Origin of the sequence: Acinetobacter sp. CE-15 (assembly GCF_051059255.1) — a bacterium.
Lineage (GTDB): Bacteria > Pseudomonadota > Gammaproteobacteria > Pseudomonadales > Moraxellaceae > Acinetobacter > Acinetobacter guillouiae.
Genome location: NZ_CP192737.1, coordinates 1,326,444 through 1,383,498 on the forward strand (window position 1 = coordinate 1,326,444; position 57,055 = coordinate 1,383,498).

Here is a 57,055-nt window from a genome sequence, read left to right on the forward strand (position 1 = left end):
GGTTCTGTACCTGTCAATATTCCTGTAGCAAAAGTTGATGAAGACCTTATCGTTGATTCAACAGGTGCTTTAGAATTCCAAGAAGTGCCTAAACGTTTAGGTGTAATTGGTGCAGGCGTAATCGGACTAGAACTTGGTTCAGTATGGCGTCGTCTTGGCTCTGAAGTTGTTGTGTTTGAAGCATTAGATGCATTCTTACCAATGGCGGATAAAGCGTTGGCAAAAGATTATCAAAAACTTTTAACAAAACAAGGTTTAGATATTCGTATTGGCGCTAAAGTTTCAGGTACTGAAGTGAATGGTCGTGAAGTGACTGTTCAATATAACCAAGCAGGCGAAGATAAAACTCAAACTTTTGATAAATTAATCGTTTGTGTTGGCCGTAAAGCGTATGCAGAAGGTTTATTGGCTGAAGATTCAGGCATTAAATTAACTGAACGTGGTTTGGTTGAAGTGAACGATTGGTGTGCAACGTCTGTTGACGGTGTATATGCAATTGGTGACTTGGTACGTGGTCCAATGCTTGCGCATAAAGCAATGGAAGAAGGTGTAATGGCAGTTGAGCGTATGCATGGTCATGCTGCTCAAGTGAATTATGACACCATTATTTCAGTGATTTATACACACCCTGAAGCTGCGTGGGTAGGTTTGACTGAAGAGCAAGCTAAAGAGAAAGGCCATGACGTTAAAACTGGTCAATTCCCATTTGCTGTGAATGGTCGTGCTTTAGCTGCCAATGAATCTGCTGGATTTGTGAAGTTTGTTGCAGATGCAAAAACGGATCGTTTATTGGGTATGCATATCATTGGTCCTGGTGCTTCTGACATTGTTCACCAAGGTATGATTGCACTTGAATTTGTATCTTCTGTTGAAGATTTACAATTGATGACTTTTGGTCACCCAACTTATTCTGAAGTCGTTCATGAAGCAGCGCTTGCTGTTGATGGGCGTGCGATTCACGCGATTCAGCGTAAACGTAAATAACACAAAAAAGAGCGGTTTCGACCGCTCTTTTTACTTTTGATGGTTGTTTTTAATTGAATAATCATCTAAAAATAAAAGAACAAACTTTAATAAATGCCGATAGTTATTGCGATGGAAGTCTAATTATTGGTGTGTCATAACAATGTGAAAAGTAGTAAAAGGTAAAACATGAATCTACATGAGTATCAAGCGAAAACGCTGTTAAAAAAATATGGTATGCCAGTTCAAGAAGGCATTTTAATCACTACGCCCGAAGAAGCATCTGCAGCCTTTGAGCAAATTAGTGGCAAATTCGCTGTGATGAAGGCCCAAGTCCATGCAGGTGGTCGTGGTAAAGCGGGTGGCGTAAAAGTTGTTAAGTCAAAAGAAGAAGCAGCTGAATATGCAAAAAGCCTGTTAGGTACTCGTTTAGTCACGTATCAAACAGATGCCAATGGTCAGCCGGTAAATAGTATCCTTGTTTGTGAAGATGTTTATCCTGTAGAACGTGAATTGTATTTAGGTGCAGTGGTTGACCGTTCTAGTCGTCGTGTGACATTCATGGCGTCTACAGAGGGTGGTGTAGAAATTGAAAAAGTTGCTGAAGAAACACCTGAAAAAATTATTAAAGTCGAAGTAGATCCGCTGGTTGGTTTATTGCCATTCCAAGCGCGTGATGTTGGTTTCCAATTGGGTTTAAAAGATAAACAAATTAGCCAATTTGTAACCATCATGACAGGTGCATACAAGGCATTTGTTGAAAATGACTTTGCACTATTTGAAATTAACCCACTTTCAGTTCGTGAAAATGGCGAAATCTTATGTGTAGATGCCAAAGTCGGTATCGACTCAAATGCACTTTATCGTTTGCCTGAAATTGCTGCGATGCGTGATAAATCTCAAGAAAATGAGCGTGAGTTAAAAGCATCTGAATTTGACCTTAACTATGTTGCTTTAGAAGGCAATATCGGTTGTATGGTGAATGGTGCTGGTCTTGCGATGGCAACAATGGACATCATCAAACTGTATGGTGGTCAGCCAGCAAACTTCCTTGATGTTGGTGGCGGTGCAACCAAAGATCGCGTCATTGAAGCATTTAAAATTATTCTTTCAGATTCATCTGTGCAAGGTGTATTGATCAATATTTTTGGTGGTATCGTACGTTGTGACATGATTGCTGAAGCGATTATTGCAGCGGTTCAAGAAGTAAATGTAACCGTACCTGTGGTTGTTCGTTTAGAAGGGAACAATGCAGAATTAGGTGCTAAATTACTTGATGAATCAGGTCTAAAATTAATTTCTGCGAATGGCTTAGCTGATGCCGCAGAAAAAGTTGTTGCTGCTGTGAAAGCGTAAGGAGTATCAATCATGAGCGTATTAGTTAATAAAGACACAAAAGTATTGGTACAAGGCTTTACAGGTAAGAATGGTACATTCCATTCTGAGCAATCAATTGCATACGGTACAAAAGTAGTTGGTGGGGTAACACCGGGTAAAGGTGGTCAAACTCATATTGGTCTACCTGTTTTCAATACAATGCGTGAAGCAGTAAAAGAAACGGGTGCAAATGCAACATCAATTTATGTACCTGCACCATTTGTACTGGATTCAATTGTTGAAGCAGTCGATTCTGGTATTGAGTTAATCGTGGTGATCACCGAAGGTGTTCCAACCTTAGACATGTTAAAAGCAAAACGTTACCTTGAAACTTATGGTAATAATGCACGTTTAATCGGTCCAAACTGTCCAGGTATTATCACACCGGGCGAATGTAAAATTGGGATTATGCCAGGCCATATCCATCAACCAGGTAAAATCGGGATCATTTCTCGTTCTGGTACATTGACTTATGAAGCAGTTGCTCAAACGACTAAGCTTGGTTTAGGTCAGTCTACGTGTATTGGTATCGGTGGTGACCCAATTCCGGGTATGAACCAAATTGACTGCTTAAAACTTTTCCAAGAAGACCCACAAACAGAAGCAATCATCATGATTGGTGAAATTGGTGGTAGTGCGGAAGAAGAAGCTGCTGAGTATATTCAATCTAATGTGACTAAACCTGTTGTTGGTTATATTGCGGGTGTAACAGCGCCTAAAGGTAAGCGTATGGGTCACGCAGGAGCGATTATCTCTGGCGGTAAAGGTACTGCTGAAGAGAAGTTTGCTGCATTTGAAAAAGCGGGTATGGCATATACGCGTAGCCCAGCTGAACTTGGTTCAACTATGTTTGATGTCTTAAAAAAGAAAGGCTTAGTTTAATTCAAAGTTTAAATTTTTAAGCTAAAAAATGGGAGCCAATCGGCTCCCATTTTTATTGGTTGTAGAGTATTGGTTCTCGCTTCTTGATGGTTAGCGTTTAATCTTGTGATCAAGATAGAAAAACAAACGAGAATTTATACGAGATGGGTGATCTGTGATTAGCCTTTGACTAAACCACCATCCACAATTAAATTTTGCCCTGTTACAGCGCGTGACCACGGTGATAAAAACATCAGCACGGCATCTGCAAACTGCTCAGGTGTGGTGACTTCTTGTAAGGGCGTAGAAGCAGCGATCAAATCAAACACTTGATCAGGTGTTGCACTGCTGGCATCAGTCTTGCGTAATAGACCACCTGAAAGCATATTTACATTAATGCCATATTGACCTAAATCGTGTGACGTTGTGCGGGTAAAGGCCAAAAGCGCTGCTTTAGCCGCAGTATAATCATGATAAGGAACCACAGGATTCTGTACAAGATTGGTTCCAATATTGATGATTCGACCAAAATGATCTTTTTTCATATCTTCTAGTGCAGCTTGGGTGGTGTTTAAAGCGGCTTTAACTGCACTGTCCAATTGCTGTTGCATACTGTACCAGCTCAACGTTTCAACTTTTGGACGTAGATCACCATCAAATTTAAATGCCAATAGCGCATTATTAATCACTGAGGTGATTGCATGTCCATAATGCAGTTTTGCTTTTTTAAACATCGTGTTGACTTGATCTGCATCAGTTACATCTGCTTTGTAAATAAAAACCTGTTCGGCATGTTCCTTGGCAAGTTGTTGAGCGGATTCTTCACTATTGAAATAATTCACCACAACTCTTGCGCCTTCACGAATCAAAGCATGGGTAATTGCAAGTCCTAAACCACGTGCGCCACCAGTCACTAAAATAATTTGATCTCGTATTTCCATGTTCAAATCAACTCATTTGATATCAATTTAATTTTAGCACTTTTATTGATCAGACTCTTCGATTGAGAGATGAGTTACAAAGTTTATCAATTGCACAGATGCAAAATTAAAAATATAAAAAACTTCTAGAGGAATTTAAGCATCTTAGTGCATTAATTACATATGAATATTCAAATAATTAAACTTTTTAAATCCTATCGATAAAATGATGGCTCAGAATGATGGTTGATTGGTTTAACATATTGATCATATTATTTATAATTCAAAAAAAGCACATTTGATATTGGATGTGCTTCAGCCATTTTAATCTATATGTAGGCTACAATTAGGTTGATCATTTAAGTTACTTATAAACAAATAGAGGAGACAACCATCTTGTTTTTTGATTGGTATAACTCCGCTAAAAATGATGAATTGATTAGACCAAACATGCGACCTATTTACCTGCTCAATTTAATGGTCATGTATATATTTTTTATAAATTCAAATGTTTATGCTTATGATGATCTGGCACTTATGCCAGAAGAGGCACAAAATCGAGTTGTAGAATATCAAGATGAATTATTAGGACAACCAGATCAATTACAAGATGAGCAATTATTTAAAATTGAAAATCAAGAAAATAGCCTAAGTGATATTGAAATGATCACTGAGCGAAATGATATTTTTTTTGAACAAGATCAATTGCAAAAAAAATTAGCAGAACAGCATGAGCATGAATTGGCAGATTATTCAATTTTAACCAATAAATTTTATGAAAATGAGCGTATTCGTGTGTTTAATTATACTGCTTATAATGTACAACAATTAAAGACCTCATTGCTCAATCCTTCAAATGATAATCCTGCGTCAAGTGAGCTTTATCTTTCTTTTGGTTATGGTATTGAATTTAAGATCAATGCTTTAAACAAAGTGGGTTATGAATACATCTCTAGTTTTCCTTATGATCGTGGTCAATTATTGCGTCTGTTTTGGATTAGAACGCTGACCTATTAATCATAAATATCTTATCGATCATTTTTATTACCATGAAGAAATCATGGTGGAAATACTACAACTTGAAACATAAGCTTGTTTAGCACTACACATTAAAAGACTAACTTAAACAAAATGAGATGAAGAGGTGAGTCATCATGTTAAACAAAATTATTGTGTTGGGTGTAGTTGCTATTTCATTAACTGGCTGTATTGTTGCACCATTTGATGATGGTCATCGCGGTGGTCATGGTCGTTATGATCAGCGACATGATTCGGATCATCGCTGGGATCAGCGTCGTGATGGTCGTTATGACCGAGATCGCAATGATCGTGACTGGAATTGGAAAGGGCGTTAATTCTTTATCTTCAATATAAAAATGGGCAATCTATGCCCATTTTTTTTAATTAATTTTTATTTTTGTAGGGCGGTACTGTTGCACTTTACATTGAAAGTTTAAATATATTTGTGTAGGCAATACTATCTTTTTTTGTAGGGGGGATGCCACACGAGAGCAATACCCTAGATTATTTTTTTAAATAAACCTGCTTGTACTACACCAGCTTTGGTTTGTTTCTGTAATTGCCATGTTGAGGGTAAATTCAGTTGATTTAAGCCACGATCTGCTTCTACATAAATCAATGCTTGATCAGATAAGTATTGATCCGCTTTTTGAGCCAATTCATCCCATAAATTTAAACTATAGGGTGGATCTAAAAATATTAAATCAAACTGTTCATTTAAATTAGATAAGGCTTGTTGTGCTGTTTGAATTTTCAGCTGACAGTTTTCAGCTTTAAGCAACTGAATATTGTCTTTTAAAAATTTAGCTTGCGTGGCATTGGGTTCAATCATGATGACATGACGTGCACCACGTGAAAGTGCCTCAAATCCTAAAGCCCCTGAACCAGCACAAAGATCTAAGACTTTGGCATTTTGAATATCCCACATCAGCCAGTTAAACAATGTTTCACGAACTCGATCAGGGGTAGGACGTAAACCATCGATATCAGCAAAAGGAAGAACTCGACGTTTCCATTCTCCACCAATAATACGTAATTGGTTTTTCACTTTATTATTCACTGATATCAGCCTCAGGTACAGGTGGAGGAGTGGGTTGAGCTGTGGTCGTATTATGACCTTGAGCTGGTATACGGTTTTGGCTAGCCGTATTGGATTGTGTATTAGGCTTCGGTTTAGGCAAGGCATTTGGATCTGCTGCAAGTGAAACATCACCACTTGGCAGTTCACCCGGTTTGATGCCTGCTGTCATTAAGCCACCACTGACTTGATGGTTAAGCGGTACAATTGGATTCTTTTTGCGAGTCAGTAACCAGTAATCAAACACAGGACGAGCAATCTTGGCGGCAGAACCACCATGCTTACCATTTTCCCAAATCACGGCAATGGCAATTTCAGGGTTTTCAGCAGGTGCAAAGCCAACAAATAAACCGTGGTCTAACTGGCGTGCTGAAAGTGCAGCTTCATTATAGCGTTTGCCTTGGGCAATACTCTTGACCTGTGCTGTACCTGTTTTACCTGCGATTTGGTACATTGGTGTACGGATACCACGACCTGTACCTGTTTGAATAACATCAACCATTGCATCACGCATTTTAATCCAGTCTTCATCAGTACCACTGAAGTTGATTTTTCCTGTCGGGGCATTGAGTACTTCATGCTTTTTTGCCCCTTTGGATTCACGTAATACATGCGGTGTGACATGTGCACCATGGTTGGCGGTAATTGCTGTTGCCATCGCCAGTTGTAATGGAGTCGCGGTAAATGCACCTTGACCGATACTGACAGAAATGGTTTCACCTTTGAGCCATTTGCTTTTTCGGGTACGCATTTTCCATTCAGGACTTGGATATAGACCTGTACTTTCGCTTGGTAAATCTACTCCGGTTTTTTCACCGAAACCGAATTGGCGCATCCATTCATTCATGCGATCTATACCCATCTGGTAAGACAAGATATAGAAGTAAGTATCACAAGAAACCACAATGGATTTATGTAAGTTGACTGAGCCATGTCCAGTCTTTTTCCAGTCACGGAATTTATGTGAATCACCGGGTAAATGGAAATAGCCAGGATCGGAAATTGCGGTTCCCCAATCCACCGTTTTAAAGTGAATACCGCCTAAGCCTTCCATCGGCTTAATGGTAGAGCCAGGAGGGTAAGTTCCTTGGACCGCACGGTTATAGAGCGGTTGATCTAGGTTGTCACGCAAGGCTGTATAGTCTGCATGTCCAATACCTGTTACAAATAAGTTCGGGTTAAAACTTGGGCTTGACACCAGTGCTAATATTTCACCAGTACGTGGGTCAATTGCGACGATTGCACCACGACGATCTTTAAGCTGTTCTGCTGCAATGGTTTGCAGACCATAATCGAGCGAAAGATATAAGTCATTGCCTCGAGTCGACTCTTTACGGCCTAAATGACGTAAGACATTACCATGTGCATCGGCTTCAATCGATTCATAACCAGGAACACCATGCAGTAAATCTTCATAGGATTTTTCTACACCAATTTTCCCGATCAGGTTGGTTCCAGCATAACTATCTTTATCAATTGCTTTGAGTTCTTTATCGTTAATACGACCCACATAGCCAATAACATGGGCAAATAGCTCACCATGTGGATAATAGCGGGTCATTTGTGTTTCGATATCAACGCCCGGAAATTGAAACTTGACTTCACTAAAGCGCGCAATATCTTGTTCTGTTAGGTTTAGCTTTAAGGTGACTCGTTCTGTTTTTTTAGAGGCTTTAATCCGGCTATTAAAACGGTCAATATCTTCTTGATTCAGATTTAAAATTGGAATTAAACGCTTAACCGTATCATCTATATCTTCGACATCGGCTTTGCTGAGGGTTGCAGTAAAAACAGGGTAGTTATCTGCCAGTAAAATCCCATTACGATCATAAATATAGCCACGTGCTGGTGCGATAGGCTGGAGTCGAATACGGTTTTTATCTGATGCCTCACTAAATTCTTGGTGATGGAAAATTTGCAGATAAGCATAACGTGCAACCAGAAGGCACATAAAAAATGAAACAATACCAATCGCAAAAAAGACACGACTACGAAAGATGCGTTTTTCTTGTTGGACATTTTTTAGAGGAAACTGCTGCTTCATACGTCGTCGGCTTTAGTACTTAAAGATGGGTGAATTTAGGGGTCAAACATTTTACCCTAGATTGAGTCTTAAAAATTAAAAAACACAAATAACTCATCAAAATATATTTTAACTCAGTCTCTGCAACAAATTTGTTATGCCTTATACAGGTCCGTTGACATTTCACCTGAAAAATACGCATCGTTGTAAACATAGAGGAATTGTCAACAGAGCCTATATGGATTTGACCTTAGCGACATTAAATTTATAGCGTTTTGTATATGAGTGCCAAAATAATTCTGTTAAAGTCGAGCCTTAAGGATAAATAGATTCGACCTAAGTTAAGATTAGGGATAATGGAGAAAATAATGAAAAAAATCTTTCCCTTATTAATGTTAGTAGCTGTCGGAAATTTCGCGCATGCTGATGTTAAAGATTATTTGCCAGATATGAAAGGGATTTTACCAGAGGCAAAGTTTAAGCCTGAAGATGCTTCTAAATGGAATATCGGTGCGGGTGTAACGCAACAGATGGTCCATGCGAATGGTGAATGGGTAAATCCTTATGGAATTGCGTATACTAAATTAGGTGTTTTTTATAATGGCGACCATGAATTTGCTGGTCAAGTCGGCTATAGAATTCCTGTAGTATTAAATGGTAAAGATAAAAATGGATTCTATCTTGGGGTCTATGGCGGAACACTTAAAAGTAAAAAAGTGGACGGAAGTGATGAAGTCCAATATGGTGGTGGTGCCGATTTATCTTATGTTTTATTGAATAAAGAGCGTATAAGTACATTTAGTGTGGGGATGGGTGCAGGCAGTGAACTTCATAATAAAAATGGAGATATGGTCCTGGAAACTCGTCCACAAATACAATTTGCTTATACCTTAAGTGTCGGGTTCTAAAGTTTTTATGATTTTATCCATATCCTTCGACCGCAAATAGAAATAAATACGAGAGTCATGCATGTTGGAATACGTTAATGGTTTGTGGCACGCTTTTACAGCTCGACCTGATCATCTTGCCATTTTAAGTATCATCCCAGTGACAGCCTTTGTAACGTGGGCACACGTTTGGATGGCACTGAAAATGGTATTTTATCCAATCACGTTTTGGGGATTTCATATTGGTCCCTTACCTGTGGGTTGGCAAGGGATTGTGCCACGCAAAGCTGGGCGAATTTCAGGCATCATCACAGACAATACATTATCCAAACTGGGTTCTTTGCGTGAATTTTTAGATGCAATGGATCCTGAAGATATGGCTCGGATTATCGGTGAACAAGTCGGTTTTGAGCTTGAGCATTTGATTGATGAGGTGATGTTAGATCGTAATGCTGTTTTGTGGGAAAATTTACCTTATTCGATTAAACGTCGAATTTATGGTCAAGCGCATAAACAATTGCCGGGTGTCTTAAGAGAACTCGTGACCGAACTAACCATGAACGTCGAGTCACTGGTCAATATGCGGGATATGGTCGTGACTCAAATGGAAGGCGATCGCCGTTTGATGGTCCGTATGTTTTTAAAAGTTGGGCAAAAAGAAATTAACTTTATTTGGCATATTAGTGCTGTAATCGGGAGTTTCTTTGGTATTTTCCAAATGTTTGTTTATGTCTTTGTACCTCAACATTGGACTGTACCTTTCTTTGCAGCCGTTTGGGGCTTTTTAACCAACTGGATTGCAATCTGGATGGTTTTCAACCCAGTAGAGCCACATTACGTACGCTATCCCCAATTTTTTGAACGGACAAAAGATCGAAAATTTCCATGGATTAAACCTGTTATTCCAAGAATTGGCACTTATAATGTTCAGGGTGCGTTTATGAAACGCCAAGAAGAAGTGTCAGATGTTTTTGCAAGTGTCGTGACTGAAGATTTGATTACGTTAAAATCAATCATGACTGAAATGATGTATGGTCCTAAGAAAGAAAAAACCCGTCGTATTGTAAAGCGTCATATTAACGAAATTATGGAAACTCCATTGGTTCGGACCTCTTTACAATTGTCTTTAGGACTAAAAGAGTATGCAAAACTCAAGACAGACTTGATTGATCGGTCAATTGAAATTACGATGGTGCCTGTTTGCGACCCTGCGTTTAATGCGAGCCGTGCACAGAAAATTTTTCAGATGTTTAAAGAGCGGATTAGAGAGTTAACCCCAAAAGAGTTTCAAAACCTGTTACGTCCTGCATTTCAGGAAGACGAATGGATTTTGATTGTACTCGGTGGTGTGACTGGATTTTTTGCTGGTCTAATACATTTATTTGTGGCTTTCTTATAAATTTGATGCCATTACGATGATAAGTTTTAATTTGTCATGGCAAACGGTATCATACATATTGTTTTAAATGAGGATGTTTTTTTATGCGCATTATATTACTCGGACCACCTGGAGCAGGTAAAGGTACACAAGCTCAGTTGATCTGTAAGCGCTACAATGTCCCACAAATTTCAACCGGTGATATGCTCCGTGCTGCAATTCGTGAAGGTACTGAATTAGGTCTTAAAGCTAAAAGTGTAATGGAATCAGGTGGTTTAGTATCTGATGAGCTTATTATCGGTTTAGTGAAAGAACGTATTGCACAACCTGATTGTGTAAATGGTTGTATTTTCGATGGTTTCCCACGTACGATTCCTCAAGCTGAGGCTTTAGAGAACGAAGGGATTAGCATTGACCATGTAATCGAAATTGAAGTACCAGACGAAGAAATCGTAAAACGTCTTTCTGGCCGTCGTCAGCACCCAGCATCTGGTCGTGTTTATCACACCATTTATAACCCACCGAAAGTGGAAGGTAAAGATGATGAAACTGGCGAAGATCTTGTGCAACGTCCAGATGACGAAGAAGCAACGATTCGTAAGCGTTTAGGCTCTTATCATAATGAAACTGAACAGCTTGTTGGTTTCTATCAAGGACGTGCAGCTTCTGGGGAAAATGCACCGACTTATAATAAATTGAACGGTTTACGTCCAATAGAAGATGTCCAAAAAGATTTATTTGCGATTTTAGATAAATAAGACCGCATTCAAAGCATTTTTTTAAGCTTTGACAATAACAGAGACCTGATTCATATTAGGTCTCTTTTTTTTGCAAGAGTGGCGTAGAGAGTGAAGTTTGTATTAATTGCCTTGGTCATTTTGAGTATATTGCTTCTTTTAGGCTTATTGTATATGAGCTTTAAATTGCTACGCAAAGCACAAAAAGAAGAGCTTCAGCAACGCCGTGAAATGAGAAAATCAGGCAATTACCAAGTGCATCCACAGGTGGCTGAAGAGTGGAAACGGCTTGAAAAGTTAAAGAAAGATTTGGAAAATAAAAAGTAAAATAAACAGGGAGATTCATGCAGAGGATAAATTAATCCTTATCTATCATCGCGCTTCATTCTTCCAAATTGATGAATTTAACTGATGAATTTGTATAATTGAGATGTGTAAACAATTAATTCTAAGTGTTTTGATTATCCATCTACATGCTAAATTCACAGCATTCATATTATAAGAAGACTGTCCAAATGAAATTGATTGCCATAGCAGCACATCGTAGCGAATATTTAGAGCCTATTCATTTTTCAAAGGGGACTTTGCTGAACATAGGCGAAAAGTATCAAGGCTCGGAGAATTGGGACAATTGGTATTTCTGCACAGTCGACAATGGATTAGAGGGGTGGGTTCCTACTCAAATCATTGAATGGATCAATAAGCATCAAGGCTATGCAATCGAAGATTACACCGCGAAAGAACTCAATGTAGATCATGGCGATCTATTGCTTGGAGAAGAACAACTAAATGGCTGGATTTGGTGTAGCAGATTATCTGATGATCAGTCTGGTTGGGTGCCCTTAGAGGTGTTAAGTCAGATTTGATTGAGAACTATTTTAAGATGCTAGCTGTTTCTTCAGAAAATAACTTCCTTAGAAAAATGACAAAGCATGATCTTAATTAAACGATGATTATGCTTTGCTAAAATCTCTTGTTTATTCGCTACTTTGTTTTGACTTCGCGTGCAGCGCCAAACTCATATTTATCAGGCCAATTACAAACATCTGACACAATACATTCATTGCATTTGGGTTTACGTGCAATACAGCAGTAGCGGCCATGTAAAATTAGCCAATGATGCGAGTCTATAATAAATTCTTTTGGAATCACTTTAATTAAACGATGTTCGACCTCAAGCACGTTTTTACCTACTGCCAGTCCAGTGCGATTGCCAAGACGGAAGATATGCGTATCTACAGCCATTGTAGGCTGACCAAAGGCGGTATTCAGTACAACATTGGCAGTCTTACGACCTACGCCGGGTAAGGCTTCTAAATCAGCACGATTGTCTGGAACTTGGCTATTGTGCTTCTCAATGAGAATCTTACAAGCTTTAATCACATTTTCAGCTTTGGCATTATATAAACCGATGGTTTTAATATATTGCTTTAAACCATCTACACCCAATGCATAAATCTGTTCAGGAGTATTGGCGACAGGGAATAACTTATCAGTGGCTTTGTTGACACTTACATCTGTGGCTTGAGCAGATAAGGTAACGGCGACAAGCAACTCAAATGGGTTTGAGTAATTGAGTTCTGTTTTAGGATTTGGGCGTTGCTCACGTAATCGTTCAAAGAAAATCTGAATCTGCTTTTTGGTCATATTCTTTACAGTCATGATGCATCCTCTTGCAAAACAGATAACTGTTGAATCAATTCATTTAATTGATGTTGCTTATTTTCATCTGCTCGAACACTCAATTGTTTTTCTAGTTTTTTAATTTGAGTGCGCAGCTTAGCCAATTCAATGGTGGTTTTCGCATCTGTAACAATTGGATTTTTTATTGTGGGTTGGTTGATTTCAATGGTAGGTAAAGCCTGACTTTGCTGTGTTATTTGTGCAAAGAGTTCAGTGTCAATTTCTGCACGAACCACAGGACCTTTACGATGGATGCGTTGCTTTTCTTCACGTTGAATATGTGCATAGTAACGACCACGTAAGTCATTTTGTTCTAAGAGACGTTGTTCGTCATTTGGAATTGGCTGAATGTCTTCAACTAAATCAATGCAATCTACTGGACAGGGAGCAATGCATAGTTCACAGCCAGTGCATAGATCTGTAAGTACGGTATGCATCAGTTTACCAGAACCAATAATGGCATCTACAGGGCAAGCACTGATGCATTTGGTACAACCAATACATTCATCTTCACGAATAATGGCTTTCATGCGTTGTGGACGACCATCGCTTTGAATTGGCCAGACACTTGGTTCAGCAATGAGTTTATTACGATTGAGTATATCCGCAAGCGCATCTGCAACAGGTTGCCCACCTGGCACACATTTATTGGCTTCTTCGCCTTTTTCTACAATAGATTTTGCATAAGGTAAACACCCATCACGGTGACCACAGAGTCCACATTGTGTTTGTGGCAAAATGGCATCTATTTGCTGAATGAAGGAAAGCGATGAATTCATGTGAATAAAACTTTAAAGAAAAATGAACAAATACTTGGTAAAAGCGAAGAATATTTTGCAATTTTAGCATGTTTTGTAGTGAAAATCTTTGCTCTAATTTGGCGCTAAAAATGCGCTAATTTAGATCAAAATATCGAATATTTTTTGGTTAAAAACGCCAACAAATTGACATTTTATTTGGGGGTGATTAGAAATTATCATATTGAATTTAAATATTATTTGAAAAAACATTTGAAAAAAGGTTGTGGATTATATACAAAAGGGATTAAATACTTTGCGCCAAAATTTATCATTTTATTAAAAGGGTTGACCTTTTTTGTATCATTTTCTGCTGAGGAATGAGCGTTGAAATATAATAGCCTGAATGACTTTTTAAATTACGTTAAAGCACGTGATCCAAATCAACCAGAGTTTTTACAAGCTGTGGAAGAAGTTATGACCAGTTTGTGGCCATTTATTGAGAAAAACCCAGAGTATGCTGAGCACGGTTTGCTTGAACGTCTTGTTGAGCCAGAACGAGCGATTCAATTCCGTGTTTCATGGGTAGATGACAAGGGTCAAACTCAAGTTAACCGTGCTTTTCGTGTTCAATATAATTCTGCTATTGGTCCATTTAAAGGCGGCATGCGGTTTCACCCATCTGTAAATCTCTCTATTTTAAAATTTTTAGGTTTTGAGCAGACGTTTAAAAATGCCTTGACCACACTGCCTATGGGCGGTGGTAAAGGTGGTTCTGATTTCGATCCGAAAGGCAAATCAGACGGCGAGATCATGCGTTTTTGCCAAGCATTAATCATCGAACTTTACCGTCACCTTGGTTCTAATACTGATATTCCAGCAGGGGATATTGGTGTGGGTGGTCGTGAAGTAGGTTACATGGCGGGTATGATGAAAAAGCTCAGTAATGACACTTCATGTGTATTTACGGGTAAAGGTTCATCATTCGGTGGTTCTTTGGCTCGCCCAGAAGCAACAGGTTTTGGTACAGTTTATTTTGCTGAAGAAATGCTAAAAACTCGTGGTGAAAGCTTCAAAGATAAAATTGTGGTGATTTCAGGTTCGGGCAATGTGGCGCAGTTTGCTGCAGAAAAAGCCATGTACTTAGGTGCGAAAGTGGTTTCATTGTCTGACTCAAACGGTACGGTACATGTAAAAAATGGCTTTACCAATGAGCTTCTTGCTGAAGTGATGGAACTTAAAAACGTAAAACGTGGACGTATTTCTGAGTTTGCATCAAAACATGGTTTTGAATATTTAGAAGGTCAACGCCCTTGGTCAATTCAGTGTGATATTGCATTGCCATGTGCAACTCAAAATGAATTAAATGAAGAAGATGCAGATGTACTGCTTGCCAATGGTGTAATCTGTGTTGCTGAAGGTGCCAATATGCCTTCAACACTAGAAGCTGTAGAAAAATTTGTAGAAGCAAAAATTCTTTATGCACCTGGTAAAGCGTCTAATGCAGGTGGTGTGGCCACTTCTGGTCTTGAAATGTCACAAAATTCGATTCGTTTGGGGTGGACATTTGAAGAAGTGGATGAGCGCCTACATGCAATTATGAAAGAAATTCATCGTAACTGTGTGAAATACGGTACTCAAGATGATGGCACAGTGAACTATGTAAATGGTGCAAATATTGCTGGTTTTGTTAAAGTTGCCGATGCAATGTTAGCGCAAGGCGTGTTCTAATCTCAGTTTGATTTTGAACTTAAAACCGATGCTTTTGCATCGGTTTTTTATTTGAGCGATTTAAAAAACAGCGACAAGCTTATTTGCTCGGAATGGTTTCAACAATTGAGTCGAGTTCATATTGGTATTGAGACTGATCAGCTGCAGGATTGGCAATTTCTGTGCGTTTGACCTTAATAATTTGAGTAGACTTTGAATTATGGGTAAAGCCGTCAATAGAGTCATAAAAATAACTCGCTTCTTTCTCAGTATAATTCTTTTGACCAGTTTCGCTCAATGTTAATTCACGGACTAAAAGACAGGTTTGTGGTGCAACACCAGTACAAGGTCGAGTTTCAGGACCGACCTCTAAAAAAATAATTTGTGGTTGAGTTGCTGTATTTGAAACTTGGGTCTCTATAGATGCAGGCGTTGGAACTTTTTGAGTTGTGGATTCTTGGCTACATGCCATGACGAGCAACGGTAAGAGTAGTGCAATGCTTAATTTGTGATTCATGATTTTACCTTTATCGATCTTGCTGTATTAAAAAATGAGCTTTGCTGCAATCACTATGGATTGTTAAGTTTCTATTATTGAGTGTATATATTCACTGCTTTTTTTAATTATTGTTCAATATTAGATGTTCTGCATCGATTAAAATAAAGATGCAAAGTTTAAGATAGAAATGTTTTGATAGTCTGATTGAAAAAGCATAAAACTGATTTAAATCTAGGTGTTTATAAATAGTTAAACAAAGAAAAGCTGAAGTTAAACTTCAGCTTTTCTATACAATTATTTTACAGTTTCACGTTCGATAATCATGTCTTGTACATAAGCGTATTTAGACTGATCAGCAGCAGGGTTTTTAATCTCATAACGTTTTACACGAACCACTTGGCGCTCAGCAGGGCTATGAGTAAAGCCTTCGATTTGGTCATAGAAATATGTCCAATCTTTATCTACTTGGGTTTTTACACCATTGTCAGCATATTTGATTTCGCGTACTTGTAAGCACTGCATTTTTCTTACACCAGCAGAACATTCTTTAGTTTCTGGGCTGATTTCTAAGAAAATTGTTTCACCTTGGCTTTGGTATTTAGTTTCAGGTGTCATCTTACCTGTAAATACAACTTTACCACCTGTCGCGTTTACCAAAGTCAGCGTTGGGCTTTCAGTGTTTGCTGTATCGAGTACAAATGCTGTTTTATTTGATTGGAACAATGCAGCAGCAAAACTTTCTTGTTTCATTAATTCAGGAGAACACATCATATTGGTTGATGCAATATTGCCTGTAACTAATAAACCGTTTTCAACTTTTGCACTGGTCATTAGTCGGTTACAGCCAGTCGCAACACTTAGACGTTGGTCTGCAAAATTAAGTACGATAGGTTGTTTGGTATCTGCTGGTTGATAAGACCATTGATAAGCATTTAATGTTTGCTCTGCATTACCTTGTTGTTGTAATACTTTCACAGCGGTATCACCCAATTTTTGAATATCGCCAGATTGGCAAGCCGCTAGGGCTAAAGGAAGTACAGCTAATGCTAAATATTTGAATTTCATATTCTATTCACGTTTTAAAAAACTATGCATAGGATAAACCATGAAACACTAAAAGATATGGATACAATTTATTAATTCGGTTTCAATATGTATCCATATAACTAAAAGTTAAACAATAATTAACAAATTGTTATCATTTCTGCTGAATTGTGATCAATCAGGTTATTTAGTCAAAACGATAAATATCCATACCTAGCGCACCCATTGAAAAACTACTGTGCACAATACTAAAGCGATGACCCGTACCCATTGCAAAGAAAAGAGGCGCAAAGTGCTCAAGTGTTGGGTGATTTTTCTGTAGATAAGGAATGCTATCCCATTCCAATACTGCATCATAATTACTATGGTTGAGTTTGCTCACCACATAATTTCTAAATGTAGATGCCCATTCAGGCACATTCTCATCTTTGCCGTTCCATGACAATTCTCTTAAATTGTGAGTGATACTGCCTGAACCAATCAATAAAATTTGTTTTTCACGGAGTGGGGCAAGTGCTTGACCAATTTGGTAGATTTGATCAGCATGCATATTCATCGGTAAAGAAATTTCAATGACTGGAATATCTGCCTCAGGATACATATGTAATAAAGGCATCCATACACCATGATCACGAGGTCGAGTACTATTTGCATGTGCAGGGAGGTGAGCTTCAGCCAAGAGATGTAGAATTTCTTCCGCCAATTCAGGATTTCCTGGTGCGGGATAGCGAATCTCATACAGCGCTTGAGGAAAACCACGAAAGTCATGCCATGTTTCAGGGCGTACACCTGTATTGACTTCTAAAGCCTCACTTTCCCAGTGGGCAGACATTACCACGATGGCTTGTGGTTTTGGCAAATTTAGACCAAGACGATGTAGTGCAGGACCGACTTGTTCGGGATCTAGCGCAAGCATGGGAGAGCCATGTGAAATGAATAAACCTGGGAGTGTTTGTAAGTTCATATCTTTGTGCCTAAATGATCATTAAATACAGCGTGAATTGCCCATTCTAGCTAAAATGCATGCTCTCAATAAGCCTTTTATTTCAACAGACTGTTTCAACAATACAACTTTTGCCCAATTATATGACTAGCCAGCACGATGATACGGATGATTATGGTTAATACTCATCGCACGATAAAGTTGTTCAATCAGCATAACCCGAACCAATGGATGGGGCAGAGTCAGTTTTGACAGTGACCAGTGCCAAGCAGCAGCTTTTCGCACAGCTTCAGAATGCCCATCTGGTCCGCCAATGGCCAGTGCAACATCATAACCTTCAAGCATCCAACCTTTCATGGTTTCAGCCAGCTTTTCAGTACTAAATTCACGTCCGCCTACTTCAAGTGCAATCAATACTTCATTGTGTTTCAGTTGGCTGAGAATACTATCGCCCTCAATTTGGCGATATTTTAAAATATCTGCTTCGGAATCATTTTTGCCACGCTTTGCCATCGGGAGTTCAATAATTTGCGTCTGTACAAAAGGTTGGATTCTTTTGAAGTAATCCTCAAAACCAGTTAATACCCAAGCAGGCATTTTTTGACCAATGGTCAGAATACGGATTTTCATATTAACAATTTCTAACGTGGTAATTACATCATTATAGCGTGATATTGGTTATTCTCAGGCGTACAACAAGAACTGAATGTCTAATTGCTGTTTTTTTAAATTATAGCTATACCAACACGCTTTTAAATTGGATTTATACATGCAAATAGCTTATCCAAATTTTTTAAATTTAAACTATCTTTTTATTATATTGCTCAGCTGTGGGCTTTCAACATGGAGTGTCGCTGCAGAACAATATGATCAGCAAGCTGAACCTGATCGTTTAAACAGTTATTTACAACAAGTGATTCACCCACAAGCGTTTCGAAATTATCAAAATATTCAAGAGCTCGATCGAGTTGCGGCATTTATTAAACAACAACTTGAACAGTTTGCGATTCCTTGTGAATACCAGCCTTATCAAGTCAAAGGCAAAACCTATCGAAATGTAATATGTCACTTACAAATGGGTCATGCCAAAAAAGTGATTGTTGGTGCACATTATGATGTTTATGGAAATTTCAAAGGTGCTGATGATAATGCTTCTGGTGTGGTGGGGTTAATAGAGATCGCACGAATTTTAGCAGCCAATAAAGCCAGTCTTAAACAGAATGTTGATTTCGTCTTTTATACATTGGAAGAACCTCCGTATTTCCGTACTGAACATATGGGGAGTTATATCCATGCACAATCCATTTTAAAACAAAAAGATCAAATTCAAGCGGTGTATATTTTGGAAATGATTGGATATTTTGACCATAAAAATGTTCAGGATTATCCATCGGGATTAGCTTTGTTTTATCCCAAACATGGAAATTTTATTGGCGCAGTGAGTAATTTCACTTCACGTGGTTTGGGCGAAAAATATTGTGATGCCATGAAAGCGTTAAAACGCCTTGATTGTCAAAGATTGATAGCGCCGTCATTTGTACACGGCGTGGATTTCTCAGATCATTTGAATTATTGGCGCTTCGATATCCCAGCTATTATGATCACAGATACGGCTTTTTTTAGAAATAAGCATTATCATACCCAAGAGGACACTGTTGAAAAACTCAATTTAAATAAGATGGCGGAAGTCATCAATGGTGTGGTGTATACAGTTTTACAAGACTGATATTTTTCAATCTGGTTATATCATTTGCTATTTTGATCAAAGGAGAGTTTATGCAATACGGTGCAATGCAATTGCTCTCGATGTGGATTAAGGATCGGAAAATACAGAATCAATCGGTACATACCTTAGATGCTTATTTTCGAGATGTATCCAACTTTATTGATTTTTGTTATGACAAGCAGATTGAGTTAAAACAAGTCGAAGCTGCTGATTTAAGAGAGTATGTAGCTTATCGGGTTGAAAAAGATCAGCTTTCGACCAGTAGTTTACAACGACATTTAACTTCAATTCGTCAGTTTATGAAGTGGGCCAAACAAGGTGGTTATTTAGAAATCAATGCCGCGGATGATTTTCAGATAAAGCGGCAAGCTCGACCATTACCAGGGATGATCGATATTGAAACGGTTAATCAAATCATGGATCAGCCTGAACCTGAAAAGCCAATCGAGAAGCAATTGTGGTTACGAGATAAGGCTATTCTCGAGTTGCTCTATTCCAGTGGCTTACGCTTGGCGGAAGTGCAAAGTTTAACCATACGAGATATTGATTTTACCCGTCATTTATTGCGTATCACGGGTAAAGGAAATAAGACTCGAATTGTACCTTTCGGCTCTAAAGCGAGAGAGAGTCTGATTGAATGGTTAAAAATCTATCGAATCTGGCAGGGGGAGTTTAGCCCTGAATCTTTGGTATTTATTACTCAACGCGGCACAAGTATTAGCCCACGTCAGATTGAAAATCGAGTCAAATACCAAGCACTACGTGCAGGGGTAAATGTTGATTTACACCCACATTTATTACGTCACTGCTTTGCCAGTCATATGTTATCCAATAGTGGCGATCTGCGTGCAGTGCAAGAAATGCTAGGACATAGCAATTTAACCACAACACAGATTTATACCCACGTCGATTTTGATCATCTGGCACAAGTTTATGATCAAGCGCATCCAAGAGCTACTGCATCGAAAATAAAAAATTGACCTTGAATATACGGCTTTATTAAGCGTTGATTTTTGTATTTTGTAGCGAATAGATCTGGTGAAAAGCACAGTTGGTTTTTTGATAAAATGCACAGTGCTTAAACACATTTAGCACAGAAAAAAGTCGAATAGATAATTGTTTTTAAAAATGCTCTCATGTATATCTAGGTTTGGTATTTATTCAATACATTTCTATTGATTCAATTTTGCAAAAAAATTAGGTCTTTCAATGATCCCTGAACTTGAACAAAAATATAAGCAACTGACTGACGCTCAAAAAGAAATTTTTAAGGGCTATGGCTTACGTCAAATTAAACATTTTGTAGAATTCAGCCTCCCCAAAATTGAGGCAACCTTACCGCAAGAAGGAAAAGTATTGGGTATCAATGCTGAGGGTAAAGTTCAAGCTGTAAATACCGCAACCAATCAGACCTATTTATGGATATCAGACCAACAATGGCAAGCGGCTCAAACAGTGTCTAATCATATTGACTTAAAAGAAGACTTTATTGAGATTTGGCAAGTGCTGGAGCTCAAAAATCAAGATTTGATTGATTTAAGCCATATTCATCGCGATTTTTTAGCAAGCATGGCGAAATAGTTCAATACTCAAATTGAAAATCTTGTTTTTGAATTCGATAGAGCTTCTCTTCATGTAGTGGATGGTGCTCATCAAAATCAGGATGTAGAAAGTCATGAGAAAAGCTCATTCCAATTTTTTTCATGACATTTTGCGAAGCAAGATTATGTTTAGCTGTAAATGCAACAATCTCTTGAAAATTCAGTTCTTCAAATGCAAATCTTAGACATGCTTGAGCCGCCTCAGTTGCATAGCCTTTATTCCAAAATTTTGGATCAAGCCGCCAGCCAATTTCTATACATGGTGAAAATTCAAATTTTGAGGGTTGTTGATGTAGTCCCACACACCCAATAAACTCTTGGGTTTCAATCAATTCAACGGCCCAAAGTCCCCAGCCTTTGATTTCGATTAAATATTTAATCTGATTTGCCAGTTCGTCACTTTGCTCACGATTTAAAATTTTGGGGAAAAATTGCATCACTTCAGGGTTTGCTGTGATTTTTGCAAATGCATCGTAATCAGAAGCTTGCCATTGTCGAAGTAAAAGACGATCTGTACATAATTCATAAATCATTTTTATTGAACATCCTGATCAAAGCACTGCTTAGATAGAAAAGAGCGATAATTTTTAACGTATCGCCTTAGTCATATTTGGCTCGATATGCAGATCTTTGTTTTACGATATAAAATTTTGCATCGCCCAAGATAACCCACATATTGACCAGCGTTACAGCTTTGGATTTTGTATACGGTAAAGTACATGTTCAGCCAAAGCATGGTTTTTGTCTAAAGCGGGATGCATAAAGTTTTCAACATAATCCATACCAAGTCGTTGCATCACTTTTTCCGAAGCTTGATTCAGTATAGATGTGAAAGAAACAACTTGTTCTAAAGCTAATTTTTCAAATGCAAATGCCAAACATTGCTGAGCTGCTTCTGTTGCATAGCCCTGATGCCAATATTGTTGTGCAAATCGCCAACCAATTTCAACACAAGGAGAGAAAGCATATCTTTCCGCTTGATTGGCTAGACCCACAAAACCGATAAATTGCTGATTTTCTTTTAACTCAACCACCCAAAATCCCCAACCATATTCGGAAATTGAGTCTTGAAATCGATGTGCCAAAAGGTCACTTTCGTTTTTTGACAAGGTCGCTGGAAAATACCGCATAACCTCTGGATCAGCATTTAAATCTGCAAAAGCTTCAAAATCACGAACTTGCCATTGTCTAAGCATAAGTCTGGGTGTTTCTAATTGAACGGGGGGATTGAATGTTTTCATATTCACCTAATCGTATTTTTTGAATTACAAATCTTCAAGAGGTAATTGAAAGCTTTGTTTAATAATTTGACTTGGGACATCCGTTTTTACACTGGTAATACCATTCTTTTTGGTCAAATGTGTCGACTGAAATTTACGATAGCTTTCTAAATCAGGGACCACCACTTTTAACATCGCATCACATTCACCCAGAATAATATAACACTCCATGACCTGAGGCAGTTCTTTCATCGCTTCAATAAAGGTATCAATGGTTTCAGCATCTTGCCCTAACAACCAGATTCTTGAGAATAGCATCAATTGAAAGCCAATTTTTTGTGGATCCACCACTGTTGTATAGTTTTGGATAACTTTGGCTTCTTCTAAGAGTCGAACTCGTCTTAGGCATGATGAGGGTGAGAGCCCAATCTCACGAGCAAGATCATTATTTTGGATTCGACCATTGGCTTGTAAAGCACGAATGATATTTTTATCAATACGGTCTAGCTTGATTAGAATAGTCTTAGATGAAATTTTCATAAATTAGAATTTAATTTGAAAAATAATCATCATTATAGAATATTTGAAATCCTATTTTAAGCATTTTAAAAGATACTGTTTTCTTCTCGCAGTCAAACTTCAGAAAGGGAAAAGAGATGTCTGTATTTGTACTTTTTGCCTTAACGGTACTTCCGTTAATTTTCACACCAGGACCAGATATGTTATTTATCCTGTCACAAGTGATAGGTAAAGATGCGAAAGCAGGCATGATGGCGACAATCGGTATCTGTTCTGGCTATCTGGTTCATTCGATTTTGGTTGCGCTTGGCATTGCCGCAATTATTGTTTCATTCCCAGTATTGTTTGAGACGATTCGATATTTGGGGATCGCCTATTTATTGTATTTAGCATTTCATTTGATTAAATCAGTATTTAGCCAAAAGACATTACGTATTGAGCAGAAAGCGGTTTCAAATCCTATTCGCAAAGGCTTTGTTACGGCATTGTTGAATCCAAAAGGCATGTTGATCTATTTTGCGATTTTGCCACAATTCATCGATAAATCAGGTAACACCGTGTTTCAAGGCTTAGCCTTGTCAGCAATTTTTATTGCTTTGATATTCTTGGTGTATTGTGGTTTGAGTCTTTTGATTGCTCAATTGACCAAAGAGCAGCACATCAATGAACGTAAGCAAAAATGGATTGATGGCGGTTCAGGAGCTTTGTTGACCATTGCAGCCGCATGGTTATTGGCAAATTAATCCAAGCAGAAACAAACGGGTGATTCTGAAAAGAAGCCCGTTTTTGCATATTTAGTATTTTGTTACAAGTTTAATGCCAAAAAGTTCACAAATTTAATCAATAAACATACTTAGAAAAATTGCTGAATCTGTCTAAAATGACAGAGCGTAACAGTATCGATGAAAGGCTAGTGTCATCCCTTTGATTGATTGATAATTTATCTTAATTCTTTTGATTATTTATACAGAATCAATACAAATAATGTTATTTATCAATATATAAATATTGTCGAAATAGTAGCCTTACGTGTCTAAGTTAAATTATTTAGAAAAAATGTGAACTGTACGTTCAAGCTTTTTTATGACTTTTTACAGTAGTTTTGCGAATTGTGACTTGACCGAAATGCCAATCACATTGCAAGATAGGACACCTAAATAATTTTAAATGAAGCGTTATTATAACTCTTCTTAACATTTACTTTTGCTAAAACAGCCGAGGATTACATGAAGGCTCTTGTTGCTGTAAAACGTGTGGTTGATGCCAACGTTAAAGTTCGCGTTAAACCGGACAATAGTGGGGTAGACCTTACTAACGTTAAAATGTCAATTAACCCATTCGATGAAATCGCAGTTGAAGAAGCGGTTCGCTTAAAAGAAAAAGGAACAGTTTCAGAAATCGTTGTTGTTTCTATTGGACCAAAAGAAGCGCAAGAACAAATTCGTTCTGCTATGGCGCTTGGTGCAGACCGCGGTATTTTAGTTGAGGCTGATGACAGTCAACTTGGCGCTTTAGAAGTTGCTAAAATCCTAAAAGCTGTTGTTGAACAAGAACAACCACAACTTGTGCTTTTAGGTAAGCAAGCAATTGATGATGACTCTAACCAAGTTGGTCAAATGTTGGGTGCTTTACTTGGCGCTGGTCAAGGTACATTTGCTTCTGTAGTAACTGTAAATGGCGATAAAGTTCAAGTAACTCGTGAAGTTGATGGTGGTTTACAAACTGTTGAGTTAAATACTCCAGCGATCATCACCACTGACTTACGTTTGAATGAGCCACGTTATGCTGCGCTTCCAAACATTATGAAAGCACGTAAAAAGCCACTTGATACGAAAACTCCTGCAGATTTCGGTGTTACAGCAACTTCTAAACTTAAAACAGTTAAAGTTGAACCACCTGCAGAGCGTAAAGCTGGTGTACAAGTGAAGTCTGTAGACGAGCTTGTTGAAAAACTTAAAAATGAAGCGAAAGTGATCTAATACAGAAGGATAAAATCATGAGTATTTTAGTTATCGCTGAGCACGACAATAAGACACTTAACGGTGCAACTTTAAACGTTGTTGCTGCGGCTCAAAAAATCGGTGGTGATATCACTGTATTGGTTGCAGGTTCTGGTGCTCAAGCAGTTGCAGATGCTGCTGCGAAAGTTGCTGGTGTAAGCAAAGTTTTGCTTGCTGATGATGCAGCTTATGCAAACCAATTGGCTGAAAATGTAGCGAAACTTGTTGCTGAATTGGGTAAAGGTTATTCACATATCCTTGCTGCTTCAACAACAACAGGTAAGAACATCTTGCCACGCGCTGCTGCACTTTTAGACTCAAGCATGATTACTGACATCATTGCTGTTGAAGGTCCTAAAACTTTCAAACGTCCAATTTATGCAGGTAATGCCATTGCTACAGTTCAATCTGACGAAGCAATTGTTCTTGCAACTGTACGTGGTACAGCTTTTGATCCTGTTGCTGCTGAAGGCGGTTCTGCTGCAGTTGAATCAGCGGCTTCTACAGGTGATGCAGGTATTTCTAAGTTCATTTCTGAAGAAATTGTGAAATCAGAACGTCCTGAATTAACTGCTGCGCGTATCGTTGTATCGGGTGGTCGTGGTGTTGGTTCTGGTGAGAACTATCATAAAGTACTTGATCCACTTGCTGACAAGCTTAGTGCTGCTCAAGGTGCTTCACGTGCTGCGGTTGATGCTGGCTTCGTTCCTAACGATATGCAAGTTGGTCAAACTGGTAAAATCGTTGCGCCTGATCTCTACATCGCTGTAGGTATTTCTGGTGCGATCCAGCATTTGGCAGGTATGAAAGATTCTAAAGTGATTGTTGCAATCAACAAAGATGAAGAAGCACCAATCAATGCTGTAGCTGACTACTGGTTAGTTGGTGATTTGAATACTGTTGTTCCAGAATTAGTTTCTAAACTTTAATTCTCGAATTAAGTTTCAAAAAAACGCGCTTAGGATTTCTTAAGTGCGTTTTTTTATTTTAGAAATTTATTGAATAAATAGATGGATGGTGTGCACGGATAAATAAAGTCGTGATGGTGGGTTATTCTCTATTCGAATAAAGAAACTCTGAGTAGCTTCTCTCATCAGTCCTTTTTATAGTCTAAATCAACTTAAAAGTTCCTTTATTGTCATTTTTTCTCATAGGGATAAGGAACCTTGCAAAATTCATATGATTCGCGCTACACGATCTTTTTTTGATTTATAAAAGTGGTTTTAAACATAAGCTGTCATAAAATAAAAATAGTGATCAAAAATGCTATTTTCATTTTTTCTGATCTTAATTTTTATGTTTAAGATGCTGTATCTTGAGTGATTATTTTATCAATAAGTAATTGATGTAACGAGATCAATGCTTTGGCGAAAAGAACAAAAGAGAATCAGTGGATAAATACCTTGAAGTCCAATTTTAAACCCGATAAGATCAAAGCATAAACACAATTAAATTTTCCATCGTATACTGGCGACATACAGAAAATTCCAGTGTAAATCAGCTGTTACAGGCACAACATTATATTTAATCTTGTAGTATCTCTTGACCATTCTTTTAATTCTATATTTGTTGGCGCGTTAGACTGGCTGATTCTGTCGTTTTAAATCCTTGCGCTTTTCCATTATTGCTCAATTCCTTATCATCTCACCTAGAATAGCTATAAATATGAAGTGTCCTAAATGTTACGCTGAGAATATCAATGAAGCCATGAAATGTGGTATTTGTGGTACTCGTTTAAAACAGGTTAAACAGACCAACAATTTAACAGGCAATAGCAATGTTGAATTTTCTGTACGTCGTGAAAATAAGCAAGAGCAGTCAAATCCCACGCATAATATAAAACCTCGTCAGACTCCGCCGAACAATGAAACCGAGAGCAATCAGCATGCTTCTGTAGGAGATAAGGCGAGTGCGTTACTTGAATCATGGCAGCAGAGAGTCGCAAATACACAAAGAGAGTCGCAAAATCAGCCTAAAAAGAAAAATTTTAAAATTGTCTGGATACTTTTAGCTGTATTTATGTTTGGTCCCGCAGTGCTTGGGGTTATTTCAAGTGTGGTTATTCCTATCGTAATGTCTGTTATTGGGTCATCCAATCAAGATGAGGCCGCGACCACAGATGAAGCATTACCCGCAAGCGAAGAGGTGGTGTCTAATGAATACCAAGCACGTTATTTTGATATGCAAGCTTATCAAGCGCGTTTGGCACAGTATTATGATGCCAAGCATCGTTTTGCGACGAGCCTAAAAGATATTGAAAAGTTTGAACAGACCCAGTTTAGTGATTTTATTTTTGATCAAATTGAAATTACACAGCAAGGGATTTTAGTGGGTAAATTCACTGATGCGCCTGCAAGCCGAATATATATGGTTCCACAGCTTGAAAATAATCAAATTCGTGATTGGCAGTGTTATCGCGTAGCAATCAGTGATGATTTGCTGCAACACTGTGAATTGCTTCAGTCAGATCCATATAAATTATAGAAATTTACAACACTCTATATTTGGAAGTGTTTAGATTTTTTTGATCAGTGGGGTGGACTTAATATCACTTTCTCATATTTTTTGCCATATCGGATTTTATATGGCAATTTTCATGTTTGAGTTGTTTTAATCGATCCGATACAAACCTGTTTGATGTGATTGATTTTTTACTGATAAACATCGCAAAAAAAGTGAATGAAGCACACCATTGACTATGATTGGATAGATAAAAATAGGTCAGGTTTTGAGATAAAAATACCCAATCATTTATAAATTTAGCGATGCTTAATTGAGCGCCCAATCAGGCGATTTTTTATTGTCAATAAATCGTTAAAATTGTTTAAAAATACTACAAAAAATCATGATTATAGTGTGGTCGGATAGGCACAAAATCGCTTGGTTTTATGCTATACTGTGCGACTGAATTTTAGATTTTGGCTCAACGCTTTTTGAGCTAAATTTTGACTAGCTAGATTATATAAATGAGCAGTTGCTGCTTGCACTGTTTGTAATAAGGAGTATGCATGAGCGTATCGGAAATTAGACCGATTGCCATTGAGGATGAACTAAAAAGCTCATATCTCGATTATGCCATGAGTGTTATTGTATCTCGTGCATTACCAGACGTGAGAGATGGTTTAAAACCTGTTCATCGTCGTGTGCTGTTCGCTATGCACGAGTTAGGCAACGACTATAACAAAGCCTATAAAAAATCTGCACGTGTTGTTGGTGACGTAATCGGTAAATATCACCCACATGGTGATTCAGCTGTTTATGAAACAATTGTTCGTATGGCTCAAGATTTTAGCCTACGTTATCAATTGGTTGATGGTCAGGGTAACTTTGGTTCTGTCGATGGTGACAGCGCAGCAGCAATGCGTTATACCGAAGTCCGTATGCGTAAGCTCACCCATGAAATGTTGGCTGACTTAGAAAAAGATACAGTCGAGTGGGAAGATAACTACGATGGCTCTGAGCGTATTCCTCAGGTTATGCCAACACGTATTCCTAACTTATTGATCAATGGTGTGACAGGTATTGCTGTCGGTATGGCGACCAACATGGCGCCACACAACATGACAGAAGTAGTTAATGCATGTTTGGCTTATGCAAATAATCCGAACATCTCAATTGAAGGATTGATGGAATATATTTCTGGTCCAGATTTCCCTACAGGCGGCATTATCTATGGTAAATCAGGAATTGTAGATGCTTACCGTACAGGTAAAGGTCGTTTACATATTCGTGGTAAATACCATTTTGAAGAAGACCAAAAAACTGGTCGTACGACGATTGTTTTCACTGAAATTCCTTATCAGGTCAATAAAGCAAGAACCATTGAACGTATTGCTGAATTGGTCAAAGAGAAAAAACTTGAAGGTATTTCAGAACTTCGAGACGAATCTGATAAAGATGGGATGCGTATTGCAATTGACTTAAAGCGTGGCGAAAACGCTGAAGTTATTGTCAATAACTTATTTTTAAATACTCAACTTGAAAATTCATTCAGTATCAACATGGTTTGCCTAGACAATGGTCAACCTAAACTGATGAATTTAAAAGACATCATTGCGGCATTTATTCGTCACCGTCAAGAAGTGGTGACACGCCGTACCATGTTTGAATTACGTAAAGCGCGTGAGCGTGGTCATATCTTAGAAGGTTTGACTGTTGCTTTAGCCAATATTGATGAAATCATCGAAACCATTAAGACTTCTGCGAATCCAGCTGAAGCACGTGAGCGTTTACTTGCTGGCGAATGGGCGGGTGGAAATGTTGTTGCATTGCTAGAAAAAGCGGGTGCAATTTCAGTTCGTCCAGATGAGATTGAAGGTGAAGATCCAAGTCGTCCATTTGGTTTGGATGGTCAGCTTTATCGTTTATCTCCAGCTCAGGTTGGTGCAATTTTAGAATTACGTTTACATCGTTTAACCGGTCTTGAACAAGATAAGTTACAAGCTGAATATTCTGAAATTTTAGCTCAAATTGCTGAACTTACAGCAATTTTAAATGACTTCAATCTTTTGATGAATGTGATTCGTGAAGAGCTTGCATTGGTTCTTCAACAATATGGCGATGCACGTAAAACGGACATTGTTGAATCACGTATTGATTTCTCTCGTGAAGATTTGATTCCAGAAGAGCAAGTTGTTTTAACTGTTTCAAAAACAGGTTATGCAAAAACTCAACCATTGTCTGATTATGCTGCACAGCGCCGTGGTGGACGTGGTAAATCTGCAACTTCGATGAAAGAAGATGATTATATTCAACATTTAATCGTGACATCGAACCATGCAACTGTATTGTGCTTTACCAATGTAGGTAAAGTTTATCGCTTAAGAGTATTTGAAGTACCTCAAGCGTCACGCGGTGCAAAAGGCCGCCCAATGGTGAACTTATTACCACTGGATGCAGAAGAGACCATTACAGCGATTCTTCCTGTAATTGATGCTCCGAAGAAATTTACTGAGCGTTTAACTGAGTTTAGAACTTTTGTCCGTGCCAACGTTGCTCAACTGCGTGAAAACACAATTATCGACTCACATTACGAAGCACTAAAAGCTGCGTTTGCAGAGCTTGGTGAAAATCCAGATGACTTATCAGATGCTTTACGTAAGCAACTCAAAGAAATTGGTATTGAGCTTTCTGCTTCTGATCTTGATGATGAATTAATTGCTGAATTTGCTGAACGTGTAGAAAGTGTACGTAAAAACTTCTATGTATTTATGGCAACAGCATCAGGTACAGTAAAACGTGTTGAATTAGAGCAGTTTGGTAATGTTCGTTCAAATGGTTTACGTGCCATTGAGTTGAAAGAAGAAGATACTTTAATTGGTGTTGCAATTACTGATGGTGAACAGCAAATCATGTTGTTCTCAAATGAAGGTAAAGCAATTCGTTTCTCTGAAACTGATGCTCGTGTGATGGGTCGTACTGCGAAAGGTGTTCGTGGTATGCGTGTGGCATTGGCTGCGGCACAAACAGAAGAAGATGTTGAAGTTGATGTAGATTCAGATGATGAAGATACTGCAGATTCAAATACCAATGTGGTTAGCCGAATCGTTTCGTTAGTTGTTGTACCAGAAACTGGCGAAGTGTTATGTGCTTCTGCAAATGGTTATGGTAAACGTACACCAGTAGATGACTTCCCAACTAAAAAACGTGGTGGTAAAGGTGTTATTGCCATTAAAACATCTGAACGTAATGGTGAGTTAGTGGGCGCTGTTGCCATCGATGAATCTAAAGAATTGATGTTGATTTCTGATGGTGGAACACTGGTTCGTACCCGTGCTTCTGAAGTAGCGCGAACTGGTCGTAATGCCCAAGGTGTCCGTTTGATCCGCTTAGGTAATGAAGAAGTCTTGGTTGGTGTGGTTGCAGTTGAAGCTGTCGAAGCTGATGATGAGATTATCGATCAGTTAGACGCGATCGAAGGCGAGACTGCTTTAGATTCAGAGAATTTAATTGATTCTGAAAAATTAGTTGATGATGAAACTGTTATGGATGAAGGTGAAACTGAGTCTGATAGTACTGAATCTGACGAGTAATTTTTAGAGAAATAAGAAGAGCGCTTAGGCGCTCTTTTTTTTGTATTCTGATCAAGCTTATAAAATCTAAAGTTCTGATTAAATCTTATCAATTAAGCTAACTAAACACAGTTTTTTTCTAACGAAACCAAATAAAAAATAAGTAAAAGTAAATATGAACAAAGCTATAATCGAGTTTTTGAATATAAAATAATATGCTTAAATTGATCTACTATGTTCCAGAATCACACCTTGAAGCTACCAAACTTGCAATTTTTCAAGCAGGAGCGGGTGGTATTGGTGATTATGAACATTGCGCTTGGCAAGTGTTAGGAACAGGGCAATTTAAACCCCTAAGCGGTGCAAAGCCTTTTATTGGTGAGTTAGATCATTTAGAGCAATTGCCTGAATGGCGAGTGGAAACCATCGTTCCTGAACACAAGGCCAAACAAGTGGCAATCGCTTTAAAAGCAAGTCATCCTTATGAAGAACCTGCTTTTGAGTTTATTCAAATGATTGATATTGAATAATAGTTTAAAAATCTCAACCCTCTTCTGAATAGAGAGGGGGAATTTATAAGCTAAAATTAAACTTTTTGAATAAACAAATCACGATCAAAACGGTATTGTGGGAAGAATACGCCATCTTCAGCACGTTCACCGGCACTAATCACCATGACTGGAAATTCTTTATCACCTAGATTAAGGATCTTGCGAACTAAGGGTTCATCAAAACCTTCCATCATGCAACTGTCAAAACCATAAGCGCGTAAAGCCAAAACCAAGTTTTCACAAGCCAAGGCTGTCGTTTTACTGGCCCAAAGCTTTGCATCAGCTGGGTTAAACGCAGTAACAGGAAGTTGTTTATCTAAAGTGCGTGCAACTTTGAAAGCCACTTTTTTAAAGTTACCTAAAGCATTCAGATAACCTGTTTTATAGTTATATGCGATAAATTTATAATATTGTTTTACCGCTCTTGGCGCTTCAGGCATCGGGAAATGGGTTAAATTGTTTTTTGCCATTTCATCAATACGGTCAATACGTGCCACACATACAATCAGTTCTGCAGCTGTTTTTGCTGATAATTGGCTTAAACAAGCTTTGACTAATTGTTTCTTTTTCGCTTGAGACTGAACCACATAGAACGTCCAAGGCTGTAGATTTGATGAGTTTGGTGCCAATAAAGCCAAATCTAAACAAGCATCTAAAACATCGGCAGGAATTTGCTTTTCAGTGTATTTACGGACTGAGCGACGACTTTCTATGACTTTACGGAAATTTTCAATATCGATATCTTGTGGAGCGGGTTCGTAATAGCGCTTCTTGGTCGTTGTATCTTGTGACATGATCTTTACCCATAATTAAATGAACAGTTTTATTGGATTCAAAATGAGCAAAGCCACTGAATATTAGTCATGCAGTGGCTTTGCTCAGATTCACTCAATTAATTAAATTGCGAGAAGTTTGGCTTACGCTTTTGCATAAATGCGGCAACGGCTTCAGCCATTTCAGGTGATTTAACGCGTTGCATAAAGATCACCGCTTCATCATCCACGCATTGAATAATCTCTTCAAGATTATGCTTCATTAACGCTTTGGTTTGTTTGATTGAAGCCAATGGAAGTGCTGCAAGGGTTTGTGCTTGATGCAAAGCGTGACCATATACATCGTCTTCAATACTATTGATTAAGCCAGCATTGAGTGCTTTTTCACTGTTGAATTTTTGTGCAGTTAACAGTAATTCAGCCGCTTTATGATATCCCGCTTGTTGAATTAAGAGTTTGCTTGAAGCACCCTCAGGAGAAAGTCCTAAGCTGACAAATGGGATTTGGAATAGGGCAGTATTGTCTGCATAAACGAGGTCAGCATGTAAAAGTACTGTTACTCCGATCCCAATCGCCACACCACGGACTGCACAGATCAATGGTTTAGATAAACGTGCAGCAGATTTTAATAATACAAATGGAGGACCATCACCTTCTTTACCTTCAAGTGGTTGTTGAATGAAAGCCATAAAGTCTTTCATATCATTACCCGCACTAAAGTCAGCGTCTGCACCACGTAAGATCACCACACGAACATCACGATCTTGATCAGCTTCATCTAAGGCTTTTGCAATCCATAGATACAATTCACCATACAGTGCATTTTTTGCTTCTGGTCGATTAATTGCTAAAGTCAGTACACCATTCTCTAAATTTGCGTTTAAATGTTGATGTGGCTGTTGAATACAACTAAGTGTCATCGTACTATCCTTGCTTTAAAATTTAATTGGATTTTATGCCCTCATTATGTCGCATATTTGAAATTCTGTTGCAACTGATGAGTTCATAAAAAATTACTTTTATGACTTATAAATTTGATTATCTTGTTTATATTGGACGTTTTCAGCCCTTTCATCTCGCGCATATGCAAACTATTAAAATTGCATTACAACAAAGCCAATATGTAATTTTGGCCTTGGGTTCTGCGCAAAATGAACGGAATACTAAAAATCCTTTTCTGGCATCAGAACGGGAACAAATGATTTTGTCTAATTTTTCTGAAGCGGATCAAAAACGAATCAAATTTGTACATGTTATTGATGTTTATAATGATACTAAATGGGTAGAGCTGGTTAAGTCCTTAGTTAATGCTACTGTTCTAGAGACCGATAAGATTGGTTTAATTGGTCACTTTAAAGATGATTCATCTTATTACTTAAAACTATTTCCAGAATGGCAAATGGTTGAATTGGATAGTTTAGTTGGCTCTATCTCTGCGACCCCGTTACGTGAAGCGTATTATCGTGGTGAAATTTATCAGGTCGAATTTCCTTTGGGCACAGCTGAGTTTTTAGAGAAGTTTCAGAAAACGGAAATTTACCAACAATTAAAGTACAAATACCAAACGCAAGACAAATCAAATCTTTAATGTTTTTTGTGAGCATTGCAATACACTGAATAGAAATATATAGAATATGAAGGAGTATTGCATGCAGTTTAAATCAGTCGCTATAAACGGAGCTTTATTGGGGAGCTTCGTTATTTCGATTTCAAGCTATGCCGCGTCTTGGACATTGACACCCAATAGTGATGTTGGATTTCATATCGACTCATTAGGTATGAACATCGTCAAAGGGCAATTTAAGCGTGTTAATTCTTCCCTTAATTTTGATACCACTGTTCCGCAAAATGCATCTACTGAATTTGTGATGGATGTAAATAGCCTAAGTATTAATAAATCTTCCTTGAAAAATATGATTATGGGTGAAGACTTATTCTATGCTGCTAAATATCCTTCCGCTTCTTTTAAAAGTACCGCATTTAAACCGCTTGCTAATAATAAGTATCTAATTTCAGGTAATTTAACCTTGCGTAATGTGACTAAGCCTGTAACTTTTAATGCGACAATTAAACCCAATCTAAATAATCCAAAATTGCTGGATTTTAGCTCTACTACAGTCATAAAGCGTAGTGATTTCGGAATGAAAAAAGCTGTGGGTGGCGTTGGAGAAAAAGTGAATATCCAAGTGTCTGGGCAGTGGAAAGCACAATAGAAAACAGCAGAGATAGAAAGGATCAGGGTACGTTATTTTCTAATCTCATCGTTATTTCGGGCCTGTTTTTTTAGTCTAATATTTTAGATGTTGAATTAAAAAATCAATGAATAAGCGGATGTGTCGTTGTTCATATTTATTCTTAGGATAAAGCAGGGAAAATTGCCGTTGAGTACCTGAATATTGTTGTAGGACTTCGACCAGCTTTCCTTGTTTTAAATCATTTTCAATAATAAAACGACAGGTTTGCAATAGGCCACCACCATGTTGAGCTAAGGTAATGGTGGCTAAAATATCTTCACTGCAATTCAAGTGTCCTCGCGTTTGAATCTCTACAACTTCATTTTCAATGAGCATAGACCAAGGCACTTCTTTTCCTGTGCTGGGTAATATAAATTGAATACATTGATGATGTTGTAAATCGGCAATCTCAGTAGGTGTGCCATGTTTCTTTAAGTATTCAGGAGAGGCGACAATCAGTAAGTCGGCTTTTTCTAAACAACGAGCGATTAAATTGGATTCAGGCACATTACGCCCCCGAATAGCAAGATCAAAACCTTCTGTAATGAAATCTACATTTTTATTGGTGAGCTGTATATCCAAGTTAATTTCAGGGTAAAGCTGCTGAAATTGAGGTAACAGAGGTAGAACTCTAAAGTGACCAAAAGGTGTTGGTAAACTCATCCTGATTGTTCCAGAAGGTTGAGCTGATTTATTTTTTAATCTTAATTCGACTTCAGCAATTTGTTTGAGTGCCTGCTGACATTCTAAAAAATATTCCTCACCCGCTTGGGTTAAACGAACATTGCGTGTTGTTCGATTAAACAGTTGAATCCCTAAGCGACCTTCTAAACGAGCAATGGATCGACTTACCGCTGCGGGTGTCAAACCAGCTTGATAGGCAGCCTTGGAAAAACTTCGTTGTTCAGCAACGAGACAAAATATTTCAACACTACTCAACATTGTTCGTTTGAATGTTGTGTTCATTATATACACCATGTAATAACTGAATTGATATTATGAGTATTTATTGTTCATGATGTTAAGAATAGCATGAAGTTAAAGCCACTTAAGGAATAAGCAGATGCAACTTTTTTACACAGCGGGTGCATGTTCACTTGCCCCTCATATCGTATTACAAGAAATTAACCAAGATTTTAATTTAGTGAAAGTTTCTTTTAAAAATCACCAGACGGAGCAGGGTCAGGATTTTTTGAAAATTAACCCGAAAGGTCAAGTGCCATTTTTAATCAGTGATGATGGCTTGCATTTGAGTGAGGGTGCGATCATTAGCCAGTATTTGGCTGAGACTGCTAAACGTAGTGATTTATTACCTACATTTGGTGATTTAAAGCGCTATAAAGTATTGGAGTGGATGAACTACATTAGTTCGGAATTACATAAATCGTATGCACCATTTTTTCAAAAAGGGTTTGATGATACGAGTAAAAATATTTTTAAAGAGAAATTATTAAAACAATATACATGGGTCGACGAGCAAATTCATGATTCAGAAAATCTGTTGGGGCAAGGATTTACCATTGCAGAGATTTACTTATTTGTTGTGACTCGTTGGGCAACATTGATCAATTTGGACTTAAGTCATTTGAAATCTTTACAAGTTTTTATGGAGCAAATGCAACAACATCCATCTGTACAAAAAACCATGCAAGCTGAAGGTCTTCTTTAGGAAAAACATCCAATGCCGTATGTTTTATAAATACTGAGTAAAACTACGGCAGCACTAAGCTTGAAGTATGTGATTGAAGCAAAGTATTTCTATGATGTTTTAACACTGCTTTATAGCGAAAATCGTGACTGGGTTATTCTAAAAGTTTTTTCGCTATACGCATTAAAATAAGATACTTTAATTTAGGACGAGTCATAGCTTCTATAAAGCTTAATCCAGAATAGACTGAGTATTGCGAATTAAATCTAATGTGAGCTTTTCCAGTTGCTTAGATTGTTGTTTCCAATGATGCCAATATAGATGTAAATCGGTTCTTGCTTTGGGCATGATTTCAAGCAATTGTCCTGTTGCTAATTCTTTTTGAATTTGCATTTTAGGTACCATGCCATAACCCAAATCGAGCAAAATCGCATCTACAAAAGATGTTGCAGAAGGAATAAAGTGGCATGGATAGCTGCTTGGCATCAAACCAAAAACGTGTTGTAAAACTTCGGCATGTACATGGTCTTTATCATTAAAAATAACAGCTGGGATATGCCGTAACGTTTCACGTTGAATACCATGCTGAAAGTAAGTGTGAATAAAATTCGGTGTAGCAACCATCCTATAGCTCATTGTACCTAAATGAATCGCCTCACAGCCTTTCATAGGTTTTGATTCGGTCGAGATACAGGCATTGACCAATCCCGCTTCAAGAAGGTGGTGGGTTTGGGTTTGATCATCAATTTTTAAGTCTATAACAATTTTTTCTGTGAGTAAGGTGTGTTGAATTGTGGGTAATAGCCACGTCACCAATGAATCGGCATTAGTGGCGATATTTAATTTAAAAAATTGTGATTGTGAACTTTGTCCTTGAAGATTCTGAATTAAATTTTGTTCCATTAAGCGATGATGTTGCAGGAAAAGTAACACTTCCTGACCTGCTTGAGTAACTTTACATGGTCTTTCTCGAATGATCAGCACTTGCCCAAGTTGTTTTTCCAAAGTTTGTAAACGTAGCGTTACCGCTGATGCTGTGATATTCAAACGAATAGCAGCTTGTTCAAAGCTACCTGTTTCGGCAACCGCTAGAAATGCTTCACTATGCTTACTTTGTAACATGCTGATCCTCAAAAAAATGGGCGTTTTTTATATAAAGATATAAGTTATTTTAAAAATGCCACATCATAAGTAACTAAAAAAAACTTAGCTAAGATGATATTTATTTAGAAATACTCATTTAAAGAGATAAGTTTGGATAATAGCACAGTCCATTCAAAACTTTAAAAGTGTAGTTTTAAAATGTTGCAAAGTTATATGCAGGGGTTGGCTGTTGGGTTTAGCTTGATTATTGCAATTGGCGCTCAAAATGCTTTTGTACTCAAACAAGGTTTAAAAAAGCAACATGTATTTTGGGTCTGTGTTGTTTGTGCCGCATCTGACTCGATTTTAATTTTATTGGGTGTACTTGGATTTTCAAAAGTCATTCAAACGCATCCAGAGTTTGTCGATTGGGCAAAATATTTTGGAGCAACGTTTTTATTGGTCTATGGGGCGCAACATTTTCTACAAGCTTTTAGAACATCGACAGGTTTAAAACCGAGTGAAAAAAATGAATCCAAGCTGATGAAAATGCTTCTGATTTGTTTAGCTTTAACTTGGCTTAATCCACATGTTTATTTGGATACAGTGGTTTTAATTGGTTCTATATCGACAAAGTTTGAAACTACCGCACTTTATTTTGCGATTGGTGCAGTAACAGCATCGTGGTTATTCTTCTTTAGCTTAGGTTTTGGTGCACGCTTTTTACTCCCGGCTTTTCAAGATCAACGCGCATGGCAAATATTAGATTTTATTATTGCATTGGTTATGTGGGGAATTGCAATCTCTTTGCTGCTTTGATTGGCATTGTTGGATCAAGTCAGCGTAATGATTTTTTTAATGCGGAAAGAGGGAACAATCTATATCGGGCTTGAGTATGTTCTCAATAAGAAGATTTAAAGTCCCTGACACGTTTAAAGTCATGTTAACTTTAGAGCGAGTAGGGACTTTTGCAGTTAAGCTTTTTGTAGTGCTTTTAAGTCTTCTAAAACTTGTTCAGCATGTCCAGCCGCTTTAACTTTACGATACTCTTTAACCAGTTTGCCTTGATGATAAATAAATGTTGAGCGCTCAATCCCCATCACTTGTTTACCATACATATTTTTTTCTTTAATCACATCAAAGTGTTTACATAAAACTTCTTCTTTGTCACTGATCAGATTAATGGTCAATGCTTGCTTCTCCGTAAAGTTTTGATGTGCTTTTACAGAGTCACGAGATACACCAATGATGGTGGTATTTAAAGCGTCAAATTGATCTTTTATACAAGAGAAACCAACCGCTTGAGTGGTACAGCCAGGTGTAGAATCTTTTGGATAAAAATATAAAACTAACCAATCTGTAGAGAGCTCAGTGAGGTTGATTTCACCCGTCGTCGTTGGGAATTTCTGATTCGGAAGTTGTATTTGTTCAGTCATTGTTTGTCCTTAAATGCTGTTGTGTTTAAGTTCAAGTGCTAAAAAGGCATAATTTTCATGATAGAGAATATCACCTTTATTTAGTAAAAGCGGCTTTTTAAAAATTGGACCATCGATCAGCGTGGTATGAAATTCACCCGCTTCACCACATGGATCAATCCCACGTTCGATTAATTCATCCACAAAATCTGTTGTTAAAACTCTACCCAAATCTTCAACCCGCATACCGAGGTTTAAATTAATCGTCACAATGATGCTGACAAAACCCAGTTGAATAAATTCACCCACAATGTCAAGCCGAGGTTTTTGCCATAATGGCATACATAACTGCAATTGGCTTTGTTCACAGACAGATTGGTTCCATTGCGCATGTCCAATCAGATCAATATCACCAGTAACAAGTGCTTCTGCACCCAGTTGTTTGGTTTGATTGAGGAGATTTACAAATTGATGTTCATAGTCATTCCACGTGGCTGATGCTTTAAGTATAGGTAAACCAATCCGCTCTGCTTGGGCATCAATGATATCAAGCGGCATGGCATGAGAACGAGATCTTTGTCCATGTTCTTCTAGCATGACAATGAGAGCTACAGCTTGCCCACTTTGCAAAGCGTGATATAAAGCTAGGCTACTATCTTTCCCGCCACTATATGAAGCAACAAATTTTTGTTGCTGTATCACAGTATTCCATTGGTCCTGCATATGGTTTTGTATCATCCAATTGTAAAAAGAGCCTGCATGGGCAGGCTCTTTGCAACAAGAAGAAATTATTTCTTCGCTTGTGCTGCTTTCATTGCTTCTTCAGTTAAGGTTTTTAATTTACCTGTTAACTGAGGACCAAAACATGTTTGAAGGTCTTGGTTATTTTTTTGAACGAAAGCAAGTGTTGCTGGGCTTTTCTTTTGGTTAATGGCACTCTGAATTTGCCATTTTTGATCGTTGGTTAACTTACCATCAGATTCAACAGCACAGCTACAGTATTTACTTACTTCAGCAGAAGTTAATTTACCACCTTTAGCTGTTTCTGTTTTACACACGCCAATAAGTGCAGATTTAACATTTGCACTCTTATAGGCTTGTTGAACTGCATTTGATTCAGCAGCAAAAGCCGTAGATCCCATTAAAGCCGAAGCTGAAAATAAAGCAGAAAGAATAAGACTTGATTTTAAATTTTTCATAAACAGTACCTTGTTATTGCGGTATATAACGTGTTGGGTCTGCAATACCTGCATCCTTAAAACCTTCTTTACGAAGTCGGCAGCTATCACATTTGCCACAAGCACGTCCTTGGTCATCTGCTTGATAGCATGAAACCGTTTGACTATAGTCTACGCCATGTTCGATGCCTAAGCGTATTATATTCGCTTTGGATAAATGTAACAGAGGTGTTTCAAATTTAAGAGGTTTTCCTTCTACACCGACTTTCGTTGCAAGACGAGCCATGTTGGCAAAGGCCTCGATAAACTCTGGGCGGCAGTCAGGATATCCTGAATAATCAACAGCATTGATACCAATCACGATTGCTTGAGCATCAAAAACTTCTGCTGCTGCAAGTGCATAAGACAAGAAAATGGTGTTACGTGCTGGAACATAAGTTACAGGAATACCATCTGTTTCATGATCAGGAACATCAATGTTAAGGTCTGTAAGCGCTGAACCGCCTAAATTACCTAAATCGATATTAATCACACGATGTTCTACACCTGCGCGTTGCGTTAAAGCGCGGGCTGCATCGAGTTCAGTGGTAGAGCGTTGACCATACATAAAACTTAGGGCAATACAGTCATAGTTTGCTTGAGCCCAAGCCAAACACGTCGTTGAGTCTAAGCCACCAGATAATAAGACTACGGCACGAGGGCGCATATCCAACTCTCCAAATATTAATAATTGACGATAAATTTAACGACCAGTTTCATCGTTCCAAAGCAATTTATGTAATTGCAACTGGAAGCGAACAGGGAGATGGTCTTCTAAAATCCATTGTGCTAAATCGCGTGCAAGCTGAGGCAAACGTGCCGCACCTTTTTCCACTGCAAAAGCAGGAGAAAACCATACTGTGCTAACTTTTTGCGCTAAAGCGTATTGTTCAACTTGCTGTTTAGACCACTCATAGTCTTCACGATTACAAATCACAAATTTGATTTGATCATGTTGAGTTAAATGATCGAGGTTGCTGAGTAAATTTCGTGCAACCTCACCCGAAGTTGGAGTTTTTAAATCTAAAACTTTTGAAACACGTGGGTCGACTTTAGAGACATCTAAAGCGCCGCTGGTTTCTAAAGAAACTTCACAACCTAAATCTGCCAAACGTTGCATTAAGGGTAAGGCATTGGGCTGAGCGAGCGGTTCGCCACCTGTGACACAGATATAAGGCGTTTTATAATCTAATGTTGTTTGAATTATTTGGTCAAGCGATTGGCGTTCGCCACCTTCAAAAGAATAGGTGGTATCGCAATAGGTACAGCGTAATGGGCAACCTGTTAAACGAATAAAAACAGTCGGTAAACCCGCAGTGTTGGCTTCACCTTGCAATGAATAAAAAATCTCCGTGATACGCAGCCCCGCAGACGGATCAGAAACAGGAATAGTCGAAGAACGAAGAGAATTCATGAAATTTACCACAGATTACAAAATGAAAAATCTCTACGATCACGATTGACCGTAGAGATGAGAAGCGATTGCTACGCTAGATAACTAAAATTCCACGAGGGAATATAAATTAGTCTTCGCGAAGCAATTCGTTCAAGCTTGTTTTAGCACGCGTTTTAGCATCAACTTTCTTGACAATAATTGCAGCATATAAACTATATGTACCACATTTAGACGGTAGGCTGCCTGAAACAACGACAGATCCAGCTGGTACACGACCATAATGGATTTCACCTGTCTCACGGTCAAAAATCTTAGTCGATTGACCAATGAATACGCCCATTGAAATGACTGAGCCTTCTTCAACAATCACGCCTTCAACGATTTCAGAACGTGCACCAATAAAGCAGTTATCTTCGATGATTGTTGGATTTGCTTGAAGCGGTTCAAGCACACCACCAATACCTACACCACCTGAAAGGTGAACATTTTTACCGATTTGCGCACATGAACCTACAGTCGCCCATGTATCAACCATTGTGCCTTCATCTACATAAGCACCAATGTTTACATAAGAAGGCATCAATACAACATTTTTCGCTTGGAAAGAACCTTTACGTGCAACAGCAGGTGGTACAACACGTACACCAGCAGCTTTAAATTGTTCTTCAGTCCAACCGGTAAATTTAGTCTCTACTTTGTCATAGAAACGAAGATCACATGATTCAATTGGCTTGTTATCGTTTAATTTAAAAGACAATAAAACAGCTTTTTTCAACCATTGGTGAACAATCCATTCACCGTCAATTTTTTCAGCTACACGAAGTGTACCGTTATCTAAGCCAGCAATGGCTTCTTCAACAGCTTGACGTACTTCAGCAGGACAATCTACTGCTGTAAAGTTGGCACGGTTTTCAAACGCTTGTTCAATGATCGTTGAAAGCTGAGACATGATCTTCCTTCCCAAAAAATTTTAAAAGATTCTACACCAAATTCGACTCAGATTAGATATAAAATCTAGTTTCAATCGAAAAAACTAATCTTATAATTTAAAATAAAACAACCAAATAAGTGAATTGTTAAGTTTTTATTTATTTTATTCCTTTTAAAAACAACAATTAATATCCAATTGTATCAAAAAATAACAAAAAGTAATCAATTTCCCTATTAATTGTGAAGAACGAATCACATATGATCGTTTCGAGTCCAACACATTAATGATTAAAGAACAAACTCTATTTTTTGAGGAGACATAAATGAAAGTGTTAAAATTATTGGCTGTTACAGCTGCATTATCTGCTTCTGGTTTAGCAATGGCTGATGGGTCTGTTGTTGACCAAGGTTATGCATTTGAAGCAAACCAATTAATCCCTACAGGCGCTCGTCTTGAAGTGGGTACAACTGGTTACGGTGGTGCTTTACTTTGGACTGCTAACCCTTATGTTGGTTTAGCATTGGGTTATAACGGTGGTGATATTTCTTGGTCTGATGATTTAAAAATCAATGGATCTAAGTATGACTTAGACATGGACAACAAATTAGCGTATTTAAATGCTGAGATTCGTCCTTGGGGTGCAAGCCAAAATGTTTGGGCACAAGGTCTATATGTTGCTACTGGTGTAGGCTACGTAGATAATGAATATGGTTTAGAGCGTCGTATTTCTCAGGGTCGTAATTTCTCTGTGAATAATACTGACTTTAATGCTACATCAGATGTTCAGATAAAAGGTAAGCAAAAATACGATAACCAATTTGCACCATATGTAGGTTTTGGTTTTGCTCCAAAAATCAACAAGAACTTCGGTGTATTTGGTGAAGTAGGTGCATACTATACTGGTAATCCTACTGTTTCACTGCAACAAGTGAGTGGTACAGACCAAGTCAACGGTAATGGCGATCGATTAAGTGATGCTATCCGTGGTGAAGAAAATAAAATTTCAAATGATGACAAATATAAATGGTTACCAGTTGGTAAAGTGGGCGTAAGCTACCACTGGTAATTTATTGTTGATCATGTAATAAAAAACGAGCTCCGGCTCGTTTTTTATTTTGAACTTGGTATTTTTGATAGCTGAATTTTTAGATGAATCAAAAGCGATAGCCCACTCGAATTCCATGTGCAAAAGCATCATTATGGCCCACTTCAGATAACGTTGAGTTTTGGACAATTGAAGTATTGGCATCTAAGTTGCTAACTTTTGCTTTATTGAATTTAAAATATTTAACTCCATAAGAAATAAAGCTCTGGGGATTGATGTTATATAAAGCACCCAAGCCTAAAGCATAAAAGCCATCAGAAGGATTTAAGGTTCCAGCGGGATTAGCATTGCCTGAGTCCCATGAAATATCTGTAGTGGCAAGCCATTGTTGTGAAAATACATGTGCAAGCCCAAGCTTTGCAGACCATTGATCCTTGTTGTAATCAATTAGATTAAAAGGTTTGATCAGTTCAGGGTATTGTTCAGCAGCAATCTTAATCACTGCACCAAATTGTCTAGGTTGAATTTCAAAATCTTTCCAATTGACCCACCTCAAATTGCCATAAAGAATATTCGATGGTGTTAAACCTGTCTGAAGATCCAGATTGACGGATTGAGGCGTGGTGATTTGTGTTTTAGCAAAAGGAATAATACTTAAAGCTTGCGCTGAAACATCCTCAGTGATTGCAGATTGATGATTGATCTTGGAACGATAGGTAATCGCAGTTTTTACTGCATACTCTGGAATTTGATAGCTTAAACCTGCGAGCCAACCATGACCTGAACTTTGTTTTAGCTGTGCATGATAGCCACTCATCGCTGAATAGTTTGCTCCAAAGACTTTGAGTTCACCTTCGAACTGTTGATAAATGCCACCAGCATATATATTCCAATTCGCACTAGGTTGATAACCCAATAGCATCGAAAGATTTTGACTTTTAAAATTAAATTGACCCGACTCTAAAAGTTGCTTTCCAGCAAAGCTCTGTGGGCGATATTCATAACTAAGATCAACACCATAAGGCTGATCATAAATCAGTCCAAATGAAAGTTGTGGAGCAATTTGCAGTTTTGCAGCAGCATTGACAAAGTGGTAATTGTTGACAAGGTTGCCTGTTGAAAAATCTTCAACGCCGAGTTGTTTGAATTGCTCATGTTGAGGGAGTTGCCCTGAAACATCTGCATAGAGCTCTGCATAAGACAATTCTACATAATGATTCGGTTCTAAAAAAGCAAGGATAGACTGGTCAGATTTCTCCATACCTGCGGCATGGCTAAAAAGAGGAACAAAACTTCCAAGGGTTAAGCCCCAAGCAATAGAATTCATTCATTCCCCCCGAAATAAATTGATCAGTGATAAAGATAAGCCTAAATTTTATACTAAAAAGCCATGCTTATAATAAAATATTAAATAAAATCAAATAGATTAATTATTCTTAAGAGTTTGTGTTTAATTTTTAAATGATAAAAAAGAGAGCCGTAGCTCTCTATCTTTGATCATCATGACTATTTGATGGTTTATTTATTGACGATTTATTCCTTGATGACTTCATTTCTTTTTTAATCATTTATCTCAAAGTTTAATCATCAGGATAGGCGATTTTTTTCAATGCTTTGATATCAGCTTCTGGTGAGCAGAGTGAAATAAACTCATAGCCATAGCCACGAAGTAAATGGCCTTTACGAACCGCAATCCATGTTGTATTTAAACCAAAAATATCAGTATCGATTTGTTTTAGACGTTTATCGCGTTCTGTGTCATAAGCAACATCATTGACAATACCGACACCCATTCCCAGTTCAACATAAGTTTTGATCACATCGGCATCCAGTGCTGACATGACGATATCTACATCTAAATTGGCATCTTCAAACGCTTTATCAATTTTAGAACGTCCTGTAAAACCACCATGGTAAGTGATAATTGGAAATTCAGCCAATTTTTCCAAGGTAATCTCTTTAGGATTCAGCTTAGTCAGTGGGTGATCTTGTGGCGTAATGATACTGTGTTTCCAGTTATAGAAAGATACACTGCCCAAATTATCTTCAGTGGTTAGAGATTCAGTTGCAATACCGATATCAGCCAAACCAAGCAATAACATTTCAGAGATTTCAACAGGACTGGCTTGTTGCAATATCAAATGAACTTTGGGAAATGCTTTTTTAAATAAATTGACAATCGGTGGTAACACATAACGTGCTTGTGTATGTGTTGTTGCGATTGTAAGCGTACCTTCATCAACTTTATTAAAATCATCGGCAAGACGTTTAATATTGTCAGCATCAATAAGCATGCGTTCAACAATACTCAACAGCGCTTGACCAGGTTCTGTCAAACCTAATAACCGTTTGCCTTTACGAACAAACAGCTGTACACCCAATTCATCTTCTAAATCTTTAATATGCTTACTGACACCAGATTGCGAAGTATAAAGTGCAGCAGATGCTTCGGTTAAGTTATAATTTTGACGAACTGTTTCTCGGATAATTCGTAATTGTTGAAAGTTCATGATGTTCGATACCTCAAATGTGGATGAATAGGGTAATATTCATCCTGTCGTCGATTACGCGACTTGATTTTCAAATAGGTGAAGTGTAGATGCACTTACCCAAACTGTTTGATTTGGTCGATATTGATGTAATTTTGCTTCATCAGGATTTAAAGCAATTTCAATCAGTTGTCCTTGACGATCTTGTAACTCTGCCATGACTTTACCCGCAATCCACAACTCACGTAAGAAGGTTGCTTGAATTGTATTTTCAGTCGGTTGCGTGTGAATTTTCAATTCATTTGGGCGAGCAAAGGCAATCACTTTACCATTTGCGGTTTGTGTCGCCGTAGGCAGTTGGATGCGATCTTCACCAATTTGAATGATGCCTTGATGGTTTTCACCTTCAAAACGGTTTGCTTGACCTAAAAAGTCAAATACAAACGGGGTTGCAGGCTTTTCATAAACTTCACGCGGTGAACCAATCTGTTCAATATCACCTTTGTTCATCACCACGATTTGATCAGCAACTTCTAAGGCTTCTTCTTGGTCATGGGTTACAAAGATTGAAGTGATATGTAATTCATCATGTAAAGTCCGTAACCAACGACGTAATTCTTTACGCACTTTGGCATCCAAGGCGCCAAACGGTTCATCTAAGAGCAATACACGTGGTTCAACAGCCAAGGCACGAGCCAATGCAATACGTTGGCGCTGACCACCAGACAATTGCGCTGGATAACGATCTGCCAAGAAACCAAGTTGTACCAAATCCAATAAACGGGTAACACGTTTTTTGATTTCAGTTTCATTTGGTCGAGTCGCCTTTGGACGAACACGTAAACCAAATGCAACATTGTCATAAACAGTCATATGACGGAACAGTGCGTAATGCTGAAATACAAAACCAACTTGACGTTCACGCACGTGAATATTGGTTGCATCTGTACCTTCAAGGATGACTTGTCCTCTATCCGTTGATTCCAAACCAGCAATAATACGCAGTAATGTGGTTTTACCACAGCCAGAAGGACCAAGCAGGGCAACCAATTGACCTTCTGGAAAATCTAGCGATATGTTTTTAAGTGCATGGAATGCACCGAAGTTTTTTTCAATATTTTTAACTTGAATACTCATGTGCAATTCCTTAAGAAACAGTTGATTCTTTACTTTCGCGATCTTGTTTTTCTTGGCGATATTCAACCCATGTTTTTAAAATTAGGGTAATGATGGCCAAAAATGCTAACAATGTTGAGACGGCAAAAGCAGCACTAATCGAATTTGGTTCGTTATATAAAATTTCAATATGCAACGGTAAGGTATTGGTTTCGCCACGAATATGACCTGAAACCACAGATACTGCACCGAATTCACCCATGGCACGTGCATTACACAAAATCACGCCATAAATGAGACCCCATTTAATATTTGGAATGGTAATTTTCCAAAAGGTTTGCCAACCCGAAGCACCCAGCACAATTGCAGCTTCTTCTTCTTCTGTTCCTTGTGCTTCCATCAATGGAATTAATTCACGTGCAACAAAAGGAACAGTAATAAATACAGTTGCGAGGATAATGGCCGGTGTCGCATAGAGGATTTTAATATCATGTTCAATTAACCATGATCCAATCCAACCTTGTGAGCCAAAGATCAAAACCAGCATTAAACCTGCAATGACGGGTGAGACTGAAAATGGCGTATCAATAATGGTGGTTAAGAATGATTTTCCACGGAAATTAAACTTGGCAACACACCATGCTGCTGTAACACCAAAGATCACATTTAAAGGTACTGCAATGGCAGCAGTCAATAATGTGAGTTTGACCGCAGACAGGGTATAAGGGTCAACCAGTGAGGCAAAGTAGACTTGAATCCCTTGTTTAAATGCTTCAACAAAAATAAGCACCAACGGTAGAATTAAGCAGCCTAAAAAGAAAATCAGACCAATAATCAGTAGGGTATTACGTACCCAGGCAGGTTCACGTGTCGCATCACGAGATTGCAGTTTTTCAGCCAAAGCATTGCTGTTGGTATTTAAGCTCATCGTGCGGTTCTCCCAGTACGGCGACTTGCCCAAGCTTGTACCAAGTTAATTAGGAACAAGATAAAGAAAGAAATCACCAGCATCACCACTGCAATTGTCGTCGCACCTGCATAATCATATTCTTCAAGACGGGTAATGATCATTAACGGAGCAATTTCAGTTTCGTAAGGAATATTGCCTGCAATAAAGATGACCGAACCATATTCACCCACACCGCGAGCAAATGCCAATGCAAAGCCAGTCAGTAAGGCCGGAAACAAAATCGGTAAAATGATTCTTGTCACGATCTGAAAACGATTTGCACCCAATGCAGAAGCGGCTTCTTCTAGCTCAGTTTCAAGATCACTTAAAACTGGCTGTACTGTACGAACCACAAAAGGAATACCAATAAAAATTAAAGCAAGCGTAATACCCAGTGAGGTATAGGCAATTTTAATCCCTAAAGGCTCAAGCAAATGACCAATCCAACCTGTTGAGGCATATAACGAAGTTAACGCAATACCTGCGACCGCTGTAGGTAATGCAAAGGGTAAGTCCACCAATGCATCTACTATACGTTTACCAGGAAATGAATAACGGACTAAGCACCAAGCCAATAAAAAGCCGAAAATGACATTGATCAAAGCTGCAATCAGGGCGGTGGTAAAACTGAGCTGTAATGATTTTAAAATACGTTCAGAGCTCAAGATTTCCCATAAACCATCCCAACCTACGCCTAATGATTTTATGAATACGGCAGACAGTGGTATCAGTACGATTAATGATAGATACGCTAGGGTGAAGCCTAGTGAAAGACCAAAACCTGGCAGCACTCGGGATCGCTGCGACATGATGACTCCTCAAAAGAGAGAAAGCTTATTGAAATCAATAAGCAAATTTAAAACGATTTTGCAAGCTTAAAAGGCAATAATTAAATTGCAAATTTAAATAACAACTTGTTGTCATCAGCATTACTGATAAAGAAATTTTGCTGATTAAAAATTAAATGATCATAAATTTCAGGAAAGTGTCCAAAGCCTGATGCAACATTGATATGTCCAACCTGACCTAAATTTCGGGGTCTAATTTTCCACGCTTTCGCAAGCTTCTGTGCATCTTCAAAATTTAACCAAGGATCATTTTCAGAAATAATCATTTCAGCAGGGACCGTTATTTTCAATTCGTGAAAATAAGCTTCATAGTCACCGATACTGTTTCGAGCAAAACCAGCCTCACCAAAACGTGCTGGATTAGCTGGTGCAACTAAAATAATTTTTCTTACTTTAGTTGCGATTTCAGGGTGCTGCGCCAAAGCAGCAACCGTGGTTAAACATCCGAAACTATGTGCAACAATTTGAACAGGTTGTGTAGCATTGACGACAGTCGCAACAAATTGGGCAATCCAATCTTTAAGAATAGGTAAGTTCCAATCTTGTTGTTGTACGCGCGAGCAAGACATGAGTTCACGTTGTAATTTAGACTGCCAGTGATCGTAATCACTACCACCAACGCCTGGAACAATAATTGTATGAATCATGTCTATGCTCCTGTTTCCTTTCACTTAAGTTTATTTTAAACAGTTATTTGCTACTTGCATTGGCTTTGACGATTTGATCAAAAACACCATTGTTTTCAAAATGTTGCTTTTGAACTTTAGTCCAGCCACCAAACTCTTTATCAATTGTGACCAATTTTAACGGTTTGAATGTTGTCGCATACTTTTGCAAGATTGCTGCATTACGCGGACGGTAGAAGTTTTTCGCTGCAATGTCTTGACCAGCAGGTGAATACAGATAGTTTAAATATGCTTTCGCTAAGTTTAAGTTACCGTCTTTTTCAGCATTCTTTTCAACAATTGCGACAGGTGGTTCTGCCAAGATCGACAATGATGGGGTAATGATTTCAAATTTACCTGGTTGTTCACGTGTAGATAAATACGCTTCATTTTCCCAAGCCAATAACACATCACCAATGCCACGTTCTGCAAATGTCGTCGTAGAACCACGTGCACCAGAATCAAGTACTTTAGTTTGTTTATAAATTTGACGTACAAACTCTTGTGCTTTCGCGTCTGAACCATATTTGTGTTTTGCCCAAGCCCATGCTGCTAAGTAGTTCCAGCGTGCACCACCTGAAGTTTTAGGGTTTGGTGTTACAATTTCTACACCTGGTTTTACCAAATCGCCCCAGTCTTTGATGCCTTTCGGGTTACCTTTACGGACGAGGAAAACGATTGTTGATGTGTACGGTGTAGAATTTTGTGGGAATTTCTTTTGCCAGTCTTTTGGCAATAAATTTGTATTTTGCGCAATTGCGTCAATATCTGCGGCCAATGCTAAAGTTACAACATCTGCTTGCAAACCATCAATAACCGCACGCGCTTGTTTACCAGAGCCACCATGTGATTGTTTAAACTGGATGTCTTGACCCGTTTTAGATTTCCAAAACGTTGCAAATTGTTTGTTAAAGTTATCGTACAATTCTCGTGTTGGATCATAAGATACATTTAAAAAATCTTTTGCCGCAACGCTGAAAGATGTGGTTGAAATCAGTACTGCTGCCACAGCAAATTTAAGTTTAGAGAACTGCATTTTTTTGCCCCATTTAATTCTGAAGTTCGGTAAGATGGAGTGAGGATAACGCTAGTCTTTATCCATAAAAAATAATAAAAAACGAATTTTATATGAATAAAAGAGAAAAAGAAAATGCTGATATTGCTTATAGTATTCGTGCAAAGCCATAGGAAATTGCTTAATGATCTGTTTTAAAAATGCTCAATTTGTTGATTCTATTTCACTTTTAGATCGAGCATTTCATTATGGAGATGGTTGTTTTAGCACAGTTCGATTACATCAAGATGTTATGGAGTTGGAACTTTTACATCGTGCTCGATTGAAGTTGGCGGCTGAACGTTTATTTTTAGATGTGAATTTTGAGTTGTTGGATCAGACGCTACAATGTTTAAGACAAAAAAATGGAATATTAAACGGTACATTGAAGATCATCATTAGTCGAGGCGATGGCGATCGTGGCTATGCAATGCCTGAACATGAGGCCGATCTTTATGTGGTTTATTATCCAAAAACAACCGCGTGCTTCCAGCCGGAATTAATTCACAGTGGTGTATTGGATCAAGCAATTGGTTTATTGATGCCAAATTTGGTTGGTTTAAAAACCTTAAACCGTTTAGAACAAGTGTTACTGAAAAAAGAAGCTCAAGCAAAAGGCTGGTTAGAAGCATTAGTCACAGATGTACAAGGTTCAGTTGTTGAAGGTGTGAGCAGTAATTGTTTTATTCGGATAAACAATAGATGGATTACGCCTGAACTTCGTTATAATGGCGTACATGGTGTGATGCGTGCCGAAATTTTGTCACGGATGCAACATTATGGTGTCACCTGTGAACAGCGTTTTATCGATATGGATGAAATTCGACATTTTCAAAGCCTGTTCTTTTGCAATGCTCTCAGTCCAATGAAAGTGGTCGAAACGTTGAGTCATCAACATCTAGACACTCAATCCTGTGTTGAGTTATTTCATACTTTAAATTTAAGTCAGTTTAATTCTCATGCCTAAAACCAAACCTAAGCCAAAATCTAAAAAGAAAACTCAAGCCCAAGTGAGCAATAACATCTATAAAGGCATTGCGATCGTTCTGGTTATTTTTTTGATCATGATTGCAATCATTTTAAAAATGAGTATTTTTAAAGCGTATCCAGTGACGGGTCAAAAACAAAAGCTGTCTATTTCAAATGGTGAAACCTATACCGGTTTTATTGATCAATTGGCCAAGGACGATAAGGTTAGTTTTCCAATCATTCTTAAGCTTTATCGGAAAATTTTCATTCATGACACCATGAAAGCTGGTGTGTATGAAGTCACTAAAGGTATGAATGTACGCCAAGTATTAGAAATGGTTTCTAATATTGAAAATGCACAGATGAGTCGACTTTTGGTGATAGAAGGGACGACAGCGAAGCAATTAATTCAGTCATTGAAAAAAGATCCATTGGTTGAAAAATCGGTGATTCAGCTTCCGAGTGGTGAAATGCTGAAAGCATTAAATATTCCTTATGATCACCCAGAAGGTTTATTTGCGCCTGATACTTATTTCTTTGATAAAGGTGCAACGGATAAGCAAATCTTGACTGACCTATACCAACGTCAAATGAAAATTTTAGATGAAGCTTGGGAAAAACGCGCGCCAGACTTACCTTATAAAAATAAATATGAAGCCTTAATCATGGCCTCGATTATTGAAAAAGAAACCAGTGTAGACAGCGAGTTACGTCAGGTTTCAGGTGTGTTCTATCGTCGTTTAAAACTGGGCATGCGTTTACAAACCGATCCTACCGTGATTTATGGGATGGGTGATAAATATACGGGTAAGATTTCAAAGCAGGATTTACGTACTCCGAGTGCTTATAATACATATACGATCAATGGTTTACCGCCAACACCGATTGCTTTACCAAGCAAAAAAGCCATTGAAGCGACGGTGCATCCAGATAACTCTGAAAACATTTACTTTGTTGCCACAGGTAATGGTGGGCACAAATTTACAGCCAATCTGAATGATCATAATCGTGCAGTGCAAGAATATATTCAAGTTATGCGGTCTAAGAATTAAGGAATGAGCATGTTTATAAGTTTTGAAGGTACTGAAGGTGTAGGAAAAACCACGCTCATTCAAAAGTTATTTGATTACTTTCAACAACAAGGTCAACAGGTTGTTTTAACACGTGAGCCTGGTGGTACGCCTTTAGCTGAACAAATCCGTTCATTATTGCTGTCGGTCAATCATGAAGAACAGATGAGTAATGACACGGAGTTATTGCTGATGTATGCAGCACGAGCACAACATTTGGAAGCTGTGATTTTACCTGCCTTGGCTGAGGGCAAGATTGTACTCTGTGACCGTTTTGTCGATTCAAGTTTTGCTTATCAATGTGCAGGTCGCGGGTTAAGTCGAGATAAGTTACAACTGCTCAATGAAAATTTTGTTTCTAAAATGCCAGATATTACTTTTTGGTTGGATGCGCCAATTGAATTGGGAATGAACCGTGCCCGCGCACGCGGTGCATTAGACCGCTTTGAACAAGAAAAAGTGGTGTTTTTTGAATCGGTACGCAGTGGGTTTTCTGAAATTCATTTGCGTGATTCTCAACGAATGAAACGCTTAGATGCGACTCAAGCACCAGAGCAAGTATTTGCTGAGGCGTTGAGTTATTTAAAATAAGCGCCAATCAATCCTCTAAATAAGTGAAATTGAGCAATTTATTCTATTGATTTGAACGATAAAGGGGCTGTTGGCATTTCATAAATGGCTTGCGTTGGAGGCTAAAATTGAGCATGAGACGTATACGTCGTAAAGCATGAATGAGAATAGCGAGACTATTTTCGAGTTTCATAACGCAGACTGAGATAATTTTAGTCACAACCCTGAGCAAGAACAAAGCACTGCTTTGTTTGCAGCGCAAGGCGCAGCGGGGGACTTAAGTGTTTTTTGTCACTACTTCGTTACGAACCACTCATTTAGAATGACTAAATTTCGTATTTCGTGCCTAGTATTGCCTAAAAAACACTTGTAGTCGCAAACATAGACGAATTGTCAACAGCCCCTAGTGTTTTAAATGGCAAAAGTCTTTATATTGTTTTAGGTCAGGGATATAAAGACTTTAATTATGAAAAGCTCGAAAGCTGAAATCGTAGAATTCTTACAGCAATTTTTTTCACCTAGTTTACAACGTTGCGAAATTGAGGAAGTAACTGAAAAAGGGGCTTCTTTGGTTTGGCATGTCAGTGATCAAGATATACGACCAGGTGGAACTGTTTCAGGTCCAACCATGATGGCCTTAGCAGATTTTGCACTTTATGTTGCGATTATGGGTGAAATTGGTTTAGTCGGTTTGACAGTTACGACCAATATGAATATTAATTTTTTACGCAAGCCAACGGGTGGTGTTGATATTCGTGGCGTGTGTAAATTGATGAAAGTGGGTAAAGCTTTAATTGTCGGTGAGGTCTGGATTTATTCTTTAGGTTCGGATGATCCTGTTGCACATGTGACAGGAACGTATTCTGTTCCACCACAAAAATAAATCATTCAGGGATTTTAAAAATGCGTATTGGACGAAATTTTTTATAGTCCTTACTGGGTTTTCTGATGGTGTGTTAATGCTCACTATTTTTAGTGATGGTTAAATTGTTTTGATCATCAATCTATATTTTTGGTTATAGCGTTATTAACAATAGACTTCTTACATTAGTCCTTTTTAAAGCCATAGATCATCATAAAATCCCCTCATCCTAGCCTTCTCCCAAAGGGCATAGGTATCTACACAATTAAATCTATTTAAGTTAAATTGGAGAGCATGCTCTCCAATTTAACATTCCACACTTAGATAACCGATTAGTTAAACGCTACGGAAGTCTTGTAAAACTTAATATGAATCCACTTGCTTCATTAGCCCCAGCGCTTAAAGATATTGCCTCTACCCAAAAGACTAGCTTTGCTACAACCCAAGCAGTTTGGCGTTTCTTAAATAACGAAAACGTTTCATTTCAACAACTCAATCAGCCTCTTCAGAAACTTGCGCTTGAACAAATCGCTCTATCGAATCACCACTATGCCTTAGTTGCTCATGATTGGTCTCAACTACAATATTTCAAACATAACAACAAGTTAAATAGATTCAAAAGAACACATGCAAGTGACAAAGGCTATGAATTACAAAGCAGTTTATTAATTGATGCTGAAACGGGTTTACCCATTGCACCATTAGATCAAACTTTATGTGATGCTACTGGACGTTATTCAACATTTACTGATGGGCATAAAATAAAAGAAACCCACTTAAATGCACTATGTGAACAAATCGAACATATTGAGTCTTTACCAATAGAAAAGAAACTCGTACATATTATTGATCGTGAAGGAGATTCAATTGCTCATCTTAGATTATTGAATCAACAAGAACATTTATTTCTTATTCGAGGTAAAGAAGGAAATCGTGTTGAATATCAAGGAGAAGATGTTAAGTTAAGGGAAGTGTCAGACCAAATACCAACTACACAAACCCATACAATTCAATATAAAGGGAATTGCGAACAACTCTATGTTGGTGAAACTCAAATCAGTATTACACGTAATGCAAGACCAATGCAGAAAGACGAAACGGGAAAAAGAGTTCCACCACAAAAGGGAAAGTCATTAACCGTTCGACTGATTGTAGTTGAAGTTAAAAATAAGCAAGGAAAATCACTTTCTCGTTGGAGCTTATTAAGTAATGTATCATCAGAAATTCCAAGTATAGAATTGGCAACTTGGTATTACTGGCGTTGGAAAATAGAAAACTATTTTAAGTTGTTAAAACAGGCGGGCCATGACATTGAGTCATGGCTACAAACAACTCCGCAAGCGATATTAAGACGACTCTTAATTGCAAGTATGGCATGTGTGTTAACTTGGCGAATACAGCGAGAAAATGATGAGAAAAATTCAAGAGTTAGAGTCTTTCTAACACGTCTATCAGGAAGACAACAAAAAAGAGGAACAAGGGAAAGTGCTCCTGCAATTTTGGCTGGTCTGTCAATATTACTGAATACACTACAATTATTATCTGAACATTCGGTTGATGACCTTAAGCTGATTGCTGAAATTGCATTAGAGTCTCTACAAAAAGATGTGTAGATACCAATGCCCAAAGGGCATAGGTATCTACACAATTAAATCTATTTAAGTTAAATTGGAGAGCATGCTCTCCAATTTAACATTCCACACTTAGATAACCGATTAGTTAAACGCTACGGACGTCTTGTAAAACTTAATATGAATCCACTTGCTTCATTAGCTCCAGCGCTTAAAGATATTGCTTCTACCCAAAAGACTAGCTTTGCTACAACCCAAGCAGTTTGGCGTTTCTTAAATAACGAAAACGTTTCATTTCAACAACTCAATCAGCCTCTTCAAAAACTTGCGTTTGAACAAATCGCTCTATCGAATCACCACTATGCCTTAGTTGCTCATGATTGGTCTCAACTACAATATTTCAAACATAACAACAAGTTAAATAGATTCAAAAGAACACATGCAAGTGACAAAGGCTATGAATTACAAAGCAGTTTATTAATTGATGCTGAAACGGGTTTACCCATTGCACCATTAGATCAAACTTTATGTGATGCTACTGGACGTTATTCAACATTTACTGATGGGCATAAAATAAAAGAAACCCACTTAAATGCACTATGTGAACAAATCGAACATATTGAGTCTTTACCAATAGAAAAGAAACTCGTACATATTATTGATCGTGAAGGAGATTCAATTGCTCATCTTAGATTATTGAATCAACAAGAACATTTATTTCTTATTCGAGGTAAAGAAGGAAATCGTGTTGAATATCAAGGAGAAGATGTTAAGTTAAGGGAAGTGTCAGACCAAATACCAACTACACAAACCCATACAATTCAATATAAAGGGAATTGCGAACAACTCTATGTTGGTGAAACTCAAATCAGTATTACACGTAATGCAAGACCAATGCAGAAAGACGAAACGGGAAAAAGAGTTCCACCACAAAAGGGAAAGTCATTAACCGTTCGACTGATTGTAGTTGAAGTTAAAAATAAGCAAGGAAAATCACTTTCTCGTTGGAGCTTATTAAGTAATGTATCATCAGAAATTCCAAGTATAGAATTGGCAACTTGGTATTACTGGCGTTGGAAAATAGAAAACTATTTTAAGTTGTTAAAACAGGCGGGCCATGACATTGAGTCATGGCTACAAACAACTCCGCAAGCGATATTAAGACGACTCTTAATTGCAAGTATGGCATGTGTGTTAACTTGGCGAATACAGCGAGAAAATGATGAGAAAAATTCAAGAGTTAGAGTCTTTCTAACACGTCTATCAGGAAGACAACAAAAAAGAGGAACAAGGGAAAGTGCTCCTGCAATTTTGGCTGGTCTGTCAATATTACTGAATACACTACAATTATTATCTGAACATTCGGTTGATGACCTTAAGCTGATTGCTGAAATTGCATTAGAGTCTCTACAAAAAGATGTGTAGATACCAATGCCCACTGGGAGAAGGGACTTTCAATACCAATCTGATTCACTCAACATGGTCATTTTTTGATTTATGAAAGATCTTTAATGGATACTTAAATCATGTATGGGCATGTGAGCATGAATATCAAAAACAATAATAAATAATCAATTGTATTGATTGATATAGATGCAATTACAACTTGAGTGATATATTGAGTTCTGCAAGGGATAATGCTAATTTATTCATAATAAATAG

At 38.0% G+C, this 57,055-nt stretch carries 60 protein-coding genes (1 of these 60 running past the window's edge); 31 read left to right on the forward strand and 29 right to left on the reverse strand.

The genetic code is table 11. From position 1 onward, the window contains the following. The 3 genes from lpdA to sucD form a co-directional block, all read left to right on the forward strand. Nucleotides 1–984, forward strand: partial view of a dihydrolipoyl dehydrogenase gene (lpdA, locus tag ACQ7EO_RS06130; RefSeq protein WP_004717278.1) — the 3' portion only. Its footprint begins 450 nt before the window's first position; only the last 984 of its 1,434 coding nucleotides appear in the window; its start codon lies off the left edge, out of view; it ends in the stop codon at nt 982–984. A 168-nt stretch (nt 985–1,152) separates the two neighbouring features. Beyond that, nucleotides 1,153–2,319, forward strand: coding sequence for an ADP-forming succinate--CoA ligase subunit beta (sucC, locus tag ACQ7EO_RS06135; protein ID WP_004717276.1), 1,167 nt, complete (start codon nt 1,153–1,155; stop codon nt 2,317–2,319). 12 nt (nt 2,320–2,331) lie between these two features. Then, nucleotides 2,332–3,222 (forward strand): succinate--CoA ligase subunit alpha, encoded by an 891-nt coding sequence (gene sucD, locus ACQ7EO_RS06140; RefSeq protein WP_004717274.1) that lies wholly within the window; start codon nt 2,332–2,334, stop codon nt 3,220–3,222. A gap of 158 nt (nt 3,223–3,380) precedes the next feature. Here sucD and ACQ7EO_RS06145 read toward each other — a convergent pair whose 3' ends face one another. Further along, on the reverse strand, nt 3,381–4,142 hold the full coding sequence (locus tag ACQ7EO_RS06145; RefSeq protein WP_434279150.1) for a 3-oxoacyl-ACP reductase: 762 nt from the start codon (nt 4,140–4,142) through the stop codon (nt 3,381–3,383). Nucleotides 4,143–4,658: 516 nt separating this feature from the next. On the opposite strand from ACQ7EO_RS06145, the gene ACQ7EO_RS06150 reads away from it, so the two are divergent. Further along, complete coding sequence (locus ACQ7EO_RS06150; protein WP_270405936.1) at nt 4,659–5,138, forward strand: hypothetical protein; 480 nt, start codon at nt 4,659–4,661, stop codon at nt 5,136–5,138. A 137-nt stretch (nt 5,139–5,275) separates the two neighbouring features. Next, nucleotides 5,276–5,476, forward strand: a complete 201-nt coding sequence (locus ACQ7EO_RS06155) for a hypothetical protein (RefSeq protein ID WP_419286553.1) — start codon at nt 5,276–5,278, stop codon at nt 5,474–5,476. Between the two features lie 164 nt (nt 5,477–5,640). On the opposite strand, the gene rsmD is transcribed toward ACQ7EO_RS06155, so the two are convergent. Both rsmD and mrdA read right to left on the reverse strand, forming a co-directional pair. Further along, the gene (rsmD, locus tag ACQ7EO_RS06160) at nt 5,641–6,189 is read right to left on the reverse strand and encodes a 16S rRNA (guanine(966)-N(2))-methyltransferase RsmD (RefSeq protein ID WP_434279596.1); all 549 of its coding nucleotides are present in this window, start codon (nt 6,187–6,189) and stop codon (nt 5,641–5,643) included. Between the two features lie 4 nt (nt 6,190–6,193). Continuing rightward, on the reverse strand, nt 6,194–8,263 hold the full coding sequence (gene mrdA, locus ACQ7EO_RS06165; RefSeq protein ID WP_034612504.1) for a penicillin-binding protein 2: 2,070 nt from the start codon (nt 8,261–8,263) through the stop codon (nt 6,194–6,196). A gap of 347 nt (nt 8,264–8,610) precedes the next feature. Here mrdA and ACQ7EO_RS06170 point away from each other — a divergent pair, with 347 nt between their 5' ends. The 5 genes from ACQ7EO_RS06170 to ACQ7EO_RS06190 all read left to right on the forward strand — a co-directional run bounded on the left by ACQ7EO_RS06170 (nt 8,611) and on the right by ACQ7EO_RS06190 (nt 12,110). After that, nucleotides 8,611–9,150 (forward strand): hypothetical protein, encoded by a 540-nt coding sequence (locus tag ACQ7EO_RS06170; protein ID WP_004823189.1) that lies wholly within the window; start codon nt 8,611–8,613, stop codon nt 9,148–9,150. Nucleotides 9,151–9,211: 61 nt separating this feature from the next. After that, entirely contained in the window at nt 9,212–10,528 is a 1,317-nt protein-coding gene (locus tag ACQ7EO_RS06175; protein WP_004717262.1) for a hypothetical protein, read from the forward strand. An 83-nt stretch (nt 10,529–10,611) separates the two neighbouring features. Next, entirely contained in the window at nt 10,612–11,265 is a 654-nt protein-coding gene (gene adk, locus ACQ7EO_RS06180) for an adenylate kinase (RefSeq protein WP_004717260.1), read from the forward strand. Between the two features lie 90 nt (nt 11,266–11,355). Next, nucleotides 11,356–11,571 carry a hypothetical protein gene (locus tag ACQ7EO_RS06185; protein ID WP_004823188.1) on the forward strand — a complete coding sequence of 72 codons (216 nt, stop codon included), beginning with the start codon at nt 11,356–11,358 and terminating at the stop codon, nt 11,569–11,571. Between the two features lie 188 nt (nt 11,572–11,759). Further along, complete coding sequence (locus tag ACQ7EO_RS06190) at nt 11,760–12,110, forward strand: SH3 domain-containing protein (RefSeq protein WP_434279151.1); 351 nt, start codon at nt 11,760–11,762, stop codon at nt 12,108–12,110. A gap of 118 nt (nt 12,111–12,228) precedes the next feature. Here the strand turns inward: ACQ7EO_RS06190 and nth are convergent, their stop codons facing one another. Together nth and ACQ7EO_RS06200 are read right to left on the reverse strand one after the other, a co-directional pair. Continuing rightward, on the reverse strand, nt 12,229–12,906 hold the full coding sequence (nth, locus tag ACQ7EO_RS06195) for an endonuclease III (RefSeq protein ID WP_034612511.1): 678 nt from the start codon (nt 12,904–12,906) through the stop codon (nt 12,229–12,231). After that, entirely contained in the window at nt 12,903–13,706 is an 804-nt protein-coding gene (locus tag ACQ7EO_RS06200; RefSeq protein ID WP_004823183.1) for an RnfABCDGE type electron transport complex subunit B, read from the reverse strand. Before ACQ7EO_RS06200 ends, nth begins: the two co-directional genes overlap by 4 nt. 345 nt (nt 13,707–14,051) lie before the next feature. Here ACQ7EO_RS06200 and gdhA point away from each other — a divergent pair, with 345 nt between their 5' ends. Continuing rightward, nucleotides 14,052–15,395, forward strand: a complete 1,344-nt coding sequence (gene gdhA / locus ACQ7EO_RS06205) for an NADP-specific glutamate dehydrogenase (RefSeq protein ID WP_434279152.1) — start codon at nt 14,052–14,054, stop codon at nt 15,393–15,395. A 79-nt stretch (nt 15,396–15,474) separates the two neighbouring features. On the opposite strand, the gene ACQ7EO_RS06210 is transcribed toward gdhA, so the two are convergent. The 4 genes from ACQ7EO_RS06210 to rlmH form a co-directional block, all read right to left on the reverse strand. Next, on the reverse strand, nt 15,475–15,891 hold the full coding sequence (locus ACQ7EO_RS06210; RefSeq protein WP_262086604.1) for a DUF4377 domain-containing protein: 417 nt from the start codon (nt 15,889–15,891) through the stop codon (nt 15,475–15,477). Between the two features lie 276 nt (nt 15,892–16,167). Next, nucleotides 16,168–16,938 (reverse strand): META and DUF4377 domain-containing protein, encoded by a 771-nt coding sequence (locus ACQ7EO_RS06215; protein ID WP_004717248.1) that lies wholly within the window; start codon nt 16,936–16,938, stop codon nt 16,168–16,170. Nucleotides 16,939–17,104: 166 nt separating this feature from the next. Beyond that, entirely contained in the window at nt 17,105–17,881 is a 777-nt protein-coding gene (locus ACQ7EO_RS06220; protein WP_004717246.1) for a dioxygenase family protein, read from the reverse strand. 126 nt (nt 17,882–18,007) lie between these two features. Beyond that, a complete protein-coding gene (gene rlmH, locus ACQ7EO_RS06225) occupies nt 18,008–18,490 on the reverse strand; it encodes a 23S rRNA (pseudouridine(1915)-N(3))-methyltransferase RlmH (protein WP_004717243.1) in 483 nt (160 codons plus the stop codon). A gap of 139 nt (nt 18,491–18,629) precedes the next feature. On the opposite strand from rlmH, the gene ACQ7EO_RS06230 reads away from it, so the two are divergent. The 3 genes from ACQ7EO_RS06230 (at nt 18,630) to ACQ7EO_RS06240 (ending at nt 21,167) form a co-directional block, all read left to right on the forward strand. Further along, entirely contained in the window at nt 18,630–19,586 is a 957-nt protein-coding gene (locus ACQ7EO_RS06230; protein ID WP_270384872.1) for a M28 family peptidase, read from the forward strand. An 80-nt stretch (nt 19,587–19,666) separates the two neighbouring features. Continuing rightward, a complete protein-coding gene (locus ACQ7EO_RS06235) occupies nt 19,667–20,566 on the forward strand; it encodes a tyrosine recombinase XerC (RefSeq protein WP_419286555.1) in 900 nt (299 codons plus the stop codon). Between the two features lie 229 nt (nt 20,567–20,795). Beyond that, nucleotides 20,796–21,167 (forward strand): hypothetical protein, encoded by a 372-nt coding sequence (locus tag ACQ7EO_RS06240; protein ID WP_004717237.1) that lies wholly within the window; start codon nt 20,796–20,798, stop codon nt 21,165–21,167. A gap of 1 nt (nt 21,168) precedes the next feature. Here ACQ7EO_RS06240 and ACQ7EO_RS06245 read toward each other — a convergent pair whose 3' ends face one another. The 3 genes from ACQ7EO_RS06245 to ACQ7EO_RS06255 all read right to left on the reverse strand — a co-directional run bounded on the left by ACQ7EO_RS06245 (nt 21,169) and on the right by ACQ7EO_RS06255 (nt 22,947). Beyond that, a complete protein-coding gene (locus ACQ7EO_RS06245) occupies nt 21,169–21,720 on the reverse strand; it encodes a GNAT family N-acetyltransferase (protein WP_096734789.1) in 552 nt (183 codons plus the stop codon). A gap of 153 nt (nt 21,721–21,873) precedes the next feature. Further along, entirely contained in the window at nt 21,874–22,428 is a 555-nt protein-coding gene (locus ACQ7EO_RS06250; protein ID WP_434279153.1) for a GNAT family N-acetyltransferase, read from the reverse strand. Between the two features lie 24 nt (nt 22,429–22,452). Next, nucleotides 22,453–22,947: an Lrp/AsnC family transcriptional regulator gene (locus tag ACQ7EO_RS06255; protein WP_004717233.1), complete on the reverse strand. Its 495-nt coding sequence runs from the start codon at nt 22,945–22,947 to the stop codon at nt 22,453–22,455. Between the two features lie 116 nt (nt 22,948–23,063). Between ACQ7EO_RS06255 and ACQ7EO_RS06260 the strand changes: the two genes are divergently transcribed. The 6 genes from ACQ7EO_RS06260 (at nt 23,064) to ACQ7EO_RS06285 (ending at nt 31,467) form a co-directional block, all read left to right on the forward strand. Then, nucleotides 23,064–23,669: a LysE family translocator gene (locus ACQ7EO_RS06260; RefSeq protein ID WP_034612532.1), complete on the forward strand. Its 606-nt coding sequence runs from the start codon at nt 23,064–23,066 to the stop codon at nt 23,667–23,669. A 483-nt stretch (nt 23,670–24,152) separates the two neighbouring features. After that, a complete protein-coding gene (locus tag ACQ7EO_RS06265) occupies nt 24,153–24,905 on the forward strand; it encodes an electron transfer flavoprotein subunit beta/FixA family protein (RefSeq protein WP_004823176.1) in 753 nt (250 codons plus the stop codon). Nucleotides 24,906–24,922: 17 nt separating this feature from the next. Further along, nucleotides 24,923–25,855 (forward strand): FAD-binding protein, encoded by a 933-nt coding sequence (locus tag ACQ7EO_RS06270; protein ID WP_004717227.1) that lies wholly within the window; start codon nt 24,923–24,925, stop codon nt 25,853–25,855. 736 nt (nt 25,856–26,591) lie between these two features. Then, entirely contained in the window at nt 26,592–27,410 is an 819-nt protein-coding gene (locus ACQ7EO_RS06275; protein WP_227504219.1) for a zinc ribbon domain-containing protein, read from the forward strand. Between the two features lie 524 nt (nt 27,411–27,934). Beyond that, the gene (gene gyrA, locus ACQ7EO_RS06280) at nt 27,935–30,958 is read left to right on the forward strand and encodes a DNA gyrase subunit A (protein ID WP_034612537.1); all 3,024 of its coding nucleotides are present in this window, start codon (nt 27,935–27,937) and stop codon (nt 30,956–30,958) included. Between the two features lie 194 nt (nt 30,959–31,152). Further along, nucleotides 31,153–31,467 (forward strand): hypothetical protein, encoded by a 315-nt coding sequence (locus ACQ7EO_RS06285; RefSeq protein WP_004823167.1) that lies wholly within the window; start codon nt 31,153–31,155, stop codon nt 31,465–31,467. 56 nt (nt 31,468–31,523) lie between these two features. On the opposite strand, the gene ACQ7EO_RS06290 is transcribed toward ACQ7EO_RS06285, so the two are convergent. Next, nucleotides 31,524–32,282: a nitroreductase family protein gene (locus ACQ7EO_RS06290; protein WP_004717220.1), complete on the reverse strand. Its 759-nt coding sequence runs from the start codon at nt 32,280–32,282 to the stop codon at nt 31,524–31,526. 98 nt (nt 32,283–32,380) lie between these two features. Further along, the gene (locus ACQ7EO_RS06295) at nt 32,381–33,181 is read right to left on the reverse strand and encodes an enoyl-CoA hydratase (protein ID WP_004717217.1); all 801 of its coding nucleotides are present in this window, start codon (nt 33,179–33,181) and stop codon (nt 32,381–32,383) included. A gap of 101 nt (nt 33,182–33,282) precedes the next feature. Here ACQ7EO_RS06295 and ACQ7EO_RS06300 point away from each other — a divergent pair, with 101 nt between their 5' ends. Both ACQ7EO_RS06300 and ACQ7EO_RS06305 read left to right on the forward strand, forming a co-directional pair. Continuing rightward, complete coding sequence (locus ACQ7EO_RS06300; protein ID WP_034612542.1) at nt 33,283–33,849, forward strand: nicotinate-nicotinamide nucleotide adenylyltransferase; 567 nt, start codon at nt 33,283–33,285, stop codon at nt 33,847–33,849. Between the two features lie 61 nt (nt 33,850–33,910). Beyond that, entirely contained in the window at nt 33,911–34,474 is a 564-nt protein-coding gene (locus ACQ7EO_RS06305; protein ID WP_434279154.1) for a YceI family protein, read from the forward strand. Between the two features lie 75 nt (nt 34,475–34,549). On the opposite strand, the gene ACQ7EO_RS06310 is transcribed toward ACQ7EO_RS06305, so the two are convergent. After that, nucleotides 34,550–35,461, reverse strand: coding sequence for a LysR family transcriptional regulator (locus ACQ7EO_RS06310; RefSeq protein ID WP_434279155.1), 912 nt, complete (start codon nt 35,459–35,461; stop codon nt 34,550–34,552). A gap of 97 nt (nt 35,462–35,558) precedes the next feature. Here ACQ7EO_RS06310 and gstA point away from each other — a divergent pair, with 97 nt between their 5' ends. Beyond that, nucleotides 35,559–36,164, forward strand: coding sequence for a glutathione transferase GstA (gene gstA, locus ACQ7EO_RS06315; protein ID WP_434279156.1), 606 nt, complete (start codon nt 35,559–35,561; stop codon nt 36,162–36,164). Between the two features lie 210 nt (nt 36,165–36,374). On the opposite strand, the gene ACQ7EO_RS06320 is transcribed toward gstA, so the two are convergent. Continuing rightward, nucleotides 36,375–37,265, reverse strand: coding sequence for a LysR family transcriptional regulator ArgP (locus tag ACQ7EO_RS06320; protein ID WP_034612550.1), 891 nt, complete (start codon nt 37,263–37,265; stop codon nt 36,375–36,377). A gap of 180 nt (nt 37,266–37,445) precedes the next feature. Here ACQ7EO_RS06320 and ACQ7EO_RS06325 point away from each other — a divergent pair, with 180 nt between their 5' ends. Beyond that, the gene (locus ACQ7EO_RS06325) at nt 37,446–38,045 is read left to right on the forward strand and encodes a LysE/ArgO family amino acid transporter (protein ID WP_434279157.1); all 600 of its coding nucleotides are present in this window, start codon (nt 37,446–37,448) and stop codon (nt 38,043–38,045) included. Nucleotides 38,046–38,200: 155 nt separating this feature from the next. Here the strand turns inward: ACQ7EO_RS06325 and ACQ7EO_RS06330 are convergent, their stop codons facing one another. The 6 genes from ACQ7EO_RS06330 to dapD form a co-directional block, all read right to left on the reverse strand. Then, nucleotides 38,201–38,662, reverse strand: coding sequence for a peroxiredoxin (locus ACQ7EO_RS06330; protein WP_004823156.1), 462 nt, complete (start codon nt 38,660–38,662; stop codon nt 38,201–38,203). A gap of 9 nt (nt 38,663–38,671) precedes the next feature. Further along, on the reverse strand, nt 38,672–39,364 hold the full coding sequence (locus tag ACQ7EO_RS06335) for a diphthine--ammonia ligase (protein WP_434279158.1): 693 nt from the start codon (nt 39,362–39,364) through the stop codon (nt 38,672–38,674). Nucleotides 39,365–39,429: 65 nt separating this feature from the next. Further along, a complete protein-coding gene (locus ACQ7EO_RS06340) occupies nt 39,430–39,840 on the reverse strand; it encodes a hypothetical protein (protein WP_004717195.1) in 411 nt (136 codons plus the stop codon). A 13-nt stretch (nt 39,841–39,853) separates the two neighbouring features. Continuing rightward, nucleotides 39,854–40,525, reverse strand: a complete 672-nt coding sequence (gene queC / locus ACQ7EO_RS06345) for a 7-cyano-7-deazaguanine synthase QueC (RefSeq protein ID WP_004717194.1) — start codon at nt 40,523–40,525, stop codon at nt 39,854–39,856. Nucleotides 40,526–40,561: 36 nt separating this feature from the next. Continuing rightward, nucleotides 40,562–41,272 (reverse strand): 7-carboxy-7-deazaguanine synthase QueE, encoded by a 711-nt coding sequence (gene queE, locus ACQ7EO_RS06350; RefSeq protein ID WP_004717192.1) that lies wholly within the window; start codon nt 41,270–41,272, stop codon nt 40,562–40,564. A 109-nt stretch (nt 41,273–41,381) separates the two neighbouring features. Further along, nucleotides 41,382–42,203, reverse strand: coding sequence for a 2,3,4,5-tetrahydropyridine-2,6-dicarboxylate N-succinyltransferase (gene dapD, locus ACQ7EO_RS06355; RefSeq protein ID WP_034612558.1), 822 nt, complete (start codon nt 42,201–42,203; stop codon nt 41,382–41,384). Nucleotides 42,204–42,507: 304 nt separating this feature from the next. On the opposite strand from dapD, the gene carO reads away from it, so the two are divergent. Further along, nucleotides 42,508–43,251, forward strand: coding sequence for an ornithine uptake porin CarO (gene carO / locus ACQ7EO_RS06360; RefSeq protein WP_034612559.1), 744 nt, complete (start codon nt 42,508–42,510; stop codon nt 43,249–43,251). A gap of 88 nt (nt 43,252–43,339) precedes the next feature. On the opposite strand, the gene ACQ7EO_RS06365 is transcribed toward carO, so the two are convergent. The 7 genes from ACQ7EO_RS06365 to ACQ7EO_RS06395 form a co-directional block, all read right to left on the reverse strand. Then, a complete protein-coding gene (locus tag ACQ7EO_RS06365) occupies nt 43,340–44,557 on the reverse strand; it encodes an OmpP1/FadL family transporter (protein WP_434279159.1) in 1,218 nt (405 codons plus the stop codon). A 253-nt stretch (nt 44,558–44,810) separates the two neighbouring features. Beyond that, complete coding sequence (locus tag ACQ7EO_RS06370) at nt 44,811–45,740, reverse strand: CysB family HTH-type transcriptional regulator (RefSeq protein WP_004717184.1); 930 nt, start codon at nt 45,738–45,740, stop codon at nt 44,811–44,813. 54 nt (nt 45,741–45,794) lie between these two features. After that, complete coding sequence (locus ACQ7EO_RS06375) at nt 45,795–46,856, reverse strand: sulfate/molybdate ABC transporter ATP-binding protein (RefSeq protein WP_004823148.1); 1,062 nt, start codon at nt 46,854–46,856, stop codon at nt 45,795–45,797. Nucleotides 46,857–46,866: 10 nt separating this feature from the next. Beyond that, nucleotides 46,867–47,763 carry a sulfate ABC transporter permease subunit CysW gene (gene cysW, locus ACQ7EO_RS06380; protein ID WP_004717181.1) on the reverse strand — a complete coding sequence of 299 codons (897 nt, stop codon included), beginning with the start codon at nt 47,761–47,763 and terminating at the stop codon, nt 46,867–46,869. Then, nucleotides 47,760–48,593 (reverse strand): sulfate ABC transporter permease subunit CysT, encoded by an 834-nt coding sequence (cysT, locus tag ACQ7EO_RS06385; protein ID WP_004717179.1) that lies wholly within the window; start codon nt 48,591–48,593, stop codon nt 47,760–47,762. The genes cysW and cysT overlap by 4 nt, the downstream gene beginning before the upstream one ends. An 80-nt stretch (nt 48,594–48,673) precedes the next feature. Continuing rightward, nucleotides 48,674–49,279 (reverse strand): RBBP9/YdeN family alpha/beta hydrolase, encoded by a 606-nt coding sequence (locus ACQ7EO_RS06390; RefSeq protein ID WP_303576270.1) that lies wholly within the window; start codon nt 49,277–49,279, stop codon nt 48,674–48,676. Between the two features lie 43 nt (nt 49,280–49,322). Next, nucleotides 49,323–50,333 carry a sulfate ABC transporter substrate-binding protein gene (locus ACQ7EO_RS06395; RefSeq protein ID WP_004823146.1) on the reverse strand — a complete coding sequence of 337 codons (1,011 nt, stop codon included), beginning with the start codon at nt 50,331–50,333 and terminating at the stop codon, nt 49,323–49,325. Nucleotides 50,334–50,496: 163 nt separating this feature from the next. Here ACQ7EO_RS06395 and pabC point away from each other — a divergent pair, with 163 nt between their 5' ends. From pabC to ACQ7EO_RS06425, 6 genes are all read left to right on the forward strand, one after another. Next, nucleotides 50,497–51,318 (forward strand): aminodeoxychorismate lyase, encoded by an 822-nt coding sequence (gene pabC, locus ACQ7EO_RS06400; RefSeq protein WP_434279160.1) that lies wholly within the window; start codon nt 50,497–50,499, stop codon nt 51,316–51,318. Further along, nucleotides 51,311–52,372 carry an endolytic transglycosylase MltG gene (gene mltG / locus ACQ7EO_RS06405; protein ID WP_434279161.1) on the forward strand — a complete coding sequence of 354 codons (1,062 nt, stop codon included), beginning with the start codon at nt 51,311–51,313 and terminating at the stop codon, nt 52,370–52,372. The genes pabC and mltG overlap by 8 nt, the downstream gene beginning before the upstream one ends. 9 nt (nt 52,373–52,381) lie before the next feature. After that, the gene (gene tmk, locus ACQ7EO_RS06410; protein WP_004823143.1) at nt 52,382–52,981 is read left to right on the forward strand and encodes a dTMP kinase; all 600 of its coding nucleotides are present in this window, start codon (nt 52,382–52,384) and stop codon (nt 52,979–52,981) included. A gap of 445 nt (nt 52,982–53,426) precedes the next feature. Next, complete coding sequence (locus tag ACQ7EO_RS06415; protein ID WP_004717165.1) at nt 53,427–53,843, forward strand: PaaI family thioesterase; 417 nt, start codon at nt 53,427–53,429, stop codon at nt 53,841–53,843. Nucleotides 53,844–54,190: 347 nt separating this feature from the next. Beyond that, nucleotides 54,191–55,435, forward strand: coding sequence for a transposase (locus ACQ7EO_RS06420; protein ID WP_262086299.1), 1,245 nt, complete (start codon nt 54,191–54,193; stop codon nt 55,433–55,435). A 138-nt stretch (nt 55,436–55,573) separates the two neighbouring features. Next, complete coding sequence (locus ACQ7EO_RS06425; RefSeq protein ID WP_244012863.1) at nt 55,574–56,818, forward strand: transposase; 1,245 nt, start codon at nt 55,574–55,576, stop codon at nt 56,816–56,818. The last annotated feature ends 237 nt before the right edge of the window (nt 56,819–57,055 follow it).

Excerpts from the sequence above, each read along its gene's own strand:
- queE (WP_004717192.1), bottom strand. The coding sequence starts at position 41,272 with ATGAATTCTCTTCGTTCTTCGACTATTCCTGTTTCTGATCCGTCTGCG.
- rlmH (WP_004717243.1), bottom strand. The coding sequence starts at position 18,490 with ATGAAAATCCGTATTCTGACCATTGGTCAAAAAATGCCTGCTTGGGTA.
- ACQ7EO_RS06320 (WP_034612550.1), bottom strand. The coding sequence starts at position 37,265 with ATGTTACAAAGTAAGCATAGTGAAGCATTTCTAGCGGTTGCCGAAACA.
- pabC (WP_434279160.1), top strand. The coding sequence starts at position 50,497 with ATGATCTGTTTTAAAAATGCTCAATTTGTTGATTCTATTTCACTTTTA.
- ACQ7EO_RS06395 (WP_004823146.1), bottom strand. The coding sequence starts at position 50,333 with ATGCAGTTCTCTAAACTTAAATTTGCTGTGGCAGCAGTACTGATTTCA.
- dapD (WP_034612558.1), bottom strand. The coding sequence starts at position 42,203 with ATGTCTCAGCTTTCAACGATCATTGAACAAGCGTTTGAAAACCGTGCC.
- ACQ7EO_RS06415 (WP_004717165.1), top strand. The coding sequence starts at position 53,427 with ATGAAAAGCTCGAAAGCTGAAATCGTAGAATTCTTACAGCAATTTTTT.
- ACQ7EO_RS06325 (WP_434279157.1), top strand. The coding sequence starts at position 37,446 with ATGTTGCAAAGTTATATGCAGGGGTTGGCTGTTGGGTTTAGCTTGATT.
- nth (WP_034612511.1), bottom strand. The coding sequence starts at position 12,906 with ATGACTGTAAAGAATATGACCAAAAAGCAGATTCAGATTTTCTTTGAA.
- sucC (WP_004717276.1), top strand. The coding sequence starts at position 1,153 with ATGAATCTACATGAGTATCAAGCGAAAACGCTGTTAAAAAAATATGGT.
- ACQ7EO_RS06240 (WP_004717237.1), top strand. The coding sequence starts at position 20,796 with ATGATCCCTGAACTTGAACAAAAATATAAGCAACTGACTGACGCTCAA.
- cysW (WP_004717181.1), bottom strand. The coding sequence starts at position 47,763 with ATGAGCTTAAATACCAACAGCAATGCTTTGGCTGAAAAACTGCAATCT.
- ACQ7EO_RS06330 (WP_004823156.1), bottom strand. The coding sequence starts at position 38,662 with ATGACTGAACAAATACAACTTCCGAATCAGAAATTCCCAACGACGACG.
- ACQ7EO_RS06215 (WP_004717248.1), bottom strand. The coding sequence starts at position 16,938 with ATGAAATTCAAATATTTAGCATTAGCTGTACTTCCTTTAGCCCTAGCG.
- ACQ7EO_RS06245 (WP_096734789.1), bottom strand. The coding sequence starts at position 21,720 with ATGATTTATGAATTATGTACAGATCGTCTTTTACTTCGACAATGGCAA.
- ACQ7EO_RS06335 (WP_434279158.1), bottom strand. The coding sequence starts at position 39,364 with ATGCAGGACCAATGGAATACTGTGATACAGCAACAAAAATTTGTTGCT.
- ACQ7EO_RS06265 (WP_004823176.1), top strand. The coding sequence starts at position 24,153 with ATGAAGGCTCTTGTTGCTGTAAAACGTGTGGTTGATGCCAACGTTAAA.
- ACQ7EO_RS06250 (WP_434279153.1), bottom strand. The coding sequence starts at position 22,428 with ATGAAAACATTCAATCCCCCCGTTCAATTAGAAACACCCAGACTTATG.
- ACQ7EO_RS06305 (WP_434279154.1), top strand. The coding sequence starts at position 33,911 with ATGCAGTTTAAATCAGTCGCTATAAACGGAGCTTTATTGGGGAGCTTC.
- ACQ7EO_RS06270 (WP_004717227.1), top strand. The coding sequence starts at position 24,923 with ATGAGTATTTTAGTTATCGCTGAGCACGACAATAAGACACTTAACGGT.
- ACQ7EO_RS06190 (WP_434279151.1), top strand. The coding sequence starts at position 11,760 with ATGAAATTGATTGCCATAGCAGCACATCGTAGCGAATATTTAGAGCCT.
- ACQ7EO_RS06340 (WP_004717195.1), bottom strand. The coding sequence starts at position 39,840 with ATGAAAAATTTAAAATCAAGTCTTATTCTTTCTGCTTTATTTTCAGCT.
- ACQ7EO_RS06210 (WP_262086604.1), bottom strand. The coding sequence starts at position 15,891 with ATGAATCACAAATTAAGCATTGCACTACTCTTACCGTTGCTCGTCATG.
- ACQ7EO_RS06170 (WP_004823189.1), top strand. The coding sequence starts at position 8,611 with ATGAAAAAAATCTTTCCCTTATTAATGTTAGTAGCTGTCGGAAATTTC.
- ACQ7EO_RS06230 (WP_270384872.1), top strand. The coding sequence starts at position 18,630 with ATGCAAATAGCTTATCCAAATTTTTTAAATTTAAACTATCTTTTTATT.
- ACQ7EO_RS06275 (WP_227504219.1), top strand. The coding sequence starts at position 26,592 with ATGAAGTGTCCTAAATGTTACGCTGAGAATATCAATGAAGCCATGAAA.
- ACQ7EO_RS06310 (WP_434279155.1), bottom strand. The coding sequence starts at position 35,461 with ATGAACACAACATTCAAACGAACAATGTTGAGTAGTGTTGAAATATTT.
- ACQ7EO_RS06175 (WP_004717262.1), top strand. The coding sequence starts at position 9,212 with ATGTTGGAATACGTTAATGGTTTGTGGCACGCTTTTACAGCTCGACCT.
- ACQ7EO_RS06235 (WP_419286555.1), top strand. The coding sequence starts at position 19,667 with ATGTGGATTAAGGATCGGAAAATACAGAATCAATCGGTACATACCTTA.
- ACQ7EO_RS06420 (WP_262086299.1), top strand. The coding sequence starts at position 54,191 with ATGAATCCACTTGCTTCATTAGCCCCAGCGCTTAAAGATATTGCCTCT.
- gstA (WP_434279156.1), top strand. The coding sequence starts at position 35,559 with ATGCAACTTTTTTACACAGCGGGTGCATGTTCACTTGCCCCTCATATC.
- ACQ7EO_RS06200 (WP_004823183.1), bottom strand. The coding sequence starts at position 13,706 with ATGAATTCATCGCTTTCCTTCATTCAGCAAATAGATGCCATTTTGCCA.
- queC (WP_004717194.1), bottom strand. The coding sequence starts at position 40,525 with ATGCGCCCTCGTGCCGTAGTCTTATTATCTGGTGGCTTAGACTCAACG.
- ACQ7EO_RS06370 (WP_004717184.1), bottom strand. The coding sequence starts at position 45,740 with ATGAACTTTCAACAATTACGAATTATCCGAGAAACAGTTCGTCAAAAT.
- ACQ7EO_RS06260 (WP_034612532.1), top strand. The coding sequence starts at position 23,064 with ATGTCTGTATTTGTACTTTTTGCCTTAACGGTACTTCCGTTAATTTTC.
- ACQ7EO_RS06300 (WP_034612542.1), top strand. The coding sequence starts at position 33,283 with ATGACTTATAAATTTGATTATCTTGTTTATATTGGACGTTTTCAGCCC.
- ACQ7EO_RS06390 (WP_303576270.1), bottom strand. The coding sequence starts at position 49,279 with ATGATTCATACAATTATTGTTCCAGGCGTTGGTGGTAGTGATTACGAT.
- mltG (WP_434279161.1), top strand. The coding sequence starts at position 51,311 with ATGCCTAAAACCAAACCTAAGCCAAAATCTAAAAAGAAAACTCAAGCC.
- adk (WP_004717260.1), top strand. The coding sequence starts at position 10,612 with ATGCGCATTATATTACTCGGACCACCTGGAGCAGGTAAAGGTACACAA.
- ACQ7EO_RS06425 (WP_244012863.1), top strand. The coding sequence starts at position 55,574 with ATGAATCCACTTGCTTCATTAGCTCCAGCGCTTAAAGATATTGCTTCT.
- carO (WP_034612559.1), top strand. The coding sequence starts at position 42,508 with ATGAAAGTGTTAAAATTATTGGCTGTTACAGCTGCATTATCTGCTTCT.
- ACQ7EO_RS06285 (WP_004823167.1), top strand. The coding sequence starts at position 31,153 with ATGCTTAAATTGATCTACTATGTTCCAGAATCACACCTTGAAGCTACC.
- sucD (WP_004717274.1), top strand. The coding sequence starts at position 2,332 with ATGAGCGTATTAGTTAATAAAGACACAAAAGTATTGGTACAAGGCTTT.
- ACQ7EO_RS06255 (WP_004717233.1), bottom strand. The coding sequence starts at position 22,947 with ATGAAAATTTCATCTAAGACTATTCTAATCAAGCTAGACCGTATTGAT.
- mrdA (WP_034612504.1), bottom strand. The coding sequence starts at position 8,263 with ATGAAGCAGCAGTTTCCTCTAAAAAATGTCCAACAAGAAAAACGCATC.
- ACQ7EO_RS06145 (WP_434279150.1), bottom strand. The coding sequence starts at position 4,142 with ATGGAAATACGAGATCAAATTATTTTAGTGACTGGTGGCGCACGTGGT.
- ACQ7EO_RS06375 (WP_004823148.1), bottom strand. The coding sequence starts at position 46,856 with ATGAGTATTCAAGTTAAAAATATTGAAAAAAACTTCGGTGCATTCCAT.
- ACQ7EO_RS06155 (WP_419286553.1), top strand. The coding sequence starts at position 5,276 with ATGTTAAACAAAATTATTGTGTTGGGTGTAGTTGCTATTTCATTAACT.
- ACQ7EO_RS06150 (WP_270405936.1), top strand. The coding sequence starts at position 4,659 with ATGCCAGAAGAGGCACAAAATCGAGTTGTAGAATATCAAGATGAATTA.
- ACQ7EO_RS06365 (WP_434279159.1), bottom strand. The coding sequence starts at position 44,557 with ATGAATTCTATTGCTTGGGGCTTAACCCTTGGAAGTTTTGTTCCTCTT.
- gyrA (WP_034612537.1), top strand. The coding sequence starts at position 27,935 with ATGAGCGTATCGGAAATTAGACCGATTGCCATTGAGGATGAACTAAAA.
- cysT (WP_004717179.1), bottom strand. The coding sequence starts at position 48,593 with ATGTCGCAGCGATCCCGAGTGCTGCCAGGTTTTGGTCTTTCACTAGGC.
- ACQ7EO_RS06220 (WP_004717246.1), bottom strand. The coding sequence starts at position 17,881 with ATGAACTTACAAACACTCCCAGGTTTATTCATTTCACATGGCTCTCCC.
- ACQ7EO_RS06290 (WP_004717220.1), bottom strand. The coding sequence starts at position 32,282 with ATGTCACAAGATACAACGACCAAGAAGCGCTATTACGAACCCGCTCCA.
- ACQ7EO_RS06295 (WP_004717217.1), bottom strand. The coding sequence starts at position 33,181 with ATGACACTTAGTTGTATTCAACAGCCACATCAACATTTAAACGCAAAT.
- tmk (WP_004823143.1), top strand. The coding sequence starts at position 52,382 with ATGTTTATAAGTTTTGAAGGTACTGAAGGTGTAGGAAAAACCACGCTC.